This window comes from Actinoplanes sp. NPDC023936 (assembly GCF_040639325.1).
In the GTDB taxonomy this organism is placed as follows: Bacteria; Actinomycetota; Actinomycetes; order Mycobacteriales; family Micromonosporaceae; genus Actinoplanes.
Window position 1 is genome coordinate 70,557 of the sequence record NZ_JBEZZR010000029.1, and the last position, 46,961, is coordinate 117,517.

A 46,961-nucleotide genomic window follows, 5' to 3' on the forward strand; every position below is an offset into this window, starting at 1 on the left:
CGAGTGGAAGAAGGCCGCCGCCAAGCTGCGCGAGCAGAAGGACGCCGGCATCGTCCGGCAGTACTACGACCAGAGCTACGTCGACGCGCTCGGCAAGGGCGAGGTCTGGATCACCCAGGCCTGGTCCGGTGACATCTTCCAGAAGAACGTCTCCGACGGCACGGACTTCAAGTTCGTGATCCCCGAGGAGGGCGGCACGATCTGGACCGACAACATGACGATCCCGGTCACCGCGGCCAACCCGGTCGACGCGATCATGCTGATGGACTTCTTCTACGAGGTGGAGAACGCCGCCACCCTCGCCGAGTACATCAACTACGTGTGCCCGGTGCCGGCCGCGCAGGCCGCCATCAAGAAGCACGCGGCCGCGGCGTCCGGCGAGGACAAGGAGTACCTGAACTCGGTGGCCGACAGCGAGCTGGTCTTCCCCGGCGAGTCGGATTACGCGCGACTGCACTACTACGTCGACTTCAACACCGCCGAGGAGCAGCAGGACTTCACCAAGGTCTTCGACCCGATCGTGCTGGGCTGACCATGGGCCGGGTCAAACGTACACTCGCGCCCTACCTGCTCGTGCTGCCCGGCGGGTTGTGGCTCCTGATGTTCTTCGCGGTGCCGATGGCCACCATGCTGTCGCTGTCGCTGCAGGAGGGCGACATCGTCAACGGGTACGTCTTCACGGGTCACTGGCAGACCTACGTCGAGGCGATCTCTGATTACCAGACCCAGTTGATCCGCTCGCTGGTGTACGGCGTCATCGCCACGATCATCCTGATCGTGCTGGCGTTCCCGGCCGCGTACTGGATCGCCTTCTACGGTGGCAAGCGGAAGGCGACCTATCTCTTCCTGCTGCTGTTGCCGTTCTTCGTGTCGTTCGTGCTGCGCACCATCTCGTGGCGGCTGATCCTGACCGACGACGGCTTCCTGCTGCGTCCGCTGAAGGAAGTGGGGCTCCTCCCGGAGAACTTCCACATCCTCGGCACCTCGGCCGCGGTGATCGGCGGCCTGGTCTACAACTTCCTGCCCTTCATGGTGCTGCCGATCTACGTGGCCCTGGAGCGCATCGACCCGCGTGTGGTCGAGGCGGCGCGGGACCTGTACGCCACGCCGATCACCGCGTTCCGCAAGGTGATCCTCCCGCTCGCCCTGCCCGGCGTCTTCGCCGGCGTGCTGATGACCTTCATCCCGGTCAGCTCGGACTACGTGAACTCCGAGGTGCTGGGCAGCTCGTCGACCACGATGATCGGGCAGGTCATCCAGAGCCAGTACCTGTCCAGCTCCAACTACCCGACCGCCTCGGCGCTCTCCTTCACCCTGATGGCGGTGCTGCTGGTTGGCGTCTTCTCCTACGCGAGGGCGCTCGGCACCGAGGACGTCATGAAGGTGGCGGCCCGATGACCCAGGCCCCGGAAGCACCGGTTCTCGAAGCGCCGCCGACCCGGACGGTCAAGGTGCGCAAGAAGTTCGGCGGCGTGCAGTTCATGCACGCCTACACCTGGCTGATCATCCTCTGGCTGGTCCTGCCGATCTTCGTGATGATCCTGTTCGGGTTCAACAACCCGAGCGGGCGGTACAACCAGACCTGGCAGGGCTTCACGCTGAAGTGGTACCGGGAGCTGTTCGCCCTCGACGACCTCACCTCGGCGCTGATCCTCTCGCTGGTCGTCGCGGTCGCCGCCTCGATCATCTCGTCGGCGCTGGGCACCGGCATCGGTTACGCGCTGGGCCGCTACCGGTTCCGCGGCTCCGGCAGCATGAACCTGATCATGTTCGCCACGATGAGCTCGCCCGAGCTGGTGATGGGCGCGTCGCTGCTGACGCTCTTCGTCTCGCTCGGCATCGGCCTGGGCCCGATCACGATCACGATCGCGCACGTGATGTTCTCGATCTCGTTCGTCGCCACCGTGGTGCGGGCCCGGGTGATCACCCTGGACCGCTCGATCGAGGAGGCCGCCGCCGACCTCGGGGCCACCGCGTGGACGACGTTCTGGAAGGTGACGTTCCCGATCATCCTGCCGGCGGTCTTCTCCGGCTTCATGCTCGCGTTCGCGCTCTCCGTCGACGACTTCGTGGTCTCCAACTTCACCGCGGGCACCAGCGTCACGTTCCCGCTGTGGATCTGGGGCGCCACCCGGGTCGGGCTTCCGCCGCAGGTCAACGTGATGGGCACGCTCATCTTCGCGACCGGCGTGCTGATCGCCGTGATCACCAGCATCCGTTCCCGGCCGCGAAAGCAGACGATCTGAGCGGTTCGCGCGCGCAGCGAGGCGCCATCCGGCCGGGTGCCGAGTGGCGCCTTCCTGCTTGGGTACGGTCTACGCCCTCATCCTGCCGAAATGGCGTGGAAATAGTGGTCGTTGGTCTTGTGCGCAACGGATTCCGTAGGCAGGATCACCTGCAACAGTAGTAACTAGTGGGGTGCAGGAGAACAACGTGACAGACCTACCAGCCGACGTGGACGCTCTCTCCGCGACCGCCCGTGACCACCTGTGGATGCACTTCACCCGCCTCTCCGCGTACCAGAACGCCCCGGTACCGGTGATCACCCGCGGCGACGGCTGCTATGTCTGGGACGCCACCGGCAAGCGCTACCTGGACGGTCTCTCCGCCCTGTTCGTCGTCCAGACCGGCCACGGCCGCCAGGAGCTCGCCGACGCCGCCGCCAAACAGGCTGCCGAGCTGGCGTACTTCCCGATCTGGTCCTACGCGCACCCCAAGGCGATCGAGCTGGCCGGCCGCCTCGCCGACCTGGCCCCCGGCGACCTGAACCGGGTCTTCTTCACCACCGGCGGCTCGGAGGCCGTGGAGAGCGCCTGGAAGCTGGCCCGCTCCTACTTCAAGCGCGTCGGCAAGCCGCTGAAGACCAAGGTGGTCTCCCGCGCGATCGCCTACCACGGCAGCTCGATGGGCGCCCTGTCGATCACCGGCATCCCGCCGTTCAAGCAGGACTTCGAGCCGCTGGTGCCGAGCACGCTGCGGGTGCCGAACACCAACTACTACCGCCGCCCCGACGAGAACATGACGCCGGAGCAGTTCGGCGTCTGGGCCGCCGACCGGATCGCGGAGGCGATCGAGTTCGAGGGCCCGGACACCGTCGCCGCGGTCTACCTGGAGCCGGTGCAGAACGCCGGCGGCTGCTTCCCGCCGCCGCCCGGGTACTTCCAGCGGGTCCGCGAGATCTGCGACCGCTACGACGTGCTGCTCGTCTCGGACGAGGTGATCTGCGCGTTCGGCCGCCTCGGCGAGTTCTTCGGCGCCGACAAGTACGGCTACCAGCCCGACATCATCACCATCGCCAAGGGCCTGACCTCCGGGTACGTCCCGCTCGGCGCGATGATCGCGTCGGACCGGCTGGCCGAGCCGTTCCTCGAGGGCACCAACTGGTTCGCGCACGGCATCACCTACGGCGGCCACCCGGTCGGCGCCGCGGTCGCGCTCGCCAACCTGGACATCATGGAGCGTGAGGGCCTCAACCAGCACGTCACCGCGAACAGCCCGCTGTTCCGCTCGCACCTGGAGAAGCTGCTCGACCTGCCGATCGTCGGCGACGTCCGCGGCGACGGGTACTTCTTCGGCATCGAGCTGGTCAAGGACAAGGCCACCAAGGAGACCTTCGACGCCGACGAGTCGGAGCGGCTGCTGCGCGGCTTCCTGTCGAGCGCGCTGTTCGACGCGGGCCTGTACTGCCGCGCCGACGACCGGGGCGACCCGGTGATCCAGCTGGCCCCGCCGCTGACCGCGACCGAGGCCCAGTTCGCCGAGATCGAGCAGATCATCCGCGGCGTGCTGGTCGAGGCGCAGAAGCTGCTCTGACCTTCCGCATCTGTCGCACCCGAGCTCGCCGGGGCTATCCGTCCCCGGCGAGCTCTTTCATGATCTTTTCGACGTCGCCGCGCAGCATGCCGCGCATCTCCTGCTCGGTGGCCGGCCAGCCGGCGGGCTCGGTCACGAACCCCGAGTAGTGGTAGGACAGCACCAGGGCGCCGTCGCGGACCACGAACTTGTACACGGTCAGGTCCTGCGGGCTCCACGGCTTGCTGTCGTCGTGCCAGCGCCGCAGATAGGCGTCCTCGCCCAGATCGTCCAGCTCCTCGACCGTACCGTCGGCGGTCTTGAACTGATCGAATTTGATCGTGGCCGCCGCGGCGTCCGGGAACACCTCGGCGAAGAACAGCAGCGTGACGCTGCCGTTCGCATAGACCAGCTCGCACTGCCCGTTGGCGGGGTCGGACGTTTTCTTCGGCGGCTCCGGGATGCGGGCCTGCACCTGGTTCTCCGCGATCAGATCGCAGACGTCACCGTCGATCCGGTAGTCCGGCGGGTCGTCCGAGCAGCCGGCCAGCAGCGCGGACACGAGCAGCAGCGTGGTCACGGCACGGCGGGCGATGGACGGCATGCCCGCGATCGTGGCACATGATCACCAGTCCCGCGCCCCGCGCGCCGTCTTCGCGGGTTCCTTCGCCGTCTCCGTGCTTCCTTCGCTGGCTCCGCGGGGTCGTCATCGCGGTGCGGAGGCGAAATCCGGTATAGCGGCCCGGCGCGTCCGGCGCAGGCGCATGCTGAGGTCAGGACCGTTTGATGGAGTCGAGATGCCCGTATTGCTGATCGCCGAGGACGACGAGGACATCGCGCTGGTTCTGACCAGGGTGTTCAAGCGTGCCGGGATGACGGTGCTGCGTGCGGCGGACGGCCGGGCCGCGCTGGACCTGATCGTGGAGCACCATCCGGACGTGGTCGTCACCGATCTGGGCATGCCCCGGATGGACGGCTGGGAGCTGATCGCCGAGGTCCGTTCCCGTCCCGAAGTAGCCGATACGCCGATCGCGATTCTCAGCGGCCACCTGCGCCCGGGCGACCCCCGGGCCGGCACCGCGAAGTGCTGCGCGATCCTGCTCAAGCCGTGCCCGAACGATCAGCTTCTCGCCACGGTGCGGGAACTGCTCACGATCGGCCCGCACGACCACCACAGCAGCGACTCCCGCTGCCCAGCCGAAATGCCAGTTTCAGTGTGAAATAACCGGGTACCCGGTTCGACGGCCTGCGATCGCGGGCCGTGCTCGGGCTCGGTGAGAGCAGGCTGATCATGGTGATGCTGGACGCTGCGGTGCTCGCCAATCCGGTGCGGCTGCGAGCGGTGGAACGCGCTCTTCACACGCTGCAGGGCCGGGCCGGCCGCGCCGACGACATCGCCCTGCTCGCCGCCCGCCTGCTGAACGCGCCGATGGCCGCCGTCACCCTCGTCGGCAACGACGAGGAGCACTTCCTCGGCATGCACGGCCTGCCCGAGGAGTTCCGGCAGACCCGCCGGGCGCCGCTGGAGTACTCGGTCTGCAAGTACGTGGTCTGCGCCGACCACGTGATGCTCTCCCGCGACATGAGCGCCGAACCCGACGAGGCGCTGCGCCACCACGCGATCGTCCGGGAATACGGCGTCCGCGCCTTCGTCAGCGTGCCGGTCCGCAACGACGAGGACCGGCCGATCGGCTCGGTCACCGTGCTGGACCGTCACCCCCGCGACTGGGCCGGTGAGCAGGTCGACATGCTCGTGACGATCGCCGAGACCCTGATCGTCACCGCGCCCACCGCCGTCGCCGCGCTCGACGAGGGCGCGTTCCTCGCCGCGCTGCTGCAGAGCCTCGACGCCGGTGTGGTCGCCTGCGACGCGGCCGGCCGGGTGGTCTTCGCGAACCGGGCCATGCGCGAACTGCGCGGCCTGCCGCTGGACGGGCCGCTGCCGGACGACTACGAGGACAGCACGGTCGCCGTGCTGACCACCCCGGACGAGCGGGCGATGCCGTGGGAGCAGACCCCGCTGATCCGGGCTCTGCACGGCGAAACGGTGATCAACGAAGACGTGCACGTGCACGTGCCCGGCCACCGGTGCCGGGTCACGGCGACCACGGCCCGCCCGATCATCGGCGCGGGCGGCCGGCTGGTCGGCGCGGTCGCCGTCGCGCACGAGGCCACCGCGCTGCGCCGGGCCGAGAAGTTCCGGGCCTGCCACCTCGCCGTGGAACAGGTCCTGAAACGGTCGTGGTCGGCCGCCGAGGCGGCGCCCGGCGTGCTGCGCGCGGTCACCGGCGCGCTGGGCTGGCCGGCCGCCGAGCTGTTCCTGGTCGACGACGCCACCGGGGTGCTGGAGGCGGTCGGTCACTGGGACGCCTCCGGGTTCGACCCTGACGACTTCTTCGGGCACACCCCGGTGCCCGGCGAAGGCATCACCGGGCGGGTCTGGCAGACCGGGCGGGCCATCTGGGTGCCGGACATCGCGCTGAGCCCCGAGCTGCGTACCGCGCACGAGCGCGAACGGGTCGAGATCTGCCTGCGGCGCGGCGTGCGCACCGCCCTGGCCGTGCCGGTCCGCGACGGCGGGACGCTGTTCGGCGTGCTCACCTGTTACGCCGGCACCCAGGAGTACGAGCCGGACCTGCTCACCGTGCTGCTCGACGGGGTGGCCGCGCAGATCGGCGGCTTCGTCTCCCGGCGCCGCGCACAGGAACTGGCCCGCCAGCTGGCCCGCGCCCAGAGCGACTTCGTCGACCTGGTCGGGCACGAGCTGCGCACCCCGCTCACCTCGATCACCGCGAACGCCACCATCCTCGCCGAGGAGTCCGCCGGGCTCGACGCCGACGGCCGGCAGATGGCGGCCGTGATCGCCCGCAACGCCGCCGCCCTGCAGCGCATCGCCGACACCCTGCTCGACCTGGCCGGCCTCGACTCCGGGCACCTGGGACTCGATCTCCGCCGGGTCGACCTCGTCTCGCTGGTCGCCGACGCGTGCGCCTGCGCCCGCCGGGGCGCCGACGGCCTCACCCTGATCGCCGAACTGCCGGCCGAGCTGCACCTGCTGGCCGACCCCGAGCGGCTCCGGCAGATGGTCGACGACCTGCTGTCCAACGCCGTCCGGTACAGCCCGCCGGGCGCCTCGGTGCACGTCGCCGTGCGAGCCGACGGGCTGATGGCGAACCTGTGCATCTCCGACACCGGCATCGGCACCCCGGCCGATGAACGGGCCCGCGTCTTCGACCGGTTCTACCGGGGCAGCAACGTGCGCCATCAGGGCACGTCGGGCAGCGGGCTGGGCCTGAGCCTGGCGCGGGCGATCGTGCTGCTGCACGGCGGGACGATCCGCCTGGAGGAAAACCGCCCCACGGGTACGGTGGTAAACGTCCACCTGCCCCTGACCGGCCCACCCAGCAGCTGACCGCCGCCGCGGCCATGGGCAACTCGCCAGGATCGCAGCAGGGAGCGGGGAGCGGCGGCGAAAGCGGGGAGCGGCGGCGGGGAGGGTCAGGCGGCGGTTCGGCGGTCCCAGGCGTCCAGCAGCGCGGTGGCCCGCAGCCCGACGTTGATGCCCAGCCAGCGCGCCGGCTCCGGCTCCCAGCGCCGCGAGCGATGACCCACCCACGGCAGGCCGGTCCGCTCGGTCGAGGCGCCGCGGATCAGATCAGCGAGGGTACGGCCACCGAGGTTGGCCGCCGCGACCCCGTCACCCACGTACCCGCCGGCCCAGCCGATCCCGTCGCGCAGGCCGACCGACGGCATCCAGTCGCGGGGGATGCCGAGCGGCCCGCCCCAGCGGTACGCGATCGGCGGGTCGATGTCGAACAGCTCGCCGAGGGTGCGGCGCAGCGCGTCGAAGACCTCCGGCACCCGGTCGTACTCGGGCCGGATCCGGGAACCGTAGTGGTAGGGCGCGCCCCGCCCGCCGAGCGCGAGCCGGTCGTCCGCCGTCCGCTGGCCGTAAATGACCATGCGCCGTTCGTCGGTGAAGGTCTCCCGCCGGGCCAGGCCCACCCGGTCCCAGAACGCGGCCGGCAGCGGCTCGGTCGCGATCATCAGGCTGTAGACCGGCGCCAGCCTGCGGCGATGCCCGGCCAGCGCGGCCGTGTATCCCTCCAGCGCGCGGACCACGGTGCCGGCGCGCACCGTGCCGTGGTCGGTGACGACCGTGCCGCGGCTGATCCGCAGCGCCCGGGTGCCCTCGTGGATGGTGACGCCGAGCCGTTCGGCAGCCGACGCCAGGCCGCGGGCCAGCTTCGCGGGGTGCAGCGCGGCGCAGTGCTCACTGTAGACGCCGCCGAGCACGTCGTTGGCGCCGCAGATGGCCCGCGCCTCGCCGGCGCCGACGAAACCCGGGGCGGTCCGGGCCCGGCGCAGCTGGGCCGGGCTGCGGACCAGGGAGATCGTGCCGCCCTTGGCGTAGTCGCAGTCGATGCCCTCGGCGGCGGCCACCCGCCCGACCTCGTCGACGGCGTCGCCGAGCGCGGCGTGCATGGCGGCGGCCCGCTCGGCGCCGTGCCGGCGGGCCAGTTTCTCCGTGGAGACCGGGAACAGCCCGGACGCCCAGCCGCCGTTCCGGCCGGAGGCGCCGAACCCGCAGTACTCCGCCTCCAACACGACGATCCGCAGACCGGGGTCGGCCCGGGCGAGGTAGTAGGCGGTCCAGAGTCCGGTGTATCCGCCGCCCACGATCGCCACGTCGGCGTCACGGTCACCGGGCAGGGCGGGGCGGCGGTCCAGGGGGCCGAGGGAGTCGAGCCAGAACGAGGGGCGGGTGGCGCTCAATTTAACGTGTTCCCCAGGCGTAGGTCTGTTTGGCGAGTTTCAGGTACATGAAGGTGTCGGCCTCGGTGACGCCCTTGACCGTGCGGATCTTCTCGTTGAGCAGGTCCAGCAGGTGCTCGTCGTCGGTGCAGACCAGCTCGACGAGCAGGTCGTAGCGGCCCGCGCAGATCACCACGTAGTCGACCTCGGGGATCTCGGCGATCTCGTCGGCGATCGCGCGCAGGTCACCGGTGACCCGCAGGCCGACCATCGCCTGCCGGGCGAAGCCCAGGGTCAGCGGGTCGGTCACCGCGACGATCTGCATCAGGTCGTTGTCGAGCAGGCGCTGCACCCGCTGGCGCACCGCCGCTTCGGAGAGGCCGATCGTCTTCGCGAGCGTCGCGTACGACATCCGGCCGTCGCGCTGCAAATGCTCGATGATCTGCTTGTTGATCTCGTCCAGAGCCACGTCGGTCACTACGCGATTCTTGCCTGCGGAGATTGGCGAGAGCAAAGAGACCGATCCTTTCGGGTGCATGGGCTCCGGCGCCCGCCCGGATGGACGGGCGCCGCGAAAAGATCAACTCAGCGCGGACCGCAGAATCTCGATGCCGCGCCCCAGGTCCTCGTCGGAGATCACCAGCGGCGGCAGGAACCGCAGCACGTTGCCGTAGGTGCCGCAGGTCAGCGTGAGCAGCCCGGCCTCGTGGCAGGCCCGGGACACCGCGGCGGTACGCACCGGGTCCGGCTCCAGCCCACCCGGCCGCACCAGCTCGATCGCGATCATCGCGCCCCGGCCGCGCACCTCGGCGATGCCCGGATCCGTCTCGGCGAGCGAGCGCAGCGCCGGGACCAGCACGGACTCGATGTGCCGCGCGGAGGCGACCAGGTCGAGCTCGCGCATCGTCTCGATCGCGGCGAGCGCGGCGGCGCAGGCCACCGGGTTGCCGCCGTACGTGCCGCCGAGCCCACCGGCGTGCACCGCGTCCATCAGCTCGGCCCGGCCGGTCACGCCGGCGATCGGCAGCCCGCCGCCCATCCCCTTGGCCGTGGTGATCAGATCAGGCTCGATGCCCTCGTCCGCACAGGCGAACCACGATCCGGTACGGGCGAACCCGGTCTGGATCTCGTCGGCGATGAAGACCACGCCGTTGTGCTGGGCCCACGCCGCGAGGGCCGGCAGGAAGCCCCGGGCCGGCACCACGAACCCGCCCTCGCCCTGGATCGGCTCGATGAGCAGGGCCGCCACGTTGTCCGCGCCGACCTGCTTCTCGATCACGTCGATCGCCCGGCGGGCCGCCTCGGCGCCGTCCAGGCCGCCGTCGCGCAGCGGGTAGGACATCGGCGCCCGGTAGACCTCCGGCGCGAACGGCCCGAACCGGTGCTTGTACGGCATGTTCTTCGCGGTCAGCGCCATGGTCAGGTTGGTCCGGCCGTGGTACGCGTGGTCGAACACCACGACCGCCTGCCGCCCGGTGGCGTGCCGTGCGATCTTGACGGCGTTCTCCACCGCCTCGGCGCCGGAGTTGAACAGCGCGGCCCGCTTCTCGAACGTGCCGGGGGTCAGCGCGATCAGCTGCTCGCAGACCGCCACGTACGACTCGTACGGCGCGACCATGAAACAGGTGTGGGTGAACCGCTCGACCTGCTCGCGGACCGCCGCCACCACGCGCGGCGCGGCGTTGCCCACGTTGGTGACCGCGATGCCGGAGGCGAAGTCGATCCACTCCCGGCCGTCCACGTCGGTCAGCGTGCCGCCGCCGGCGTGGTCGACATAGGAGGAGATGGTGGATCCGACGCCACGGGCGACCGCCGCGAGCCGCCGCTTGTGCAGTTCTTCCGAGGTCGACACGGCTCAGGCCCCGACGTTGTGCATGACGTGCTTGAGCCGGGTGTAGTCCTCGAGCCCGTACACCGAGAGGTCCTTGCCGTGCCCGGAGTGCTTGAACCCGCCGTGCGGCATCTCGGCGACCAGCGGGATGTGGCAGTTGACCCAGACGCAGCCGAAGTCCAGCTTCTGCGTCATCCGCATGGCGGTGCCGTGGTCCTTGGTCCAGACGCTGGAGGCCAGCGCGTACTCGACGCCGTTGGCGTAGCCGAGGGCCTCGTCCTCGCCGGTGAACTTCTGGACGGTGATGACCGGGCCGAACACCTCGTTCTGGATGATCTCGTCGTGCTGCTGGAGGCCGGAGACCACGGTGGGCGACCAGAAGTAGCCGCGCTCGCCGACCCGCGCGCCACCGGCCTGCAGGACCGCGTGGTCCGGCAGCCGGTCGATGAAACCGGCGACCCGGGCCAGCTGGCCGGCGTTGTTGACCGGCCCGTAGAGCACGTCCTCGTCGTCCGGCGCGCCGGTCCGGATGCTCTTGGCCTGCTCGGCGAGGGCCGCCACGAACTCGTCGTAGACGCCGGCCTGCACCAGCACGCGGGTCGCGGCCGTGCAGTCCTGACCGGCGTTGAAATAGCCGGCCTCGGCGATCGAGGCGGCGGCGGCCGCCACGTCGGCGTCGTCGAAGACCACGACCGGGGCCTTGCCGCCCAGCTCCAGGTGGGTGCGCTTGAGGTCGGCGGCGGCCGAGCCGGCCACCTCCATGCCGGCCCGGACCGAACCGGTGATCGACACCATCTGCGGGGTCTTGTGCTCGACCAGGGCCCGGCCGGTGCCGCGGTCGCCGAGGACCACGTTGAAGACGCCGGCCGGGAAGAACTCGGCGGCGATCTCGGCCAGCCGGACCGTGGTGACCGGGGTGGTGTCGGAGGGCTTGAGGACGACCGCGTTGCCCGCGGCGAGCGCCGGAGCGATCTTCCAGACCGCCATCAGCAGCGGGTAGTTCCAGGGCGTGACCTGGGCGCAGACACCGATCGGCTCGCGCCGGACGTAGCTTTCGAAACCGTTCATGTACTCCCCGGCGGAGCGGCCCTCGAGCAGGCGGGCGGCGCCGGCGAAGAAGCGGATCTGGTCGATCGCCGGCGGCAGCTCCTCGCTGGCGGTCAGGCCGAGCGGCTTGCCGGTGTTCTGCGACTCGAGGGAGACCAGCTCGTCGGCCCGGGCCTCGATCGCGTCGGCGAACTTGAGCAGCGCCCGCTGCCGGTCGCCCGGGGTGGTGGCGCGCCAGTCCTCGAACGCGGTGGCGGCGGCCCGCATGGCCCGATCGACGTCCTCGGCCCCGGAGACGGGCGCCGACGCGAACACCTCGCCGGTCGACGGATCGATCAGATCCTCGTAGCGTCCCTCGGCGGGCGCGACGGCCTCGCCGGCAATGAGGTTGTGCAGAACCGTCTTGGCGCTCATCCGGCCTCCAGCTGTGGTATCAGTGCATGCGGCCCCATCTTTTCCGCTGAATCCGTGGCGAACAAGAGGGTTCAGAGATTTTTCCGTACCGGAAACACGGGCGCCGCACAGTCCGGAAGGGGGTGCCGCCGCAGCGCGAGGACGGCGACGTCGTCGGCGGGCTGATCCACTCCCACGTCCGCCATGACGGTAGCGCACACCGTGTCGGCCGAGGCCGCGTGAACCGCGCCGATCAGCCGGTCGAGCCCGATGTCGATCACCTGGTGGCGGCGCTCGACGAGGCCGTCGGTGTAACAGAGCAGCACCGCGCCGGGCACGAGCGCCAGCGCGGTGCTGCGCCGGGAGCGCGGGTGCCGGCCCACGCCGAGCGGCGGGTCCACGACGCAGTCGGCGAGCATGGCCGGCCGGCCCGGCACGGCGACGACCGGGCGCAGATGCCCGGCCGAGGAGAGCACCACCCGGTCGCGCGACGGGCTCACCATCACGTAGAGCGCGGTGGTCAGGCTGCCCGCCTCGAAGTGCTGGACCTTGCGGTCCAGCAGGGTGAGCGCCTGCGCCGGGTCGTCGCAGATCATCGCGTACGCGCGAAGCGCACTGCGGATCCGCCCCATCACCACCGCCGAGGCGAGCCCGTGCCCGGACACGTCCCCGATCACCACGCCGAGCCAGCCGGAGGGCAGCAGGAACACGTCGTACCAGTCGCCGCCGACCCCGGCCGCGTGGCCCGGCACGTAACGCGCGGCCAGCTCGACGCCGGGCACGTCGGGCAGCCGCGCCGGCAGCAGGCTGCGTTGCAGCGCCAGCGCGGCCTGCTGCTCCAGCTTGGCGGAGCGGATCCGCCCGGCCATCCCGGCCCGGCCGGCGACCAGCTCGAGCAGGGCCACGTCGTCGTCGCTGAAGTCGCGCCGGCTCAGCGAGCCGATGTGCAGCACCCCGATCAGGTCGGGACCGGCCACGATCGGCACGCCGAGCAGCGAGCGGATCCCCTTCTCCAGCAGCAGCGGGTTGACCACGTCGCGCTCGGTCACGTCGACGAGGCGCACCGGCCGGCGGCAGGCCGCGATCCGGCCGGCGAAACCCTGCCCGACCGCGACCCGGAAACCCTCGCGAACCTCTTCCTCCAGCCCTTTCGCCGCGGTCGCGACGAGCTGCTGCGCGTGCTCGTCGAGCAGCAGGATCGCCGCGGTGTCCACGTCGAGCAGATCGCGCACCCGATCCAGCAGCTCGTCGAGCAGGTCGGAGACGTCGAGCCGGGACAGCGTCGCATCGGTGACCGCCTCGAGCCGGCGCAGCCGCTCGTCGTCGTTGATGCGTCGGGGCACACCGAAAGCCTAGTGTTCACCGCGGTCCGCGCGACGCAGCGACCTGTCACGAATCAGCCGGACGCACCTGGACTCCGGTGATCAGCTGCCGGCCCGGCCCGGCCTCCCGGACCGCGCCGGTGAGCTCGACGGATCCCGTGCAGGGCAGGTCGCCGGCCGAGACGCCGACCGAAATCCGCAGCTCACCGGGTTCCACGATGCGCCGCATCCGGGCGCCGGTGAACGCGGTGCGGTCGGTGTGCACGGTGAACACCACGTCGGCGGCCGCGCCCGGCGCCAGCTCGACCCGCTGGAAGCCGGCCAGCTGTTTCACCGGACGGGTGACCTGGGCGACCGGGTCGGTGAGGTAGAGCTGGACCACCTCGGCGCCGGCCCGCTCGCCGGTGTTGGCGACCCGCACGGTCGCCGTGAACGCGCCGTCGGTCGGCACCCGCGCGTCGCTGAGCCGCAGGTCGCCCACCGTGAACGTGGTGTAGGAGCGGCCGTGCCCGAACGGGAACAGCGGCGTCGGGTCCAGGTTGCTGGTGCCGGTGTGCACCACGCCGAGGCGCGGCTGCAGATAGGTGCCCGGCTGACCGCCCGGGTGGCGGGGGATCTGCACCGGCAGCTTGCCGGTGGGCTGGACCCGGCCGGAGAGCACCCCGGCGATCGCGGCGCCGCCCTCCTCGCCCGGCATGAACGCCTGGACCAGCGCGGCCGCGCGACCGGCGACCTCACCGAGCGCGTACGGGCGTCCGGAGACCACCACCACGACGACCGGCTTGCCGGTGGCGAGCAGCGCGTCGAGCAGCTCGGCCTGCACGCCGGGCAGCCGCAGGTCCGCGGCGTCGCAGCCCTCGCCGGAGGTGCCCGCGCCGAACAGGCCGGCCAGGTCGCCGACGAAGGCCACTGTCACGTCGGTGTTCTCGGCCGCGGCCACCGCCTCGGCGAACCCGGAACGGCCGGGGTCGCTGACGTGGCAGCCGGCCGCGTACACGATCGCGCTGGCGCCGAACTCGGCCGCCATCGCCTCCCGGGCGGTGGGCAGCGCGATGCCCGCGTCCACACCCGGATAGCGCGGCAGGACGTGGTTGGGGAAGGCATAACAGCCCAGGAAGGTACGGGCGTCGTCCGCGCACGGCCCGACCACGGCGATCCGGGCGGGCGTGGCGAGCGGCAACGCGGTGCCCGGATCGAGCAGCACGATCGAGCGTTCCGCGATCTCGCGGGCGAGCGCGCGGTTGGCGGGGGAGTCCAGGTCGATCCCGGACGCGCCGGCCACCGTGGCCTCCGGCGTCCAGTCCGGATCGAGGAGGCCGAGCTGCGCCTTCTGGGTCAGCAGGCGGCGGGCGGCGCGGTCGACCAGACTCTCGGGGACCTCGCCCGACCGTACCCGGGAAATGAGCTCGTCGCCGTAACCGATGGTGTCCGGAAGCTCGACGTCGATGCCCGCCTCGAGCGCGCGGACGCCGGCGTCGCCGGCGTCCGCGGCGATCCCGTGATTCATCGCCAGGAACGGCACGGCCCAGTAGTCCGAGACGACAGTGCCGGTGAAGCCCCACTCGTCGCGCAGCAGATCGGTGAGCAGCCACGGGTCGGCGCCGGCCGGCACGCCGTCGATGTCGGAGTAGGAGTTCATCACCGAGCCGGCGCCGCCCGCCGCGACAGCGGTCTCGAACGGCGGCAGGATCACGTCGAGCAGCTCCCGGCGGCCCATCGGCACCGGGCCGTGGTTGCGGGCGCCGCGGGAGGCGGAGTACCCGGCGAAGTGCTTCAGCGTGGCGATCACGCCGGCGCTCTGCAGGCCGCGCACGTAGCCGGCGCCGATCAGCGACACCAGGTACGGGTCCTCGCCGATCGCCTCCTCGACCCGGCCCCAGCGGTAGTCGCGGACCACGTCGAGCACCGGCGACAGTCCCTGCTGGACGCCGAGCGCCGCCATGTCCCGCCCGATCGCCGCAGCCATCCGCTCGATCAGGTCCGGGTCGAACGTCGCGCCCCACGCGGTGGCCGAGGGGTAGACGGTGGCGCCGTACGCGGTGAAGCCGGTCAGGCACTCCTCGTGGACGATCGCCGGGATGCCGAGCCGTGACGAGGCCATCACGATCCGCTGCTGGCGGACCAGCTCGGCCGTGCCCTCGGCGACGGTCACCGGGTAGCTGCCGTAGACCCGGGTGAGGTGACCGAGGCCGTGCCGGCTCGCGTCCTCGAGCGCCGCGCCGGCCGCGAACTCGTCCTCCATCGGAGCCACATTCATTGAGGCTGCATTGTGACTCGTTTCCGGTTCCGGGCCGGCCGCTCCGGTGGCACCTTTGTCCTTGCCGAGCCAGCGGCTGCCGAGTTGCGCAACTTTTTCTTCCAGGCTCATCTCCGCCAGCAGCAACTCCACACGCTGGGCTATCGAGAGCCCCGGGTCGCGCCAGGGCTGATTCGGCTGATCTGTTGTCAAGGAAATCCTCCGAAACTTTCAGTGTCCGCGGTTCAGCGGCGCAGGGGTCCTGCCGGAGCTTTCGACGGTGCGCCGACGATGCCTACTCTCGCGCTCTGAGCACTGTTACGGCAAGGGTCTTGACACCTGCGACGGCGAAACCCTACGTTAACGAAACCTCGCGTCAAGTTGCGGCGAGTGCCCGAAACTTTCGAAACTTAACCGGTTCGGAAATCGGCGCTCGCCATCGCCATATCGCCAGCCGTGCCCCGACGCGGCTTCTTCGAATACGGAGACCAGCGTGAAACGCAGGAATTTCTTGTCCCTTTCCGCCGGAGCCGCGGCGGGTGCCGCCCTCGCCGCGTGTGGCAGTTCCGGTCCCTCCGAGAGCACCACCGGCACCGGCTCCGGCGCCGAGGCCAGCTACTGGTTCCTCAGTGGCCCACCCGGTGAGCCGATCCGGCAGGGCGCCGTCGATCGGTTCAACAAGGCGAACTCCGGCGGCCAGATCAAGGTCACCACGTTCCAGAACGACGCCTACAAGGACAAGCTCAAGACCGCGCTCGGCGCCGGCCAGGCGCCCAGCATCATCTGGGGCTGGGGCGGCGGCGGCCTGAAGAGCTACGTCGACAACAACCAGGTCGACGACCTCACCGACTGGTTCGCGCAGAACGCCGCGGTCAAGGACCGGCTCTTCCCGGCCTCGTTCGGCCCGGCCACGATCAACGGCAAGATCTACGCGATGCCGTGCGAGACGGTCCAGCCGATCGTCATGTTCTACAACAAAGAGGTCTTCGAGAAGAACAGCCTCACCCCGCCGGAGACCTGGGGCCAGGTGATGGAGCTGGTGCCGAAGCTGAACGCCGCGGGCGTCGCGCCGTTCTCGCTGGGCGGCCAGTCCCGCTGGACCAACATGATGTGGCTGGAGTTCCTCTTCGACCGGATCGGCGGACCCGAAGTGTTCCAGGCCGTCTTCGACGGCGAGGCCAACGCGTGGAACAACCCGGCGTCGATCCAGGGTCTCACCAAGATCCAGGAGCTGATCAAGGCGAACGGCTTCGTCAAGGGCTTCTCGTCGATCACCGCCGACTCCAACGCCGACCAGGCGCTGCTCTACCGGGGCAAGGCGGCCATGATGCTGCACGGCTCCTGGTCCTACGGCATCATCTCGGCCGAGGGCGGCAACTTCATCAAGGACGGCAAGCTCGGCTACCTCAACTTCCCGACCGTCGAGGGTGGCACCGGCGACCCGTCGAACACCGTTGGCAACGCCGGTCAGTTCCTCTCGATCTACTCGAAGGCCAGCGACGCGCAGAAGGAGACCGCGAAGAACTTCTTCAAGAGCCTCCTCGACGACACCGAGCAGCAGGGCTGGATCGAGACCGGCGGTGTGCCGATCGTCAAGGGCTCCGACGCCAAGCTCGCCACCTCGCCGGACAAGGACTTCCTGAACTTCATCTACCAGGTGTCCAGCAACGCGAAGTACTTCGGCCAGTCCTGGGACCAGGCGCTGAGCCCGACGGCCGCCGAGACGCTGCTGGACAACATCGCCAAGCTGTTCCAGCTGCAGATCTCGCCGCAGCAGTTCGCCGACAGCATGAACCAGGTCATCGGCAAATGACGATCGCTCCGCCCGTAGTGCACACCGCTCCGCCGGCCGCGTCCAGCGGCGGGCGGAGCGGTTCCGTCACCTGGATGGCGTGGCCCGCCCTGGTCACGTTCGTGGCGTTCGGCGTCGTGCCCCTGATCGGTGTGCTGCTGCTGAGCTTCACCTCGTGGAACCGGCTCAGCACCGACATCCCGTTCACCGGGCTGGACAGCTGGCGGACCGTGCTCAGCGACCCCGGGCTGCCGCACGCCCTCTGGGTCACCTTCCTGATCATGGCGCTCTCCTGGCTGTTCCAGACGCCGATCTCGCTGCTGCTCGGCGTCTTCATCGCCGCGCACAAGCGGTACCGGTCGGTGCTCGCCGTGCTCTTCTTCATCCCGCTGCTGCTCAGCCAGGCCGCCATCTCGATCACCTACAAGGCGCTGCTGGACCCGAACTTCGGCCTCGGCGCCGGCCTCGGCTTCGAGTTCCTCCAGCAGGACTGGCTCGGTAACAGCACGCTCGCGCTCTGCGTCGTGGTGTTCGTGGTGTCCTGGCAGTTCATCCCGTTCCACACGCTGATCTACCAGGGCGGCATCCGGCAGATCCCGGCATCGATGTACGAGGCCGCCCAGATCGACGGGGCCGGCCGGGTACGGCAGTTCTTCAGCATCACGCTGCCGCAGCTCAAGTACACGGTGATCACGTCGTCGACGCTGATGGTGGTCGGCTCGCTGACGTTCTTCGACCTGATCTGGGTGCTCACCGCCGGCGGGCCGGGCGACGCGACCCGCGCCCTCGCCGTGGACATGTACCAGCGCGGCTTCAAGGCCGACCTGATGGGCCCGGCCAGCGCGATCGCGGTGATCCTCGTGCTCGTCGGCCTGGCGCTCGCGCTCGGCCTGCGCCGGCTGGGCGGACGGGACGCCTCGTCGAGCCAGCTTGAGGGGGTCTGAGCATGACGACTCTGATCGACAAACGGAACATCGCGGAAACGCAACGTCCGGCCCCCGGGAAGAAGCGCGGGGTCAGCCTCCGCCATTACAACTTCCTCGGCGGCCTGGCCGGCTGGCTCTGGCTGATCGTCGTGCTGCTGCCGATCTACTGGATCGTCATCACCAGCTTCAAGCTGCAGTCCGACTACTACGCCACGAACCCGCTCGTGCCGCCGTCGAACCCGACGCTGGAGAACTACCGGTTCGTGCTGGAGAACGACTTCGTCCGGTACTTCATGAACAGCGTGATCGTCACCGTCGGGGCGGTCGGTCCGGCCGTGCTGGTGTCGTTCATGGCGGCGTACGCGATCGTCCGAGGCAGCGCGGCGAGCCGGTTCCTGCGCGGAGTCAACGGCCTGTTCCTGATGGGCCTGGCCATCCCGCTCCAGGCGGTGATCATCCCGATCTATCTGATCATCATCAAGCTGCAGATGTACGACACGCTCGGTGCGATCATCCTGCCGTCGCTGGCGTTCGCGATCCCGCTCTCCGTACTGGTGCTGGGGAACTTCGTCCGGGACGTGCCGAAGGAGCTCTTCGAGTCGATGCGGATGGACGGCGCCACCGAGTGGGGCACGCTGTGGCGGCTCGCCTTCCCGCTGACCCGCCCGGCCCTGGTGACCGTCACCATCTACCAGGGACTGACCGTGTGGAACGGCTTCATCCTGCCGCTGATCCTCACCCAGACCCCGGAGCAGCGCACGCTGCCGCTGGCGCTCTGGAGTTTCCAGGGGCAGTACAGCATCAACATCCCGGCGGTGCTGGCCTCGGTCGTGCTGACCACGCTGCCGATCCTGACGCTGTACGTGATCGGGCGCCGGCAGCTGCTCAGCGGTCTGACCGCGGGCTTCTCCAAGTGAAGCTGGTTCTTACGAGGCGAGCGCCGCGGTGCTCTCGCGCACCATCAGCTTGGTGACCAGCTCCACCCGCGGGGTCTCGATGGTCTCGCCGCGCGACAACCGCAGGACGGTCCGCGCGGCGAGCGCCCCCATCTCGGCGAGCGGCTGCCGGACCGTGGTGAGCGGGGGAGAGGCCCACCGCGACTCCGGCAGGTCGTCGAACCCGACCACGCTCAGCTGATCGGGCACCCGCAGCCCGCGCCGCCGCGCCGCCTCGCACGCGCCGAGCGCCATCAGGTCGCTGGACGCGAAGATCGCGGTCGGCGGGTTCTCCAGGCCGAGCAGCTTGTTCGCGGCCGCGAACCCGGACTCGTGCCGGAAGTCCCCGGTCTCGATCAGCTCCTCCTCGGCCCGCAGCCCGGCCGCCTCCAGCGCCGCGCGGTACCCGTCCAGCCGGGCCCGGCTGCAGAGCAGATCCTTCGGCCCGGCGACGAACCCGATCCGCCGATGACCCAGCGACAGCAGATGGTCGGTGGCGGTCCGCCCGCCGGACCAGTTCGTCGCGCCGATCGTCGGCACGTCCGCGGCCGCCCCACCGGCCGGATCGATGATCACCACGGGCACCTTGAGCCGGTGCAGCTCGGCGTGGATCGGCTCGGCCACGTCCGAGGTCACGAAGATGACGCCGTCGGACGCGCGGGCCCGCAGGTTCTGCAGCCACTGCCGGGCGGCGGTGGTCCGGTGGTGCACCTGGGACACGACGGTGCCCACCCCGGCCGCGTGGCTGACGTCCTCCACGCCGCGGATCAGCTCGAGCGCCCAGGGGCTGTCCAGGTCGTTGAAGACCAGGTCGACGAGCCGGGCCCGGCCGGAATGCCGAGAGTTGCGGGGCCGATAGTCGTGTTCACGGAGAAGCCGCTCGATCAGCTCACGGGTCTGCGGCGACACGTCGGAGCGACCATTGAGCACGCGGGACACCGTCGGAACCGACACACCGGCGGCCTCCGCGATGGCCGCGATGGTCACACGTTGCCTGGCCATGGCCATGGGAGCGCTCCTTACGGCCGGGCGATGCCCGCTGCAACTTCCGGTCCCGGCATCGAAATCATGCCACGCCGGGTCCGCGCACTCCACCGCCCCTCTTCGTGCAGTCAATTTCCCGGCCCCGGCCTTGTAAGTTGATCTCATGAGCATGCGTTTCGGGGTTTTCGTCCCACAGGGCTGGCGCAACGATCTGGACGAGATCGCCGACCCGGTCGAGCAGTACGAGGCAATGACGAAGGTGGCGAAGCTGGCCGACGCCGGCCCGTGGGATTCGATCTGGGTCTACGACCATTTTCATACGTTCCCCGAGCCCACGATGAACACCACGTTCGAGGCCTGGACGGTGAGCGCCACCCTGGCCCGCGACACCAGCCGCGTCAACATCGGGCAGATGGTCGGCTGCAACGGTTATCGGCACCCGGCGCTCTATGCCAAAATGGCGTCCACCGTGGATGTGGCGAGCCGCGGCCGCCTGTACGCCGGCCTCGGCGCCGGATGGTACGAGCACGAATGGAAAGCCTACGGATACGAATGGTCCGAGGTTCCGGAGCGGATGGCCGCATTCCGTGAGGCCGTGCAGATCGTGCACAAGATGTGGACCGAGGACCGGCCCGTCTTCACCGGCAAGCATTACCACATCGACCAGCCCATCAACGAGCCGAAGGGCGTCCGCAAACCGCACCCGTCGTTCTGGCTCGGCGGCGGCGGCGAAAAGGTGACGCTCAAGCTGGTGGCGCAATACGCCGACGGCTGCAACCTGGGCAACGGTGACCCGGCGGTGATCGCCCCGAAACTGGCCGTCCTGCGCCAGCACTGCGACAACCTCGGCCGCGATTACGACCGGATCCGGAAGTCGACCAGCCTGAACCTCACGCTGAACGACACGACCGCCGACATGACCCGCAAGGTCGAGCAGATCGCGGAGGCCGGCGCCGATTACGTGATCGCCTACTTCCCGCGGGTGGCTTATGACCACGAGCCGCTGCTCCGGTTCGCCGAAGAGGTGATTCCGCAGTTCTCATAGCGAGCTGTAAGAAGTCGCCGGGCGTCTGGTCTGCCCCGGGCGCCTGGTCTGCCCGGGCGTCTGGCCTGCCCCGGGCGCCTGGTCTGCCCCGGGCGGCTGGTTTTGCCCCGGGCGTGTGTCTGTCCCGGGCCGTCTGGACTGCCCGGTCGCCTCGTCGCCCGCAGTTTCGCCCGCCGGGTGCACGGATCGCCGCGTCTGCGGCCGGGCGGCCTCGCGGCCTCGCCGAGCCCTTCCGCGTCACGATGGGTGACTGTCCACGGGGAGCGCTATGGGGTGTGCGGCATTCTGTGGGGCCTCCCACGTCCGCGGGTTTCCGGAAAGCGCCGGCTTTACCCCGGATGCCGGCACACCAGGTGACGATCACCAGCGCCGACTCCAAGATTCACTCAAGCTGAGTGGCATTCCGGAGGTGCCGAGCCGTAGCCGACGCAGGCTCTCGGACGTGGATGCCTGCCTGAGCGACGGCTGGAGGGGCGGCGAGCGGTGCCCGGGCGGCAGGCGATCCCGGGCGGTGGCGGTGGCGGTGCCGGGCGGTGGCGGTGCCGGGCGGTGGCGGTGCCGGGCGGCGGGCGGTGGTGGTGCCGGGCGGCTGGCGGTGCCCGGGGCGGCGGGCGGTGCGCGGCGGCGAGCGGTGGTGGATGCGTCACGTCTGGGGCGGAAGCGCCCGCACGCCGGATAGACTGGCATCCGCGCCTCACCGATGTGTGAGGCGTTTCGCGTGTCGACCAGGTGAGGGCAGACTGATTTTGGGTAGGCGGCGCCGATGCGGATAGCTGTGCTCGACGTCGGATCTCAGGCGGTCAACCTCGTCGTCGGCCGGAGCGGCTCCCGGCCCGACGCCAAGGCGGTGCACTCCTGGAAGCTGCGGACCCGCGTCGCCACGTGCATCGCGCCGGACGGCACCATCGACACGGACGGCCGGGCCCGAGTGGCGGCCGCGGTTGCCGAAGCGTCGAAGTACGCGCGGCGGGCCGGCGTCGAGGAGATCTTCGCGTTCGGGACGGCGGCGATCCGGGACTGCGCGAACCGGGACCGGGTGCTCGACCAGATCGAGAGCGAGTCCGGGCTCCGGCTGGGGATGCTCTCCGGCGTGGAGGAGGCCGAGCTGACGTTCCTGGCGGCGCGCAGCTGGCTGGGCCCGAAGGCGGGGCGGATGCTGCTGCTCGACATCGGCGGCGGCACCCTGGAGGTCGCGTCCGGAAAAGCCCAGCTGCCCGAGCTCGCGTTGTCGCTGCCGCTGGGCGCCGGCCGGATGACCAGGGAGTTCCTGTTCGACGGGGATCCGCCGTCGAGCGCGGCGGTGCGACGCCTGCGCCGGCACGTGCGTGATCAGATCCGTGAGGTGATCGTGCCCGGCGACTGGCCGGAACCGCGTGCCGTGGTGGCCGCGTCCCGGACGTTCTACCAGCTGGCCCGCCTCACCGGGGCCGCGCCGATGCGGCACGGCGCGCATCGATCGCGGCATGTGCAGCGCAAGCCGCTGCGCAAGTGGATCGAGCGGCTGTCCCGGCTGCCGAGCGCCGAGCGTCAGCGGCTGCCGGGCGTGTCGCCGCACCGCGCCCACCAGATTCTGGCCGGGTCGATCATCGCGTACGAGCTGCTCACGGCGTTCGACGAGAGCAGCGCCCGGATCTGCCCGTGGGGTCTGCGCGAGGGCATCCTGCTGCGCCGTCTGACCGACGAGTCCTGGTCGGCCGGCGGCGCGTCGTGGTGGCCGGCCCCGTGGTCGGCCCGCTGCCTCACCCCGGTGTAAAGGCCGCCGCCGACAGCACTCCGGCCGACGAGCGCCCCGGACGCAGCCCACCCGGCATTCCTACTTATCCTAGCGAGTATGGAATGTTGCACCCCATCAGCCGGAAGGCCGTCCACCCCGGTCCTCGCGCCGCTTCCCGGCGCCGGGGACCACCGGATCGAGCAGATCTCCGTGCCCAGCCAGACCTTCGCGATGGGCGACGCCCACGACGATGGGGTACGCGCCGACGGCGAGCAGCCGGTGCACGAGGTACGCGTCCCCGCGTTCACCATCGACGCCACCTCGGTGACGGTCGCCGACTTCCGGGCTTTCGTCACCGCCACCGGCTACCGCACCGACGCCGAGCAGTACGGCTGGTCCGCCGTCTTCCATCTCGCGCTGACCGATCCCGATCAGGTGGTCGGCCAGATGCAGGGCACCCCGTGGTGGCTCGGTGTCGAGGGCGCCGACTGGGCGCACCCGGGTGGCCCCTCGGACGTGGCCGCCGACGACCACCCGGCCGTGCACGTGAGCTGGAACGACGCCCACGCGTACTGCGCGTGGGCGGGCCGCCGCCTGCCGTCCGAGGCGGAGTGGGAGTGCGCGGCCCGTGCCGGCCTGCCGTCGCAGCGGTACCCGTGGGGGAACGAGCTGCCGGCCGGCGGCCATGCCCTCAACATCTGGCAGGGCAGCTTCCCGGCCGTGAACACCGGTCTCGACGGGTTCGTCACGACCGCCCCGGTGCGGACGTTCCAGCCCAACGGGTACGGGTTGTGGCAGCCGGTCGGCAACGTCTGGGAGTGGGTCGCCGACTGGTTCTCGCCGACCTACTACGCCGAGTCGCCGGTCGACGATCCGCAGGGGCCGCCGGAGGGCGCCGCGAAGGTGATCCGCGGCGGGTCGTACCTGTGCCACGACTCGTACTGCAACCGCTACCGCAACGCGGCCCGCTCCTCGAACACGCCGGACTCCTCGACCGGCAACATGGGCTTCCGCACCGCGTCGAAAAAATCTTGACGAAACGGTTGGCACTCACCCCCGTACAGTGCTAAAAAATGTCTTGTCGGCGCAGGTCAGAGGAAGCCTGCGAAGACACTCGGCGATGGTTGATGGCCGAGCGCCACGAGCCGCCGGAGCGTCCGGCGGCTGTCTTGAGGAGGTGGATCCGTGGTGCTGACTTTCGATCCTTTCCGTGAGTTCGACCGGCTCGCCGGGCAGATGCTGAGCGCACCCGTCGCGGGTGCGACCGCCACCGCGATGCCGATGGACCTCTACCGCTCCGGTGACCACTTCGTGCTGCACTGCGACCTCGCGGGCATCGACCCGGGTTCGGTGTCGGTGGACGTCGACGGCCGCGTGCTGACCATCCGGGCCGAGCGGTCCGCCCGCACCGACGCCGACGTGCAGTGGGTCCGCAGAGAGCGGGTCACCGGCACCTTCGAGCGCCGTCTCACGCTGGGCGAGGGCCTCGACCTGGACAAGATCTCGGCGACCTGGCAGGACGGTGTCCTCACCCTGACGATCCCGGTGGCGGAGGCGGCCAAGCCGCGCCGCATCGAGATCACCACCGGCCGGGCGCCCGCCCTCGAGGGCGTCACCACCAGCTGATTCTCCCCGCACCAGATCGGGCCGGCGGTGCGCCGGCCCGATCCTCTTCGCTATCGCAATCGTCCTCTGATATCAGGAACCCTGGGAGGACGCGGCCGGCTTGAGCAGCGGGACCCGCTCCCAGGCCCGGTGCTTGCCGAGCGCGGCGGCGAGCTGCTCCGCGTACGCCTTGCCGGCGTCAGCACTGCGCAGAATGCCCGGGGCCGCGGGGTCGATCCCGGCCGCGAGCAGCAGCTGCTCGCCGTCACCCCAGGCGCCGATCGCCTTGGCGTGCCGGAAGGCCTCCTGCAGCAGCACCGTCACCTGCAGGTCGACGAGCTTGCCGGCGCCACCGGCGACGACCACCGCGTCGAACTCCACCGACCGCGCGGTCTGGAACGTCCGCTCGACGATCTCCTTACCGTCCAGGATCCCGCCGATCGGTGCGATCACCCGCAGCACCACGCCGTGCGCCTTGAACGCCTTGCGCAGCGAGTCGATCCCGTCCAGGTCGGCGCCCGGGCCGGCGATCACGCCGACGATCCGGCCGGTGATCGGCCAGACCCGGTCGGTGATCTGGGCGAGCGCGGGCGACGGCACGACCTCGGCCGGCGGCGTGTCCTGCGGCGCGGGCAGGCCGAGGCCGGCGGCGACCTTCGCGGTCAGGCCGGCGTCCACCTTGGCGAGGACGGTCAGCATGCGTTCCCGGATCGGCGTCTCGTAGCACTTGCCGAGCTCGAAGGTGAACGCCTCGACCATGTGCTCCTGCTCCAGCGGGCTGAGGCTGTGGTAGAAGAGCGCGGCCTGGGAGTAGTGGTCGGCGAAGCTGGTCGGGTTCTCCCGGATCTTCTCGCCCTTCACCGGCTTCGGCAGGTGGACGTAGGCGCCCTTGTCCGGCGGGGTGGCCTCCGGCGCCGCGCCGTTGCCGAGGCTCGTCGGCAGATAGGGGGCGATGCCGCGGTGCACCACGCTCTGGTGCATGCCGTCGCGCAGGTTGTCGTTGACCGGCGCGTGCGGCCGGTTGATCGGCAGCTGGTTGAAGTTCGGCCCGCCCAGCCGGCTCAGCTGGGTGTCCAGGTAGGAGAAGAGCCGGGCCTGCAGCAGCGGGTCGTTGGTGACCTCGATGCCGGGGACCAGGTTGCCCATGTGGAAGGCGATCTGCTCGGTCTCGGCGTGGAAGTTGTCGGTGTTGCGGTTCAGCACGAGCTTGCCGATCGGCTGCACCGGCGCCAGCTCCTCCGGCACGATCTTCGTGGGGTCGAGCAGGTCGATGCCCTGGAACGTCTCGTCCGGGGTGTCCGGCATGACCTGGACGCCCAGCTCGTACTCGAAGAACAGGCCGGCGTCGATCGAGTCGGTGAGGTCGCGGCGGTGGAAGTCCGGGTCGACGCCCGCGGCGATCTGAGCCTCCTCCCAGGCCAGCGAGTGCACGCCGGCCACCGGCTTCCAGTGGAACTTCACCAGCGCCGTCTCGCCGGCCGCGTTGACCAGGCGGAACGTGTGGACGCCGAAGCCCTCCATGGTCCGGTAGGACCGGGGGATCGCCCGGTCCGACATCGCCCACATCACGTGGTGGGTGGCCTCGGTGTGCAGCGAGACGAAGTCCCAGAACGTGTCGTGCGCGGTCTGCGCCTGCGGGATCTCCCGGTCCGGGTGCCACTTGGCGGCGTGGATCAGGTCCGGGAACTTGATGCCGTCCTGAATGAAGAAGACCGGCATGTTGTTGCCGACCAGGTCGAAGTTGCCCTCGTCGGTGTAGAACTTGGTCGCGAACCCGCGCACGTCACGGACGGTGTCCGCCGATCCCCGGGAGCCGAGGACCGTCGAGAACCGTACGAAGACCTCGGTCTGCTTGTTCTTCTCGGCGAGGAAGCCGGCACGGGTGATCGACGCGGCGCTGCCGTACGCGGTGAAGACGCCGTAGGCGCCGGTTCCGCGCGCGTGCACCACCCGCTCCGGGATGCGTTCGTGGTCGAAGTGGGTGATCTTCTCGCGGAGGTGGAAGTCCTCCATCAGGGTCGGTCCCCGCGTGCCGGCCTTGAGGGAGTGATCAGTGTCCGGCAGCCGCACACCCTGACCGCTCGTCAGATACTCGCCGGTCTGCAGGCCGCGTTCGGGCGCGAGCGAGGCCTTCAGTGGCGTCGAGTCGGCAGGGTCGAGCGCAGCCGGGCTGGGAAGTGTCGGTTCAGGCATCGCTCTCTCTTTCCGGGCGTCCGTATGTGATCGCGTTGGCCTCCATACCCACGAAAAAGCGGACGGAACGTCTGCGTAGGGTCGAGCTTCATGAAACCTCAACTGCTGTCCGCGTGGGCCGGGCACTGGACCGGCGACGGCACCGGCGTGACAGTGATCCTCCCGCCGCCGGGCACGGTCGGTTCCGGCGAGGTGCGCGGTGGCGCCCCGGCCACCCGGGAGTTCGCGCTGCTCGATCCGATCCGGATGGTCGACCGGGTGGACGCCGTGGTGCTCTCCGGCGGCTCCGCGTTCGGCCTCTCCGCCGCCGACGGCGTGATGGACCTGCTGCGCTCGCGCGGCCTCGGCTTCCCCACGCCACTCGGCCCGGTCCCGATCGTCGTCGGCATGTCGATGTTCGACGCCTCGGTCGCGGGCACGCCACCAGGCGCCGCGGCCGGGCGCGATGCCGCGCTTGCCGCTTTCCGCGGCGACAAGTTCCTGGTGGGTACGGTCGGAGCGGGCGCCGGCGCCACATCCGGCAAATGGCGGGGCGGCGTGGCGCCGGGCGGGCTGGGCGTGGCACACGGCCGCTCCGGCGACGCGTCGATTGCCGTGGTCGCCGTGGTGAACGCGTGGGGCGACGTGATCGGCGCCGACGGCCGGCCGATGTTCGTCACCGATCGAGGCAGTGGGCCCGGGGTCGTCACCGATCGAGGCAGCGGGCCCGTGTCGGATCCGTTCGGCATGACGAACACGACGATCGCGGTGGTGCTGACGGATGCGGCGCTGAACAAGACGCAGTGCCAGTTGGTGGCGCAGAGCGGGCACACGGGGTTCGCGCGGGCGCTGTACCCGGCACACTCCCGCTTCGACGGTGATGCCGTGGTGGCGCTGGCCACCGGCCCGGTGGAGACTGACCTGGACCTGCTCCGAGTCGTCGCGGCCGACGTGACAGCCGAGGCCATCCGAGCCGCCGTCGACCGCTGACCACAGGCGTAGCGTGCGGAGAGGGCATGCGAATCATCTCGGTATCAGCGCGCATTGATCTCGTCGGCGGCGCGGGTCCACTGACAAAGCCAGAGGACTGCGGCCGGCACACGATGCGGCTCCCGTCGGCACCGACACGGACCACCGAAGCCTCCGCTGGCACGGCCACGGCACACCGAAGCCTCCGCCAGCACGGATGAGGGTCCACTGAAACCGGATCGGCGAGGATGAGGGCACCGATGCGGTGCGTGTGATTCCATCCCTGCCCGGGCACAGGTGAAAGCGCACGATGATGTTACGTGCGCCCTGGCCACTGCTACTGCCGTCGCCGTCGCCATCCCGAGCGCGGGCCGACCTCCGGCTCGGTAGCGTTGGGGCCACTGACGGGGCCGGCGGTCGCCCGCGCCGGAGGGACGCCGTCAGGTGCGGAAGATGACGGGACGGATTAACTGCGGTTGGGGAGGTGGTGCGCGTACCCGTTCTGGTAGTCATTAATGATGTTGGTTGACTTCGCCGCGCCGGTCGCGGCCTCACCGGCCGAGGCAGAGACGGCAGCCGTGTCGGCGGAGCAGGTCGGCTATGACGGATTTCTGGCCGCCGAGACCAAGCACGACGTCTTCACGACGCTCGCCCTCGTCGCGCGGGCGACGTCGCAGATCAGCTTGCAGAGTGCGATCGCCGTGGCTTTCGCGCGGAATCCGATGAACGTCGCGGTGCTGGCCAACGACCTGCAGTTGATCAGTGAGGGGCGGTTCCGGCTGGGGCTGGGATCGCAGGTCAAGCCGCATATCGAGCGACGTTTCGCGATGCCGTGGAGCCGGCCGGCCGCCCGGATGGAGGAGTTCGTGGCCGCGCTGCGGGCGATCTGGCACTCGTGGGCGACGGGTGAGCGGCTGATGTTCCGCGGTGAGTTCTACAAGCACACGCTGATGACCGACTTCTTCAACCCGGGACCGAATCCGTCCGGGAATCCGCCGGTCGAGGTCGCGGCGGTCGGCGAGCGGATGATCACGACGGCCGGGCGCGTCGCGGATGGTCTGCTGGTGCACCCGCTGACCAGTCCGACATATCTCCGCGAGCGGATCCTGCCGTGTCTGCGTGACGCGCGCGGTGGCAACCTCGACGGGTTCACGCTGCAGATGAGCGCCATGGTGGTGCTCGGCGCGGACCCGGCAGCGCGGGCCCGTGCCGAGCAGGCGGTGCGCGGGCAGATCGCCTTCTACGCGTCCACCCCGGCCTACCGTCCCGTGCTCGACCTGCACGGATGGGGCGATCTCGCGGATCGGCTCAACGTGCTGTCGCGGCGGCAGCGGTGGCTGGAGATGGCCGCGGAGATCACTGATGACGTGCTCGACGCGTTCGCGGTGGCCGGTGACGCGGCGGCGGTGGCCGCCGGCCTGAAGGACCGCTTCGGTACGGCGATTGATCGCGTTTCGCTATATACGCCATACGAGGCAGACCGCTACCAGATCGCCGCCGTCCGCTCCGCTATTCGCGCGTGACCTCGATCGAGTCGACGCGGTCGGGGTAGAACGCCACGTGGTTGGTGATCGGGGCGACCGCGTCGTAGGGCTCGGTGTACTCCCAGATCGCGTCGACCGACTTCTCCCCGCCGACGGGGATCGAGTAGTAACCGGCCTCACCCTTGTACGGGCAGTAGCTCGTCGTGGCGGTCCGCTCCAGCAGGGACTGGTCCACGTCGATGAGCGGCACGTACCGCACCGGCGGATAGTTGGCCTCCTGCAACAGCAGCGCGTTGCGGGAGTCGGCGACCACCTTGCCGGCGACCGTCACGACGACCCGGTCGGTGCTCGGCCTGATCGTGATCGGGTGGTCCGGTCCTGGTTGCAGCCGAGGCTTCCCGGTCATGGCTTTCCCCTCTCGTCGATGCCTGTCGAGCCTATTACGCTGATCTTGTGCCGACCCCCGCGATCGAAGCCGCAGCCGCCGCCGGAATCCCCTACGACGTCATCCGTCACGGGCCGGTGAGCAGCGTCGAGGAGGCCGCCCAGGTGCAGGGCGTCGAGGTCCGTGACCTGGTCAAGACGCTGGTGGTGCGCCGGGCCGAGGGGGAGTACCTGTTCGTGCTCGTCCCCGGCGACCGCTCCATCTCGTGGCCGAAACTCCGGGCGCTGCTCGGTGTGAACCGGCTCTCGATGCCGGACGCGGCCACCGCCAAGGAGGCCACCGGTTACGAGCGCGGCACCATCACGCCGTTCGGCTCGGTCACGGCCTGGCCGGTGGTCGCCGACGAACGCACCCGGGGGCGGACCATCAGCCTCGGCGCGGGGGAGCGCGGCCTGGGGCTGCGGGTTGCGGCTGACGCCGCGATCAAGGCCCTTGAGGGTACGTTCGCCGACGTCACCGATTAGTTCTTGAGCGCTGCCGCGACGGCGTCGGACAGTGGCGTCACCGGGCGGCCGATCAGCTTCGCCAGGTCGTCCCGGTCGGTGTCCAGGTGGCCGTCGACGATCAGGCCGTCGGTCTCCGCGAGCATCTGCGCGTAGTGGTCCGGCAGCCCCGCGCCGACCAGCACCTTCTGGTACTCGGCGACCGGCAGGTTCTGGTACGAGACCGGCTTGCCGCTCTGCTTCGACACCTCGGCGGCCAGCTCCGACATGGTGAACGGCTCGCCGCCCAGCTCGTAGACGCCGGGCTCGCCGGCGAGCAGCACCGCGGCCGCCGCCTCGGCGTAGTCGGCCCGGGTGGCCGCGGCGATCCGGCCGTCGCCGGCGCTGCCCGCGATGGCGCCGGTGGCCAGCGCCCCGGCGATGCTGCCCGCGTAGTTCTCGGTGTACCAGCCGTTGCGCAGCAGCGCGTGCGGGAGACCCGTCGCGGCCAGCTTCTCCTCGGTGCCCCTGTGCTCCGGGGCGAGGCCGAGCGGGCTGCTGTCCGCGCGCAGCAGGCTGGTGTAGGCCACGAAGCCGACCCCGGCCGCCTTCGCCGCGTCGATCACGGCGGTGTGCTGCGGGAGCCGCTTGCCCACCTCGTTGCCGGAGATCAGCAGGAGCCGGTCCACACCCGCGAACGCGGCGGCCAGGGTCTCCGGACGGTCGTAGTCGGCCTCGCGAACCTGCACCCCGCGCGCCGCGAGGTCGGCGGTCTTGGTGGTGTCGCGCACCGTCGCGACGATGTCGCCCGGGGTGGCGCCGCGCGCGATCAGCGCGTCGACGACGAGGCGGCCGAGCTGGCCGGTGGCACCGGTGACGGCAATGGTGGTCATGGGGGGAGCTCCTTCTAGGTGAGTGCTGCGTTGAAGCATGCACTAACTTTTTGAAAGTGCCAACTCGGAGACGGTATCGTCTTTCTCATGAGCGACACGGTTGATGACCTGATCCCGAGCGTCTTCGCCCGTGACTGCGCGTCCCGGGGCGTGCTGACCGACGTCACCGGCCGCTGGGGCACCCTCGCTCTCGCCGCTCTGCACGAGGGGTCGTTCCGATTCAACGCGCTGCGCCGCAAGGTCGACGGCGTGAGCGAGAAGATGCTGGCCCAGACACTTCAGTCGCTGGAACGTGACGGCCTGGTCCGGCGCGAGGTGCAGGCCACCATCCCGCCGCGGGTGGAGTACAGCCTGACCGACCTCGGACAGCGCGTCGCCGCCCAGTTGGTAAACCTGATCGATCTGCTGGAGGGTGAGATCAACACCATGCGGGCGGCGCAGGAACAGTACGACCAGCTGAGATAAGTTTCGGTCGTGAGTCCTTCTATTCAGACCGACGTCCCGCCCTCCGGCACCGGCTGCGCCGAGTGCCTCGACACCGGCGGCTGGTGGTTCCACCTGCGCCGCTGTGCCGAGTGCGGCCACATCGGCTGCTGCGACACCTCGCCGTCCCAGCACGCCACGGCGCACTACAAGAGCAGCGGGCACCCGATCATCCAGTCCTTCGAGCCGGGTGAGGACTGGTTCTGGGACTACACGACCGAGCAGGCCGGCAGCGGCCCCGAGCTCGCACCGCCGACCAGCCGCCCCGATTCCCAGACGGTCCCCGGACCGGCCGGAGCGGTTCCGGCGGATTGGCGCAACAAGATCCATCGGTGACGTAGGATCAGATCGTCCGCTTCCGGACTTCCTGTTCGCCGAAACTTCAGTCCTCAGATGTATCCGTGCGTGGCCGATGGAACGTGCGTCGGACCATGGATGGAGGGCAGATGCGCGGCTTACAGAACATCGGCATAGCCAAGAGGCTTGGTGCCATCGTCGCCACGGGCGCCGTCGCCCTCGGGACGATGGCGACGATCACGTTGACCGGCCAGAACTCACTGGCAGACCAGGCCGAGGAGATCCGTAGTCTGGAAGCCGGCCTCGCGGCCCTCAACCACCTGAACAACCGGCAGAGCGAGCTCAAGGTCGACGCGTACCGGGCGGCGCTCGGGCACGACGTCAGCGGCGACGTGAAGGACGACGTCCAGTCGGCCGTGGACGCCGCCGACGCGGTGGTCGTCTCCGGCCTTCCGGCCGACATCGTCACCGAGTTCAACGGCTACCGGTCGGACTTCGACGACTTCAACACGTTCATCACCGAGTTCGTGACGGCCGGTGTGGCCGACCCGTCCTCGGTGGTGAATCGCACCGACGAGATCGCCGAGCGCAACGATGTCACCGACGGTGAGCTGGACACCCTCACCGAGACGGTGGAGTCCCAGGTCACGACGCAGAAGGCCGAGATGGCCAGCACCACGTCGTCGGTCCGCAACACCGCGATCATCGTGGCGCTCCTCGCGCTGGCCCTGCTGATCGGCATGGCCGTCCCGATGGTCCGCTCGATCCTCAACCCGATCCGCAAGCTCGGCGTCGTGATCGACGCCCTGGACCGGGGCGACCTCACCGTGCGCAGCGGCATCACCAGCCTCGACGAGCTCGGCACGATGGCCGCCAGTTTGGACCGCTCGCTCGACAAGGTGCAGAACTCGATGCAGACCATCGCCAAGGACGCCGACAAGCTGGCGACCGCGTCGACTCAGCTCGCCGCCGTATCCGGGCAGATCGCCGACGCCGTCGACAACACCGACCGGCAGAGCAGCTCGGCCACCGTCGAGGCCGACGAGATCTCCCGCAACGTGCAGACCGTCGCCGCCGGCTCCGAGGAGATGGGCCTGTCGATCCGCGAGATCTCCCGCAACGCGGCCGACGCCGCGCAGGTCGCCTCGATCGCGGTCTCCGAGGCCGCCGCCGCCACCGAGACCATCCGCAAGCTCGGCGAGTCGTCCGCCGAGATCGGCAACGTCATCAAGCTGATCACCAGCATCGCCGAGCAGACCAACCTGCTCGCCCTCAACGCCACCATCGAGGCCGCGCGGGCCGGCGAGATGGGCAAGGGCTTCGCGGTCGTCGCCAGCGAGGTCAAGGACCTGGCCCAGGAGACCGCCCGCGCCACCGAGGACATCGGCGCCCGGGTCACCGCGATCCAGCAGGACACCGGCGGCGCGGTCGAGGTCATCAACCGCATCTCCGAGGTCATCGCCCAGATCAACGACTTCCAGACCACGATCGCCTCGGCGGTCGAGGAGCAGACCGCCACCACCGGCGAGATGTCCCGCAGCATCGCCGAGGTGGCCGCCGGCTCCAGCCGGATCGCCGCCAACATCAGCGACGTCTCGTCGGCGAGCGCGGCCACCGTCGGTGGCGTCGCGCAGACCCGTCAGGCCAGCGAGGAGGTCTCGCGTACCGCTGAGGAGCTGCGCGGCCTGGTCGGCGCGTTCAAGTTCTGATCTTCGATCCCGGACAGAGAGCCGGTCGCCCTCCGGGGCGGCCGGCTCTTTTCTCATGCCGCTGTGCGCCCTGCCGATGAGGGGCGTATGCGTACCGCGATCGACGACTCACTCCGGTCGCGTCGCCGTACCATCGAGACCGCCGCCCTGGTGTCCCGCAGCATCGGCCTGCTCTACACGATCGTCTATGTGGCCGGGGTCGGCGGCTGGGCGCCGCCGCACGTCAGCGCCGGGATGCAGGTCGTCTGCTGGATGGGCATCGGCGCGATGTCGACGGCGAACGTGCTCGCCTGGTTCGGCCGCCGCAGGCCGGATTCCCGCTGGTACTCACCGTTCAGCGCCCTGCAGATCGCCCTCGACACGCTCACCATCGTGGCGTTCGTGGTGGTCGCCACGCGTGAGACACCGCAGGCCACCTGGCCCCTGCTCGGCCTCACCATCACCATCGCCGCGATCCGGCACCGCCTGCTCGGCGCCATGCTGGTCTACCTGGTGACGACGGTGGCGTACGCCGTGATGACGCCGGCGTCCGCCTCGTACGACATCGCCCTCGTGGTCGGCGTCAACCTGATGCTCGCGGTCATCAGCGGAACCCAGTCGACCGCCTTCTCCCGGCAGCTGCTCGCCCTGCAGGAGACCCGGCAGGCGCTGCATCACCAGGCCAATCACGATTCGCTGACGGGTCTGCCCAACCGCAGCCAGCTGGCGGAGTACGCGGCCTCGCGCTCCGGGCAGCCGCTGGGGGTGTTGCTGCTCGATCTGAACGGGTTCAAGCAGGTCAACGATGATTATGGGCATGCGGCGGGGGATCAGCTGCTGCATGAGGTGGGTGTGCGGTTGCGTGCGGCGCTGGGTTCCCGCACCGGTGGTTCTGGTGGTTCTGGTGGTTCTGGTGGTTCTGGTGGTTCTGGTGGTTCGGGTGGCTCGGGTGGCTCGGGTGGGGTCGGCTGTGGCGATCTCGCTGGGCGTCTCGGGGGTGACGAGTTCCTGGTGTTGCTCCCGGACGCCGACGCTGCCCGGGCCGCCCGGGTCGCGGACCGTATCCGCGACGCGATCCGCCAGCCGGTCCGCATCGCCGGGGACCGGGAGGTGACCGTCGGGGTGAGCATCGGCGTGGCCTTGCGTCCGGCCGGTGCCGAGACGACCTTGGACGCGCTGACCGCCGAGGCGGACGGGGAGATGTACCAGGAGAAACGCGCCCGCAACCTGGCCGCTTGATCGCTCCGGGCGCGGTCTTGCCGGTTTCTGGGCACACGGTCTTGCCGGCCCTTGGGCACACGCGAGCCGTAGTTGGAGCAGGTTATCCGGGCGTGTTGGCTGTGTGAGCTACGGCTCGGGTTGTCGGGCCGTAGCTGGGGCAGGTCATCCGGCCGTGTTGGCTGTGTGAGCTACGGCTTGGGTTGTCGGGCCGTAGCTGGGGCAGGTCATCCGGCCGTTTTGGCTGCCTGAGCTACGGCTCGCGTCACTGGGCCGTAGCTAAAGCAGGTTATTCGGGCGTTGTGGCTGTGTGGGCTACGGCTCGGACCGGCGGCCGTAGCCGGCGCATGATCGTATTGCGCCAGGTGCCGGGAATCGCGCGGCGCTCTGCCGGATAAATCCGAGAAGTGTCGTCTCGGTCGGGCGATCGGCGGTCACTTCCAGCTGGTCAGCACCTCGGACACCGTGGTCTCCCGAGGTGCGCTCGGGACGGCCGCCGGTGTGCGGGTGAATCGCGGTGCCGGCGCCGGCTGGCGCACCCCGTTCACCTCGACGAACGTTCCGCGGATCGCGTTGTGCGGATGCTCCGCCGCCTCGGCCGGGGTGAGCACCGGGCTCACGCAGGCGTCCAGTTCCGCGAAGACCGCGGCCCACTCGTCCCGGGTCCGCGTCGCGAATCGTTTGGTGAAGATCCGCCGCAGCTCGGGCCAGTCGGACCGATTCATCTGGGCCGGAAGTTCGTCCTCGGCGAGCCCCAGCCCCTGGAGCAGGGCCGCGTAGAACTGCGGTTCGAGCGCGCCGACCGCGAGATAGCCGCCGTCCGACGCCCGGTACGTGTCGTAGAACGGCGCCCCGCCGTCGAGCAGGTTCTCCCCGCGCCCGCCCCGCCACATGCCGCCCGCGATCATGCCGTGCAGGAACGTCATGAGCAGCGCCGATCCGTCGACCATCGCGGCGTCCACGACCTGGCCCTGCTGGGAGCGTTCCCGTTCGTGCAGAGCGGCGAGGATCCCGACGGCCAGCAGCATGCCGCCACCGGCGAAGTCGGCGAGCAGGTTGATCGGCGCGTGCGGGGGCTGACCCGGGCGGCCCAGCGGTTCGAGGGCTCCGGCGATCGCGAGGTAGTCGATGTCGTGGCCGGCGGCGGCGGCCAGTGGACCGTCCTGGCCCCAGCCGGTCATCCGCCCGTACACCAGTCGGGGGTTGATCTTCAAGCACTCGTCGGGGCCGAAGCCCAGACGCTCGGCGACCCCCGGCCGATAGCCCTCGACCAGGACGTCCGCCTGCGCGGCGAGGCTCAGCAACGCCTCGCGTCCCTCGCCGCTCTTGAGGTCGAGCGTGACCACGCGGCGGTTGCGCTGCAGCGGACCGGCCAGTCCGGTTCCGCCGGGGCGGTCCACCAGGACGACGTCGGCGCCGAGGTCGGAGAGGATCATGCAGCCGAACGGGCCGGGAGCGAGGCCGGCCAGTTCGACGACCTTGATTCCGTGCAGTGGTCCTTCACGGTCAGAGGACACGCGCGATCAGCTCCCTCATGATCTCGTTCGTGCCGCCGTAGATCTTCTGGACCCGAGCGTCCGCATACATCTTCGCGATCGGGTACTCGGTGGTGTACCCGTAGCCGCCGAAAATCTGCAGGCAGCGGTCGACGACCTCACACTGGCCCTCGGTGAGGTAGAGCTTCGCCATGGCCGCGGTCGCCACGTCCAGCTCACCACGCGCATGACGCTGGATGCAGTCATCCAGAAAGATCCGAGATGCCCGGGTACGGGTGGCGCAGTCGGCCAGCACCATCCGGGTGTTCTGGTGACCCAGCAACGGCTTGCCGAACGCGTGACGCTCCTTGGCGTACGCCGTCGCCAGCTCCACGGCACGCTGCATCGCGGCGACCGCGCCGACGGCGATGACCAGGCGTTCCTGGGGGAGCTGCTGCATCAGCTGGATGAAGCCGAGGTTCTCCGCGCCGCCCAGCAGGTTGGCGGCCGGCACCCGCATCTCATCGAAGAACAGCTCTGCCGTGTCGTTGGAGTGCAGGCCGATCTTCTCGATGGTCCGTCCCCGCCGGAAGCCCGCGGGATCGTTCCTCAGGTCGCAGATCAGCAGCGAGATGCCACGGGCTTTCGCGGACTGATCGGTCTTCACCGCGAGGATCAACAGGTCCGCCAGATACCCATTGGTGATGAAGGTTTTGGACCCGGTGACCATGTAGTCGTCGCCGTTACGGACCGCACGGGTCCGTATCGCCTGCACGTCCGAACCGCCGTCCGGTTCGGTCATCCCGATGGCGCCGATCAACTCGCCGCTGACCAGGCCGGGCAGCCACTGCTGTCTCTGCTCCTCGGTCCCGTAGTGGCTGATGTACCCGGTGACGATGCCACTGTGCACGGCGATGCCGAGGCTCCCCTCGCCGGCCAGTGTCTGTTCGTGCAGCAGCACGGCTTCGTGGGTGAAGTCGCCGCCCCCGCCGCCGTACTGTTCCGGCACCGAGAGGCCGAGCAGGCCGAGTTCGCCGGCGCGCCGGTAGTGCTCGCGGTCGGGGTGGCCCTGCTTCTCGAGGCGGCCGGCATGCGGGACCACCTCCTTCGTGAAGAAGGAGCGGGCCAGCTCGGCAAGGTCATCGTGTTCCGGCTTGCGCCACGGCTCGGTGTAGCCGTCCAGTCCAGGCGTCGACATCGATACACTGTCGATCGCTATTGGCGATGTGTCAACAAGCGACGTATGAATTGCTTGGATTCATCTGTACGCCCGATCAACAGTTGATTAATCATGTTGACGCGATCGTGTTGACTGATCAAGACATCGATGCAGTACCGATCGCGGGTCAACATGAATCGACGTGGCGCGCTGACATCGTCAGGTGATGTGGCCAGTGGTGACGTAGTGTCACGAGGTGCATGTCGAGGCGAGCCGCCGCCGGCGGATGGAACCGGACACCCGTCGAGGTGAGATCTTGACGGTGGCTGTCCGGTTGTTCGGGCGCCGTCCTTATTCAGACGTCTCGACAACAGATGTGGCCCGTGCTGCGGGAGTGGCCCGTGGTCTCGTCAACCACTACTTCGGTACGAAAAAGGACTTATACCTGGAAGTCGTCCGAGTCATGCTGACAGTGCCCGCCGTCGCACTGGAGCAGATCCCGCGGGACGAACCACTCGAACAGCGCGTCGACGCGATCGTCAACTGGTTCCTCGACGTCGTCTCCCGGCACAGCACGTCATGGCTGGCCGCGGTCAACGCCGGCGGCATGGCCGGTGATGCTGAAGTGGACGCCGTGATTGCTGAGGCGATCGATGTCGCTGCGGACGATGTGCTGGATGCGGTCGGACTGGGCGATGGTGCCAGTGAGGCGCTGCGAGGCATGGCCCGGTCATACGTGGGGCTGGCGGTGTTCACGGGACGGGAGTGGCTGCAGCGCGGCGTGTTGAGCCGGGAACAGGTGCACGCGCTGCTGGCGACCACCTTGCTGAACCTGGTGGAACGGGTGTTCCCCCGGGCGCGATGACGGACCGCGCGGTCCGGACCATCCGGTCCCACCACCGGACTGGACATCGCGCGGACTGGACAACATCGCGCGGACTGGACAACATCGCGCGGACTGGACAACATCGCGCGTGGACTTGAGAACGTCGCGCGTGGACTGGACAGCGTCGCGCGTGGACTGGACATCGCGCGTGGACGACAGCGCCTGCGGACTGGACATCGCGCGTGGACCGGCGGAATGTCGGTGCATGGGCAGCTATCGGGAGGCATACGCGCGCAGCATCAACGACCCGGACGGTTTCTGGCGTGACGCGGCCGGCGCCATTGACTGGGAACGATCACCGGAGCGGATCCTTGACGACACCGAGGCGCCGATCTTCCGGTGGTTCTCCGACGGGACACTCAAAACGTGCTGGAACGCCCTGGACCGGCATGTCGGGACGCGCGGCGACCAACTTGCGTTGATCTACGACAGTCCGGTCACGACGGTGGTGCGCTCCTACACGTACCGGGAAATGCGCGATCAGGTCGCGCTTTTCGCCGGCGCCTTGCGCCGCATCGGGGTGGAGGCCGGCGACCGGGTCGTCATCTACATGGCGATGGTGCCGGAAGCGGTCGTCGCGATGCTGGCCTGTGCGCGGATCGGCGCGGTCCACTCTGTCGTGTTCGGCGGGTTCGGCGCGCGTGAGCTGGCGGCTCGGATCGACGACGCGCGTCCGAAACTGATTATCGCGTCATCGTGCGGCATCGAAGCCGGGAAAATCGTGAAATATCAGTCCATGTTGGATTCGGGGTGTGATGAGGCGGCGCACGTGGCCGATCGGCGGATCATCCTGCAGCGCCCCCAGGCGCCGTTCGAGCTCAGAAAAGGCGACCTGACCTGGGACGACGCCCTCGACGGCGCGGAGCCGGCCGACTGTGTGCCGGTGCGCGCCACCGATCCGCTCTACATCCTCTACACGTCCGGCACGACCGGCCGGCCCAAGGGCGTGGTGCGCGACAACGGCGGCCACGCGGTCGCCCTGCGCTGGTCGATGGAGAACATCTTCGGGGTGCGCCCCGGCGACGTCTTCTGGGCGGCCTCGGACGTCGGCTGGGTGGTCGGGCACTCGTACATCGTCTATGCGCCGCTGCTCACCGGCGCCACCACGATCCTGTACGAGGGCAAACCGGTCGGCACCCCGGACGCCGGAGCGTTCTGGCGGGTCGCCGAGGAGCACCGGGTGTCGGTGCTGTTCACCGCGCCGACAGCTATCCGGGCGATCCGCCGCGAGGACCCGGACGGCAAGCTGACGGCGGGACGCGACCTGAGCGACCTGCGGCTGCTGTTCCTGGCGGGGGAGCGGCTGGACACGCCGACGTACACGTGGGCGGGTGATCTTCTGGGCATCCCGGTGATCGACAACTGGTGGCAGACCGAGACCGGCTGGCCGATCGCGGCCAGCCCGCGCGGCCTCGAGGACCTGCCGACGCGGCCGGGCTCGCCGTCGGTGCCGATGCCCGGCTATCGGGTCCGGGTCGTCGACGCCGCCGGCGCGGACGTGCCACCCGGCCAGGAGGGCTCGATCGTGATCGGGTTGCCGCTGCCGCCCGGGTGCCTGCCGACGCTCTGGGGCGACGACGAGCGGTTCGTGCGCTCCTACCTGTCGGCGTTCCAGGGCAACTACCTGACCGGCGACGGCGGCTTCGTCGACGCCGACGGTTATCTGTACGTGCTGGGCCGCACCGACGACGTGATCAACGTGGCCGGTCACCGGCTCTCCACGGGGTCGATGGAGGAGGTCCTGTCCGCGCATCCGGCGGTCGCCGAGTGCGCCGTGATCGGCGTCAGCGACCCGCTGAAGGGCCAGGTCCCCCGCGGGCTCGTGGTGGCGAAAGCCGGGATGACCGCGGACCCGGCGGAACTCGTCGCGTTCGTCCGCGAGCGGATCGGCGCGGTGGCCGCGCTGCGCCGGGTCGACGTCGTGACGGCGCTGCCGAAGACCCGCTCGGGCAAGATTCTGCGCGGCACGATGCGGGGGATCGCGGACGGCCGCGAGGAGCCGGTCCCGTCCACGATCGAGAACCCGGACGTGCTGGACGCCCTGCGCCCGATCCTGCGACGTCAGACCTGAGGGGTCGGTGTGCGGCGCCGGCGGTGACCGGGGAGCCGGCGCCGCACACCGAGTCAGTGGGTGGAACCGCCCGGCCCGTACGCGGTCAGGAACCTGTCCCGGAAGGCGTTCATCGGCCAGACCGGGGCGTCGGTGGCCGGCTTGAGGCCGGTCGTCCAGCCCCAGCTGTCGATCCGCTTGAGCACCGCCGGATCCTTGGCGACCACGGTGATCGGGACGTCGTGGCTGGCGTTCTCGCCGGAGACCACCTTGGACGGCTGGTGGTCGCCGAGGAACACCAGGACGAGGTCGTCGTCGCCGTACTTCCGGACCCAGTCGAGCAGAGTCGTCAGCGTGTATTGAATCGACTTGCCGTACGCGGCGCGGACCTTGGGCGTGCTGCCCCAGATGTCGGCCTTCTTCGGCGCGTTCGCGACGATGCCGTCGTAGATCGAGCCGTCGCCCACCTGCTCCCAGTCCAGGAACTCCGGGATCGGCGCCCACGGGGTGTGGCTGGAGACCAGCGGCATCTCCACCATGAGCGGCCGGCGGCCGGGCTTGGCGTACTCAAGTTCGGTGAACTTCTTCAGCGTGTACTGGTCGGGCATCGGCGCCCAGCTGAACTTCGGGCCCTGATATCCGAGGTTGCGGCTGTCCCAGACCCGGTTGTAGCCGTAGAACGTGCCTTCCGGCCAGGCCCGGGTCGCGCCCGGCATGACGCTCACGGTGTCCCACTGGGCGCCCCGGAACGCGCTGGTCAGGGTGAGCCGGTTGCTCGCGGTCAGGTTGCGGTACCGGCTCTGGTTATTGATCCAGAGGCCGGAGAGCAGGGTCGAGTGGGCCAGCCAGCTGCTGCCGCCGAACGTCGGCGAGGTGAGCCAGCCGCTGCGCGCCGCGAACCCGGCGGCGGTGAGCTGGGCGGCGCCGCGATCGAGCACGGCGTCGACGCCGGGCGCCAGCTCGGGGGACTCGACCGCGTTGCGCCCGTAGCTCTCCACGAAGGTGAAGATGACGTCCTTGCCGGCCAGCCCGGTGAGCATCCGGTCGGCGGGCGTGGCGCCGAACGGGTCGTTCTTGATCTCGTTGGCGAAGGCGGCGCTGTTGGCGATGCCGGCCTTGGCCTGCCGGGCCCGGTCGTAGGCGTAGGTGACGCTGCTGCGGGCCGCGATCGGCACCTTCGGGACGACCTGCACCCCGACCAGGAAGGCGGCGATCCAGGCGGCGGCGATCCCGCTTGCGGTGTACGCGGAGACCCGCCGATGCCGCCCGATCAGGGACGCGACCCGGAGGACCGCCCAGGTGGTGACGCTGAGAACGGCGACCGGCAGCAGCACGACGGCGGCGATCGCCCCGTAGGCGGAGGCCTGGCCGTAGGAGTCGCGGATGAAGCCGTACGTGTCGTCGAAGAGGATCCAGTCGAGGACCGGGTCGAACGGGCGGTTCAGGATCTCGAACCAGCCCATGTCGAGGGACTTCTCGACGATCAGCCAGCCGAGGACGAGGCCGCCGATGACGGCGAGGATCTTCCGGGGGCGGCGTGGCACCACGATCAGCAGCGCGATGCCGAGGGCGGCCTCGATCGGGATACGGGCGAAGCCACCGAGGCTGAGCCGTTTGAGCACGTTCGGATAGACGAGTGCGGCGAAGACGATGACGCAGGCCAGGACGGTCAGAGCCAGCTGGAAACGCGGGTGACCCAGCAACCGCCGTACCCGATGGGGCTCTTTCGGCGGCGCCGCCGCCGGGGTCTCCGCCGCGGGCGGTTCCGCGGTGTCGGAAGCGAGCGCGGTGTCGGAAGCGGGCGGATCGGCGAGGTCTGTCGGCTGCACGTCATGGGGAACGGACAGCCCGCCGCGATAGTTCAAAAGCGGTCGCCGGTCACAGCCCCTTGCCTAACTCCTATTTTGGCTATAGGAATAATGGCCAAGGGCGAAACTGGAGGTTCCCGCATGACACTGCAATTGGCTGTCGCCTTGGACGGGGACTCGTTCGCCGCCGCCGACTGGGTCGGCTGGGCGCGGCAGGCGGACGAGGCGCGGCTCGACTTCGTGACGTTCGACGACCAGTTCGGGCGGCGCGGCCCGGACGCGGTGCTGACCGCGGCCCGGGTCGCCCCGCTGACCCGCCACATCGGGCTGGTTCCGGTCGCCACCACCACGCACACCGAGCCGTTCCACCTCTCCACGGCGCTGGCCACGCTCGACTACGCGAGCAAGGGCCGGGCCGGCTGGCAGGTGCGGGTCTCCGGCGACCCGGCCGAGGCGGCGCTGCTCGGCCCTTGCTCGCCCCTCGGCGTCGACGAGCTCTTCGAGGAGGCCGTCGACGCGGTCGAGGTGGTGCGGCGGCTCTGGGACAGCTGGCAGGACGACGCGATCATCAAGGACGTCACGACCGGGCGGTTCATCGATCGGGACCGGCTGCACTACATCGCGTTCGACGGCAAGTACTTCTCGGTGAAGGGCCCGTCGATCGTGCCGCGGCCGCCGCAGGGCCAGCCGGTGGTGGCCGCCCTCGCGCACGGCCCGCAGGCCTGGCAGTTCGCGGCCACCGCGGCCGACCTGGTCTTCATCACGCCGGCCGACGCCGACGACGCCGCCAAGATCAAGTCCAGGCTGGACCCGGGGCTGAAGGTGTTCGCGGACATCGGGGTGTTCTTCGGCCCGGGAGCGGCGCCGTCCGACGCCGCCGTCTTCACCGGTACGGTTCCGCAGCTCGCCGACCTGATCGGCGGCTGGGCCGCGTCCGGCATCGACGGCATCCGGCTGCGTCCCGGCCTGCTCAGCCGCGACGTCGGCGAGATCACCCGGGAGCTGGTGCCGGAGCTGCGCCGCCGCGGCCTGTTCGAGCCGTCGGCCGCCGTCACCCTGCGCGAACGGCTGGGCCTGCCGGTCGCCATCAACCGTTACGAGCGGCGCGCTGCCAACGGCGGCGCCGCGGGCGCCGCGCGCCCGGAGGGAGTCCCCGTTGCCTAAGCAGATCATTCTCGCCGCGCACTTCCCGGGCGTGAACAACACGACGGTCTGGAGCGACAGCCGATCCGGCAGCCAGATCGAGTTCGACTCCTTCGCATACCTGGCCCGGACCGCCGAACGCGGCAAGTTCGACTTCTTCTTCCTCGCCGAAGGGCTCCGCCTGCGCGAGCAGCGCGGGCTCATCCACGACCTGGACGTGGTCGGCCGGCCGGACACGCTGACGGTCCTGGCCGCCCTCGCCGCTGTCACCACCCACCTGGGCCTGGCCGGGACGCTGAACGCCACCTATCACGAGCCCTACGAGCTGGCCCGGCAGCTGGCCACCCTCGACCACCTCTCCGGCGGGCGGGCCGCGTGGAACGTGGTCACCTCGCCGGGGGCGTTCTTCGGGGAGAACTTCCGGCGCGGCGGGTTCCTCGACCACGCGGACCGATACGTCCGGGCGGCCGAGTTCATCGAGGCCGCGCGGACGCTGTGGGACAGCAACGGATCGGACTTCTCGATCACCTCGTCGCAGTTCGACATCGCCGGTCGCTTCGGGGTGCCGCGCAGCCCGCAGGGACACCCGGTCGTGCTCCAGGCCGGCGACTCCGAGGGCGGCCGCGAGCTGGCGGCCCAGCACGCCGACGCGATCTTCTCCCGGCACCACCAGCTGGAGGACGCGCGGGTCTTCTACCGCGACGTCAAGCAGCGGGTGATCAGACACGGTCGCGACCCGGACAGCCTGAAGATCATTCCGGGCGTCTCCTACGTGCTGGGGGACAGCGACGCCGACGCGCAGGAGAAGGCGCATCACATCCGGCGTCAGCAGGTCAGCCCGCAGACGGCGATCCTGTTGCTGGAGCAGCTCTGGAACCGGGACCTGTCCGCCTACGACGCGGACGGGCCGCTCCCGGAGATCGATCCCCTGCTCGACGAGGACGACACGATCATCAAGGGCCGCGCCGGCATGTACCCGGACCGCCTGAAGACCGCCGCCGAGTGGCGGGCGCTCGCCGAGGCCAAGAAGCTGTCGATCCGTGACCTGATCATCGAGGTGACCGGGCGGCAGAACTTCATCGGCACCGCGGAGCGGGTCGCCGAGCAGCTCGACGAGTACGTCCAGACCGACGCCTGCGACGGCTTCATCCTGGTCTCACACCTGACCCCGGCGGGCCTGGACGACTTCGTGGACCAGGTGGTCCCGCTCCTGCAGGAACGCGGCGTCTTCCGGACCGAGTATTCCGGCGGGACGCTGCGGGACAACCTCGGCCTGTCGAAAGGGCGGTAAGCCACCATGTCCGTTCCCCTCTCCGTGCTCGACCTCTCGCCGCTCGTCTCCGGTGACCGCGGACCCGCCGACGCCCTGCGCCGGACCCTCGACCTGGCCCGCAACGCCGAACAGTTCGGCTACCACCGGTACTGGGTCGCCGAGCACCACTTCACCCCGGGCGTGGCCAGCTCCCAGCCGGCGCTGCTGCTCGGCCAGATCGCGGCCGCCACCGATCACATCCGGCTCGGCTCCGGCGCGGTGCAGACCGGCCACCAGACCGCACTGACCATCGTGGAGCAGTTCGGCCTGCTCGACGCCCTCTACCCGGGCCGCTTCGACCTCGGCATCGGCCGCTCCGGCCAGGCCAAGAACGAGGTGCTGCGGGAGAAGGCGAAGAACGCCGAACCGCAGGAGGAGCGCGTCGTCGACGGCCTGCTCATCCCGAAGCCGTTCTCCTGGGCGCCGATCTTCGCCTCCAAACGCACCGCCCTCGCCTCCGGCCTGCTCACCCTGCCCGGCGCCGAGTCGCTGCCGCTGAACGAGGTCCTGGACCAGATCTTCGCGCTGCTCGGCGGCCCGGTCAGCGACGGCGAGGGGAACGAGGTCACCGCCGTTCCCGGCGCCGGCGCCGACCTCCAGGTGTGGCTGCTCGGCTCCAGCGGCGGCGAGAGCGCCCGGACGGCCGGCGCCCGGGGCTTGCCGTTCGCCGCCAACTACCACGTCGCCCCGGCGAAGGTGCTGGAGGCGGCTGACGCGTACCGGGACAGCTTTGTGCCCTCGGCGACGCTGAGCGCGCCGCGCCTGATGGTCTCGGCCGACGTGCTGGTCGCGGAGGACGACGAGACGGCTCGGCGCCTGGCGGCGCCGTTCGCCCTGTGGGTGCACAGCATCCGGACCGGGCTCGGCGCGGTGCCGTTCCCCAGCATCGAGGAGGCTTCCGGGTACGCGTGGACGGAGGAGGCCCGCGCACGGGTGGCCGACCGGGTCGACACGCAGTTCGTCGGCTCGCCGCAGACGGTGGCCGAGCGGTTGCGCACCTTGCAGCGGGTGACCGGCGCCGACGAGCTGCTGATCACCACGATCGCCCACCGGCACGCGGATCGGGTCCGCTCCTACGAGCTGCTCGCCAAGGAGTGGCGCGGCTAGCCGGCGGACCGTCAGCACGATCTCCCGGCTCCACGGCTTGCCGGACCGCGCGGTCCCGAGCACGGGGGCGCCGCGCTGCCTGGCGCGTCACTGATCCCCCGGATGATTGACGGATCCGGATCCTGGCCGGTTGCCGGGCCGGCCCGGGCCACCATCAGCGTGTGGAGTTACGGCAGCTGAGCTATGTGGAGGCGGTGGCCCGTTACGGCGGGTTCACCCGGGCCGCCGAACGTCTGCACGTCGCCCAGTCGGCGGTGTCCGCCCAGATCAAGGCCCTCGAGGCGGAACTCGGGCTGGCACTGTTCGCCCGCACCACACGGCGGGTGGCGCTGACCCCGGCGGGTGAGCTGTTCGTGGCGCGGGCGCGGCGTGTCCTCGCCGAACTCGACGGCGCCCGCACCGAGATCCACGAGATCACGTCGGTGGTGCACGGCCGGGTCAGCCTCGGGGCGACGGCCGCGCTCGGGCCGTACGATCTGCCGCAGGCCCTGACCCGCTTCCGGGACCGTTTCCCGGGTATCGCGCTGCGCCTGCGCAGCGGCCTGGTGACCGGCCTGCTCGGTGCGCTCGACGAGGGCGAGCTGGACCTGGTGGTGGGTCCCGTGCACGCCGACCTCCCGCCGCGGTTCGACGCGTTGCCGCTCGCCGACGAGCACCTGCTGCTCGCGCTGCCGATCGGCCACGCGCTGTCCCGCGCCGGCCGTCTGACGCTGGGCGAGGCGCGCGACGAGCCGTTCGTCAGCCTGCCGCCGGGCAGCGGGCTGCGCTGGATCCTGGAGGACGCGGCCCGGTCGGCGGGTTTCACGCCCCGGGTCGAGTTCGAAACGGCGAGCCCGGCCGGGATCCGCGATCTGGTGGCGGCGGGCCTCGGCGTCGGCCTGCTGTCAAAATCGGTCGCTGAGGCGCCGGGTCCGGCCATCTCGATCCGCGGTCTGCATCCGGCGCCGGTGCATCCGCCGATCGGGGTCATGCACTCGCGCGATCGTCCGCTGAGCCCGGCCGCTCAGTCCTGCCGGCATCATCTCGTCGAGGTGGCCGGCCTGCAGACCGACCCGTTCCACCGCGCTGACCCCACCGAAGAGCCGCTCTGACCCGGCATGATGCCGTTCCGTGGCCGGGCCGCTGGGCCGCTGGGCCGCTGGGCCGCCGGGCCGCTGGGCCGCTGGGCCGCTGGGCCGCTGGGCCGGCCGCTGGGCCGCTGGGCCGGCCGCTGGGCCGGGCCGCTGGGCCGCTGGGCCGGGTCCCTGGTTGGAGGCCGTTTGGCATGAGTCGGGTGCGACCGCGTGCCAGGGCTCACGGCCGCCGCGTGGATCGATCCGCAGGGCAGATCAGGATGTCGCGCTGTTCGGGGGGCGCTGTTCGGGGGCGCTGTTCGGGGGGTCGCGCTGATCGAGGGGTCGCGCTGTTCGGGAGGACCGGCGGTGCCCGCGTGGATGAGGGCACACGCATCGGCATCGTGCGCCCGCGCCTACGCCAGAGAGCCTGTTGCTTTTTGGCTACGGTGGTTACGGGTGACTAGCCACTTTGATCCATGTTTGTGATCATTTAGGGGTGGCGAAGTGGTATCGGCCGG

General features: G+C 70.1%; 40 protein-coding genes (1 of these 40 only partly in view). 26 read left to right on the forward strand and 14 right to left on the reverse strand.

The window, feature by feature from the left end; translation table 11 throughout:
* The 4 genes from AB0F72_RS29945 to AB0F72_RS29960 all read left to right on the forward strand — a co-directional run.
* Positions 1 to 532, forward strand: partial view of a spermidine/putrescine ABC transporter substrate-binding protein gene (locus AB0F72_RS29945; protein WP_360437883.1) — the 3' portion only. 680 nt of this gene lie to the left of the window's left edge; 532 of the gene's 1,212 nt are visible here — the last part of the coding sequence; the start codon falls outside the window, past its left edge; the stop codon is at positions 530 to 532.
* Between the two features lie 2 nt (positions 533 to 534).
* Positions 535 to 1,398: an ABC transporter permease gene (locus AB0F72_RS29950; protein ID WP_360437886.1), complete on the forward strand. Its 864-nt coding sequence runs from the start codon at positions 535 to 537 to the stop codon at positions 1,396 to 1,398.
* The gene (locus AB0F72_RS29955) at positions 1,395 to 2,246 is read left to right on the forward strand and encodes an ABC transporter permease (RefSeq protein WP_360437889.1); all 852 of its coding nucleotides are present in this window, start codon (positions 1,395 to 1,397) and stop codon (positions 2,244 to 2,246) included. Before AB0F72_RS29950 ends, AB0F72_RS29955 begins: the two co-directional genes overlap by 4 nt.
* A 187-nt stretch (positions 2,247 to 2,433) precedes the next feature.
* A complete protein-coding gene (locus AB0F72_RS29960; protein WP_360437892.1) occupies positions 2,434 to 3,813 on the forward strand; it encodes an aspartate aminotransferase family protein in 1,380 nt (459 codons plus the stop codon).
* Between the two features lie 34 nt (positions 3,814 to 3,847).
* Here AB0F72_RS29960 and AB0F72_RS29965 read toward each other — a convergent pair whose 3' ends face one another.
* Positions 3,848 to 4,396, reverse strand: a complete 549-nt coding sequence (locus tag AB0F72_RS29965; protein ID WP_360437895.1) for a hypothetical protein — start codon at positions 4,394 to 4,396, stop codon at positions 3,848 to 3,850.
* Positions 4,397 to 4,589: 193 nt separating this feature from the next.
* Between AB0F72_RS29965 and AB0F72_RS29970 the strand changes: the two genes are divergently transcribed.
* Positions 4,590 to 5,012, forward strand: a complete 423-nt coding sequence (locus AB0F72_RS29970; protein ID WP_360437898.1) for a response regulator — start codon at positions 4,590 to 4,592, stop codon at positions 5,010 to 5,012.
* A 71-nt stretch (positions 5,013 to 5,083) separates the two neighbouring features.
* Positions 5,084 to 7,204, forward strand: a complete 2,121-nt coding sequence (locus AB0F72_RS29975; protein WP_360437901.1) for an ATP-binding protein — start codon at positions 5,084 to 5,086, stop codon at positions 7,202 to 7,204.
* 86 nt (positions 7,205 to 7,290) lie between these two features.
* Here AB0F72_RS29975 and AB0F72_RS29980 read toward each other — a convergent pair whose 3' ends face one another.
* From AB0F72_RS29980 to AB0F72_RS30005, 6 genes are all read right to left on the reverse strand, one after another.
* Positions 7,291 to 8,568 carry an FAD-binding oxidoreductase gene (locus AB0F72_RS29980; RefSeq protein ID WP_360437904.1) on the reverse strand — a complete coding sequence of 426 codons (1,278 nt, stop codon included), beginning with the start codon at positions 8,566 to 8,568 and terminating at the stop codon, positions 7,291 to 7,293.
* Position 8,569: 1 nt separating this feature from the next.
* On the reverse strand, positions 8,570 to 9,085 hold the full coding sequence (locus tag AB0F72_RS29985; protein WP_360437907.1) for an Lrp/AsnC family transcriptional regulator: 516 nt from the start codon (positions 9,083 to 9,085) through the stop codon (positions 8,570 to 8,572).
* Positions 9,086 to 9,127: 42 nt separating this feature from the next.
* Positions 9,128 to 10,399, reverse strand: coding sequence for a 4-aminobutyrate--2-oxoglutarate transaminase (gene gabT, locus AB0F72_RS29990; RefSeq protein WP_360437910.1), 1,272 nt, complete (start codon positions 10,397 to 10,399; stop codon positions 9,128 to 9,130).
* A 3-nt stretch (positions 10,400 to 10,402) separates the two neighbouring features.
* Entirely contained in the window at positions 10,403 to 11,839 is a 1,437-nt protein-coding gene (locus AB0F72_RS29995) for a gamma-aminobutyraldehyde dehydrogenase (RefSeq protein WP_360437913.1), read from the reverse strand.
* A 71-nt stretch (positions 11,840 to 11,910) separates the two neighbouring features.
* Positions 11,911 to 13,161: a GAF domain-containing SpoIIE family protein phosphatase gene (locus AB0F72_RS30000; protein WP_360437916.1), complete on the reverse strand. Its 1,251-nt coding sequence runs from the start codon at positions 13,159 to 13,161 to the stop codon at positions 11,911 to 11,913.
* 46 nt (positions 13,162 to 13,207) lie between these two features.
* Entirely contained in the window at positions 13,208 to 15,508 is a 2,301-nt protein-coding gene (locus AB0F72_RS30005) for a glycoside hydrolase family 3 N-terminal domain-containing protein (RefSeq protein WP_360438005.1), read from the reverse strand.
* A 361-nt stretch (positions 15,509 to 15,869) separates the two neighbouring features.
* Between AB0F72_RS30005 and AB0F72_RS30010 the strand changes: the two genes are divergently transcribed.
* The 3 genes from AB0F72_RS30010 to AB0F72_RS30020 are packed head-to-tail and all read left to right on the forward strand — an operon-like array spanning position 15,870 to position 19,011.
* Positions 15,870 to 17,189, forward strand: a complete 1,320-nt coding sequence (locus tag AB0F72_RS30010) for an extracellular solute-binding protein (protein ID WP_360437919.1) — start codon at positions 15,870 to 15,872, stop codon at positions 17,187 to 17,189.
* Positions 17,186 to 18,112: a sugar ABC transporter permease gene (locus AB0F72_RS30015; RefSeq protein WP_360437922.1), complete on the forward strand. Its 927-nt coding sequence runs from the start codon at positions 17,186 to 17,188 to the stop codon at positions 18,110 to 18,112. The genes AB0F72_RS30010 and AB0F72_RS30015 overlap by 4 nt, the downstream gene beginning before the upstream one ends.
* A 2-nt stretch (positions 18,113 to 18,114) precedes the next feature.
* The gene (locus tag AB0F72_RS30020) at positions 18,115 to 19,011 is read left to right on the forward strand and encodes a carbohydrate ABC transporter permease (protein ID WP_360437925.1); all 897 of its coding nucleotides are present in this window, start codon (positions 18,115 to 18,117) and stop codon (positions 19,009 to 19,011) included.
* A gap of 9 nt (positions 19,012 to 19,020) precedes the next feature.
* Here the strand turns inward: AB0F72_RS30020 and AB0F72_RS30025 are convergent, their stop codons facing one another.
* Entirely contained in the window at positions 19,021 to 20,037 is a 1,017-nt protein-coding gene (locus AB0F72_RS30025; RefSeq protein ID WP_360437928.1) for a LacI family DNA-binding transcriptional regulator, read from the reverse strand.
* Between the two features lie 139 nt (positions 20,038 to 20,176).
* On the opposite strand from AB0F72_RS30025, the gene AB0F72_RS30030 reads away from it, so the two are divergent.
* The 4 genes from AB0F72_RS30030 to AB0F72_RS30045 all read left to right on the forward strand — a co-directional run bounded on the left by AB0F72_RS30030 (position 20,177) and on the right by AB0F72_RS30045 (position 24,398).
* On the forward strand, positions 20,177 to 21,058 hold the full coding sequence (locus tag AB0F72_RS30030) for an LLM class F420-dependent oxidoreductase (RefSeq protein ID WP_360437930.1): 882 nt from the start codon (positions 20,177 to 20,179) through the stop codon (positions 21,056 to 21,058).
* Positions 21,059 to 21,821: 763 nt separating this feature from the next.
* Positions 21,822 to 22,811 carry a Ppx/GppA family phosphatase gene (locus AB0F72_RS30035; protein WP_360437933.1) on the forward strand — a complete coding sequence of 330 codons (990 nt, stop codon included), beginning with the start codon at positions 21,822 to 21,824 and terminating at the stop codon, positions 22,809 to 22,811.
* 171 nt (positions 22,812 to 22,982) lie between these two features.
* A complete protein-coding gene (locus AB0F72_RS30040) occupies positions 22,983 to 23,807 on the forward strand; it encodes a formylglycine-generating enzyme family protein (RefSeq protein ID WP_360437936.1) in 825 nt (274 codons plus the stop codon).
* Positions 23,808 to 23,957: 150 nt separating this feature from the next.
* Positions 23,958 to 24,398, forward strand: a complete 441-nt coding sequence (locus tag AB0F72_RS30045) for an Hsp20/alpha crystallin family protein (RefSeq protein ID WP_360437939.1) — start codon at positions 23,958 to 23,960, stop codon at positions 24,396 to 24,398.
* 72 nt (positions 24,399 to 24,470) lie between these two features.
* Here the strand turns inward: AB0F72_RS30045 and AB0F72_RS30050 are convergent, their stop codons facing one another.
* Positions 24,471 to 26,570 (reverse strand): catalase, encoded by a 2,100-nt coding sequence (locus AB0F72_RS30050; protein WP_360437942.1) that lies wholly within the window; start codon positions 26,568 to 26,570, stop codon positions 24,471 to 24,473.
* A 90-nt stretch (positions 26,571 to 26,660) separates the two neighbouring features.
* Here AB0F72_RS30050 and AB0F72_RS30055 point away from each other — a divergent pair, with 90 nt between their 5' ends.
* Positions 26,661 to 27,539, forward strand: coding sequence for a P1 family peptidase (locus tag AB0F72_RS30055; RefSeq protein WP_360437945.1), 879 nt, complete (start codon positions 26,661 to 26,663; stop codon positions 27,537 to 27,539).
* A gap of 494 nt (positions 27,540 to 28,033) precedes the next feature.
* Entirely contained in the window at positions 28,034 to 29,041 is a 1,008-nt protein-coding gene (locus AB0F72_RS30060; protein ID WP_360437948.1) for a TIGR03617 family F420-dependent LLM class oxidoreductase, read from the forward strand.
* Here the strand turns inward: AB0F72_RS30060 and AB0F72_RS30065 are convergent.
* Positions 29,028 to 29,408, reverse strand: coding sequence for a DUF427 domain-containing protein (locus tag AB0F72_RS30065; protein WP_360437951.1), 381 nt, complete (start codon positions 29,406 to 29,408; stop codon positions 29,028 to 29,030). The two genes, AB0F72_RS30060 and AB0F72_RS30065, sit on opposite strands and share 14 nt — an antisense overlap.
* A 47-nt stretch (positions 29,409 to 29,455) precedes the next feature.
* On the opposite strand from AB0F72_RS30065, the gene AB0F72_RS30070 reads away from it, so the two are divergent.
* A complete protein-coding gene (locus AB0F72_RS30070; RefSeq protein ID WP_360437954.1) occupies positions 29,456 to 29,911 on the forward strand; it encodes a YbaK/EbsC family protein in 456 nt (151 codons plus the stop codon).
* Here AB0F72_RS30070 and AB0F72_RS30075 read toward each other — a convergent pair.
* A complete protein-coding gene (locus tag AB0F72_RS30075; RefSeq protein WP_360437957.1) occupies positions 29,908 to 30,762 on the reverse strand; it encodes an SDR family oxidoreductase in 855 nt (284 codons plus the stop codon). The genes AB0F72_RS30070 and AB0F72_RS30075 overlap by 4 nt on opposite strands.
* 87 nt (positions 30,763 to 30,849) lie before the next feature.
* Between AB0F72_RS30075 and AB0F72_RS30080 the strand changes: the two genes are divergently transcribed.
* The 4 genes from AB0F72_RS30080 (at position 30,850) to AB0F72_RS30095 (ending at position 34,469) form a co-directional block, all read left to right on the forward strand.
* Positions 30,850 to 31,227 (forward strand): helix-turn-helix domain-containing protein, encoded by a 378-nt coding sequence (locus tag AB0F72_RS30080; protein ID WP_360437960.1) that lies wholly within the window; start codon positions 30,850 to 30,852, stop codon positions 31,225 to 31,227.
* 9 nt (positions 31,228 to 31,236) lie between these two features.
* Entirely contained in the window at positions 31,237 to 31,581 is a 345-nt protein-coding gene (locus tag AB0F72_RS30085) for a UBP-type zinc finger domain-containing protein (RefSeq protein WP_360437963.1), read from the forward strand.
* 110 nt (positions 31,582 to 31,691) lie between these two features.
* Positions 31,692 to 33,251, forward strand: coding sequence for a methyl-accepting chemotaxis protein (locus tag AB0F72_RS30090; protein ID WP_360437966.1), 1,560 nt, complete (start codon positions 31,692 to 31,694; stop codon positions 33,249 to 33,251).
* A gap of 87 nt (positions 33,252 to 33,338) precedes the next feature.
* The gene (locus tag AB0F72_RS30095; RefSeq protein WP_360437969.1) at positions 33,339 to 34,469 is read left to right on the forward strand and encodes a GGDEF domain-containing protein; all 1,131 of its coding nucleotides are present in this window, start codon (positions 33,339 to 33,341) and stop codon (positions 34,467 to 34,469) included.
* 413 nt (positions 34,470 to 34,882) lie between these two features.
* On the opposite strand, the gene AB0F72_RS30100 is transcribed toward AB0F72_RS30095, so the two are convergent.
* Together AB0F72_RS30100 and AB0F72_RS30105 are read right to left on the reverse strand one after the other, a co-directional pair.
* Entirely contained in the window at positions 34,883 to 35,965 is a 1,083-nt protein-coding gene (locus AB0F72_RS30100; RefSeq protein WP_360437972.1) for a CaiB/BaiF CoA-transferase family protein, read from the reverse strand.
* On the reverse strand, positions 35,955 to 37,121 hold the full coding sequence (locus tag AB0F72_RS30105; RefSeq protein ID WP_360437975.1) for an acyl-CoA dehydrogenase family protein: 1,167 nt from the start codon (positions 37,119 to 37,121) through the stop codon (positions 35,955 to 35,957). The genes AB0F72_RS30100 and AB0F72_RS30105 overlap by 11 nt, the downstream gene beginning before the upstream one ends.
* A gap of 217 nt (positions 37,122 to 37,338) precedes the next feature.
* On the opposite strand from AB0F72_RS30105, the gene AB0F72_RS30110 reads away from it, so the two are divergent.
* Complete coding sequence (locus AB0F72_RS30110; RefSeq protein WP_360437978.1) at positions 37,339 to 37,947, forward strand: TetR/AcrR family transcriptional regulator; 609 nt, start codon at positions 37,339 to 37,341, stop codon at positions 37,945 to 37,947.
* Between the two features lie 226 nt (positions 37,948 to 38,173).
* Positions 38,174 to 40,039 (forward strand): AMP-binding protein, encoded by a 1,866-nt coding sequence (locus tag AB0F72_RS30115; RefSeq protein WP_360437981.1) that lies wholly within the window; start codon positions 38,174 to 38,176, stop codon positions 40,037 to 40,039.
* Between the two features lie 53 nt (positions 40,040 to 40,092).
* Here AB0F72_RS30115 and AB0F72_RS30120 read toward each other — a convergent pair whose 3' ends face one another.
* Positions 40,093 to 41,847 carry a sulfatase gene (locus AB0F72_RS30120; protein WP_360437984.1) on the reverse strand — a complete coding sequence of 585 codons (1,755 nt, stop codon included), beginning with the start codon at positions 41,845 to 41,847 and terminating at the stop codon, positions 40,093 to 40,095.
* A gap of 90 nt (positions 41,848 to 41,937) precedes the next feature.
* Here AB0F72_RS30120 and AB0F72_RS30125 point away from each other — a divergent pair, with 90 nt between their 5' ends.
* The 4 genes from AB0F72_RS30125 (at position 41,938) to AB0F72_RS30140 (ending at position 46,479) form a co-directional block, all read left to right on the forward strand.
* Positions 41,938 to 42,990 carry an LLM class flavin-dependent oxidoreductase gene (locus tag AB0F72_RS30125; protein ID WP_360437987.1) on the forward strand — a complete coding sequence of 351 codons (1,053 nt, stop codon included), beginning with the start codon at positions 41,938 to 41,940 and terminating at the stop codon, positions 42,988 to 42,990.
* Positions 42,983 to 44,260: an LLM class flavin-dependent oxidoreductase gene (locus AB0F72_RS30130; protein WP_360437990.1), complete on the forward strand. Its 1,278-nt coding sequence runs from the start codon at positions 42,983 to 42,985 to the stop codon at positions 44,258 to 44,260. Before AB0F72_RS30125 ends, AB0F72_RS30130 begins: the two co-directional genes overlap by 8 nt.
* 6 nt (positions 44,261 to 44,266) lie before the next feature.
* Positions 44,267 to 45,388 (forward strand): LLM class flavin-dependent oxidoreductase, encoded by a 1,122-nt coding sequence (locus tag AB0F72_RS30135; protein ID WP_360437993.1) that lies wholly within the window; start codon positions 44,267 to 44,269, stop codon positions 45,386 to 45,388.
* 161 nt (positions 45,389 to 45,549) lie between these two features.
* A complete protein-coding gene (locus AB0F72_RS30140; protein ID WP_360437996.1) occupies positions 45,550 to 46,479 on the forward strand; it encodes a LysR family transcriptional regulator in 930 nt (309 codons plus the stop codon).
* Positions 46,480 to 46,961 lie beyond the last annotated feature (482 nt).

Excerpts from the sequence above, each read along its gene's own strand:
- AB0F72_RS30025 (WP_360437928.1), bottom strand. The coding sequence starts at position 20,037 with ATGGCCATGGCCAGGCAACGTGTGACCATCGCGGCCATCGCGGAGGCC.
- AB0F72_RS30105 (WP_360437975.1), bottom strand. The coding sequence starts at position 37,121 with ATGTCGACGCCTGGACTGGACGGCTACACCGAGCCGTGGCGCAAGCCG.
- AB0F72_RS30090 (WP_360437966.1), top strand. The coding sequence starts at position 31,692 with ATGCGCGGCTTACAGAACATCGGCATAGCCAAGAGGCTTGGTGCCATC.
- AB0F72_RS30135 (WP_360437993.1), top strand. The coding sequence starts at position 44,267 with ATGTCCGTTCCCCTCTCCGTGCTCGACCTCTCGCCGCTCGTCTCCGGT.
- AB0F72_RS30065 (WP_360437951.1), bottom strand. The coding sequence starts at position 29,408 with ATGACCGGGAAGCCTCGGCTGCAACCAGGACCGGACCACCCGATCACG.
- AB0F72_RS29965 (WP_360437895.1), bottom strand. The coding sequence starts at position 4,396 with ATGCCGTCCATCGCCCGCCGTGCCGTGACCACGCTGCTGCTCGTGTCC.
- AB0F72_RS30050 (WP_360437942.1), bottom strand. The coding sequence starts at position 26,570 with ATGCCTGAACCGACACTTCCCAGCCCGGCTGCGCTCGACCCTGCCGAC.
- AB0F72_RS30020 (WP_360437925.1), top strand. The coding sequence starts at position 18,115 with ATGACGACTCTGATCGACAAACGGAACATCGCGGAAACGCAACGTCCG.
- AB0F72_RS29985 (WP_360437907.1), bottom strand. The coding sequence starts at position 9,085 with ATGCACCCGAAAGGATCGGTCTCTTTGCTCTCGCCAATCTCCGCAGGC.
- AB0F72_RS30005 (WP_360438005.1), bottom strand. The coding sequence starts at position 15,508 with ATGAGCCTGGAAGAAAAAGTTGCGCAACTCGGCAGCCGCTGGCTCGGC.
- AB0F72_RS30080 (WP_360437960.1), top strand. The coding sequence starts at position 30,850 with ATGAGCGACACGGTTGATGACCTGATCCCGAGCGTCTTCGCCCGTGAC.
- AB0F72_RS30075 (WP_360437957.1), bottom strand. The coding sequence starts at position 30,762 with ATGACCACCATTGCCGTCACCGGTGCCACCGGCCAGCTCGGCCGCCTC.
- AB0F72_RS29995 (WP_360437913.1), bottom strand. The coding sequence starts at position 11,839 with ATGAGCGCCAAGACGGTTCTGCACAACCTCATTGCCGGCGAGGCCGTC.
- AB0F72_RS29975 (WP_360437901.1), top strand. The coding sequence starts at position 5,084 with ATGGTGATGCTGGACGCTGCGGTGCTCGCCAATCCGGTGCGGCTGCGA.
- AB0F72_RS30035 (WP_360437933.1), top strand. The coding sequence starts at position 21,822 with ATGCGGATAGCTGTGCTCGACGTCGGATCTCAGGCGGTCAACCTCGTC.
- AB0F72_RS30095 (WP_360437969.1), top strand. The coding sequence starts at position 33,339 with ATGCGTACCGCGATCGACGACTCACTCCGGTCGCGTCGCCGTACCATC.
- AB0F72_RS29955 (WP_360437889.1), top strand. The coding sequence starts at position 1,395 with ATGACCCAGGCCCCGGAAGCACCGGTTCTCGAAGCGCCGCCGACCCGG.
- AB0F72_RS30030 (WP_360437930.1), top strand. The coding sequence starts at position 20,177 with ATGAGCATGCGTTTCGGGGTTTTCGTCCCACAGGGCTGGCGCAACGAT.
- AB0F72_RS30115 (WP_360437981.1), top strand. The coding sequence starts at position 38,174 with ATGGGCAGCTATCGGGAGGCATACGCGCGCAGCATCAACGACCCGGAC.
- AB0F72_RS30015 (WP_360437922.1), top strand. The coding sequence starts at position 17,186 with ATGACGATCGCTCCGCCCGTAGTGCACACCGCTCCGCCGGCCGCGTCC.
- AB0F72_RS30060 (WP_360437948.1), top strand. The coding sequence starts at position 28,034 with ATGATGTTGGTTGACTTCGCCGCGCCGGTCGCGGCCTCACCGGCCGAG.
- AB0F72_RS29970 (WP_360437898.1), top strand. The coding sequence starts at position 4,590 with ATGCCCGTATTGCTGATCGCCGAGGACGACGAGGACATCGCGCTGGTT.
- AB0F72_RS30055 (WP_360437945.1), top strand. The coding sequence starts at position 26,661 with ATGAAACCTCAACTGCTGTCCGCGTGGGCCGGGCACTGGACCGGCGAC.
- AB0F72_RS30125 (WP_360437987.1), top strand. The coding sequence starts at position 41,938 with ATGGCCAAGGGCGAAACTGGAGGTTCCCGCATGACACTGCAATTGGCT.
- AB0F72_RS29950 (WP_360437886.1), top strand. The coding sequence starts at position 535 with ATGGGCCGGGTCAAACGTACACTCGCGCCCTACCTGCTCGTGCTGCCC.